Origin of the sequence: Streptomyces sp. NPDC001194, from assembly GCF_042896985.1 — a bacterium.
Lineage (GTDB): Bacteria > Actinomycetota > Actinomycetes > Streptomycetales > Streptomycetaceae > Streptomyces.
Genome location: NZ_JBIAXU010000005.1, coordinates 398329 through 455587 on the forward strand (window position 1 = coordinate 398329; position 57259 = coordinate 455587).

Sequence of the window (57259 nt, forward strand, 5' to 3'; positions counted from 1 at the left end):
AGGCGCAGCCCCTGCAGGGCCCGCCGCTCGGCCGGGCCGCCCGCGGCCCCCGCGGCCCCCGCGGCCCCGGGCAGCGCGGCGTGCAGGAGCAGTACCCCGCCCAGCGCCAACAACCGCCCGCCGAGCCGCCGTCGGCTCAGCCCGCCTGTTGTCTTCCCGTCCCCCGTGTGCTCCTCCACCACCGGCCTCCTGTTCGCCGAACCGCCCTCCGGAAGTATCTGCCCGCCCGCGCGTCGGGGCGCGCACCGACCGGCCCGTAAAGAATCTGACGAGTCATCAGAAACCTCTTCCCTCGGCCGCCGGGCTGCGGCATGCTGCCGCCCATGGAGACGGAGCTGAGCAAGAAACTGGGAGTCGAGCACGCCATCTTCGGCTTCACGCCCTTTCCGGCGGTCGCCGCGGCCATCACCCGCGCCGGCGGCTTCGGCGTCCTCGGAGCCGTCCGCTACACCGCCCCCGACGACCTCAAACGCGACCTCGACTGGATGCAGGAGCACACCGACGGCAAGCCGTACGGCCTGGACGTCGTCATGCCGGCCAAGAAGGCCGTCGACGGCGTCAGCGAGGCCGACATCGAGGCGATGATCCCGGCCGCGCACCGCGCCTTCGTCCGCGACACCCTCGCCAAGCACCACGTCCCCGAGCTGGCGGAAGGCGAGGCCTCCGGCTGGCGGATCACGGGCTGGATGGAGCAGGTCGCCCGCAACCAGCTCGACGTCGCCTTCGACTACCCGATCAAACTCCTGGCGAACGCCCTCGGATCCCCGCCCGCCGACGTCATCGCGCGCGCCCACGACCACGGAGTCCTCGTCGCCGCCCTCGCCGGCAGCGCCAAGCACGCCCGCCGCCACGCCGAAGCCGGCATCGACATCGTCGTCGCCCAGGGCTACGAGGCCGGAGGGCACACCGGCGACATCGCCACGATGGTCCTCGTCCCGGAGATCGCCGAGGCCGTCGCCCCGCTCCCCGTGCTCGCCGCGGGCGGCATCGGCAGCGGCGAGCAGATCGCCGCCGGCCTCGCCCTCGGCGCCCAGGGCGCCTGGCTCGGCTCCCTCTGGCTCACCACCACCGAGGCCGACCTGCACTCGCGCGCCCTCACCGCGAAGCTGCTGGCCGCCGGCTCGGGGGACACCGTCCGCTCGCGCGCCCTCACCGGCAAGCCGGCCCGCCAGCTCCGCACCGAGTGGACCGACGCCTGGGACGACCCGGCGGGCCCCGGCGCGCTCCCGATGCCGCTCCAGGGCCTGCTCGTCGCCGAGGCCGTCTCCCGCATCCAGAAGTACGAGGTGCAGCCGCTGCTCGGCACCCCCGTGGGCCAGATCGTCGGCCGGATGAACTCCGAACGCAGCGTCCAGGCCGTCTTCGACGACCTCACCGGCGGCTTCGAGCGCGCCATCGACCGCATCAACCGCATCGCCGGCCGGGCCTGAGAGGTGTGATCAGCATGAGTGGCACGAGTGGCATGAGCGAGCAGCGCCCCAACGGCTTCTGGGCCCAGGCGGCCGCCGACCCCGGGCGCACCGTACTGATCACCCCCGAGGGGGAGGAGTGGAGCGCCGGCCGGCTGCACGCCGACGTCAACCGCCTCGTCCACGGACTGCGCGCCGCCGGACTGGAGCGGGGCGACGTCTTCGCCGTCGTCCTGCCCAACGGCGTCGAGTTCCTCACCGCCTACCTCGCCGCCTCCCAGGCCGGCTTCTACCTGGTCCCGGTCAACCACCACCTCGTCGGACCCGAGATCGCCTGGATCGTCTCCGACTCCGGCGCCAAGGTCCTGATCGCCCACGAGCGCTTCGCCGAAGCCGCCACCGCCGCGGCCGACGAGGCGGGCCTGCCCGCCAGCCACCGCTACGCCGTCGGAGCGGTCGCGGGCTTCCACCCGTACGGCCGGCTCCTCGGCGGACAGCCCGGGACCCCGCCCGAGGGGCGCACCCTCGGCTGGGTCATGAACTACACCTCCGGCACCACCGGGCGCCCGCGCGGCATCCGCCGCCCGCTGCCCGGCAAGCTCCCGGAGGAGACGTACCTCGGCGGCTTCCTCGGCATCTTCGGCATCCGTCCGTTCGACGACAACGTCCACCTGGTCTGCTCGCCGCTCTACCACACCGCCGTACTCCAATTCGCGGGCGCCGCCCTGCACATCGGGCATCCGCTGGTCCTGATGGACCGCTGGACCCCCGAGGAGATGCTGCGGCTCATCGACGGCCACGCCTGTACGCACACCCACATGGTCCCGACCCAGTTCCACCGGCTCCTCGCGCTCCCGCAGGAGACGAAGGACGCGTACGACGTCTCCTCGATGCGGCACGCGATCCACGGGGCCGCGCCCTGCCCGGACCACGTCAAGCGGGCGATGATCGACTGGTGGGGCACCTGTGTGGAGGAGTACTACGCGGCCAGCGAGGGAGGCGGCGCCTTCGCCACCGCCGAGGACTGGCTGAAGAAGCCGGGAACGGTCGGCAAGGCCTGGCCGATCAGCGAGCTCGCCGTCTTCGACGACGACGGCAACCGGCTGCCGCCCGGTGAACTCGGCACCGTCTACCTGAAGATGAACACCGGCGGTTTCAGCTACCACAAGGACGAGGGCAAGACGAAGAAGAACCGCATCGGCGACTTCTTCACGGTGGGCGACCTCGGGCTGATCGACGAGGACGGGTACCTCTTCCTGCGCGACCGCAAGATCGACATGATCATCTCGGGCGGGGTCAACATCTACCCGGCCGAGATCGAGTCGGCCCTGCTCACCCACCCCGCGGTCGCGGACGCCGCCGCCTTCGGGATCCCGCACGCCGACTGGGGCGAGGAGGTCAAGGCGGTCGTCGAACCGGCCGAGGGCTTCGTCGCCGGGGACGCACTCGCCGCGGAGATCCTGCACCACTGCGAGCGGCAGCTCGCCGGCTTCAAGCGGCCGAAGTCGGTCGACTTCATCGAGACGATGCCGCGCGACCCGAACGGCAAGCTGTACAAGCGGCGGCTGCGCGATCCCTACTGGGAGGGCCGCGAGCGCGCGATGTGAGCGCCGCGCGTGTGACGGACCGGGACCCGAGTCCCGCGGCCCGAGCCCTGGGGCCCGGTCCGCCACGCCCGAGATCTCGTGAGAAGTGCCACGTCAGAGCCCCGGATGCGTCCCCTGCGGCGCACTCGGGGGACACTTCTGGCAAGTTGGCTGATATGAGTACGGCTACCCGCAGATTGCCCCTGACCGACTGGACCGTCCTGGTCCCCGTGGTGGCGCTCCTCGCGCTCGTCTTCAGCTGGGGACGCGATCTGCCCGGATTCGCCGTGGCCCTGGTCGCCCTCTGCCTCGGGGGTGCGGTGCTGGCGGCCGTGCACCACGCCGAGGTCGTCGCCCACCGGGTGGGCGAACCGTTCGGCTCGCTGGTCCTGGCCGTCGCCGTCACCGTCATCGAAGTGGCCCTCATCGTCACCCTGATGGCCGATGGCGGGGACAAGACCGCCTCCCTCGCCCGGGACACCGTCTTCGCAGCCGTCATGATCACCTGCAACGGCATCGTCGGCCTGTCGCTGCTCGTCGGCGCCCTGCGCAACCGGGTCGCCGTCTTCAACGCCGAAGGTTCGGGCGCGGCCCTGGCCACCGTGGCCACCCTGGCCGTCCTCAGCCTGGTCCTGCCGACGTTCACCACCAGCAAGCCGGGCCCGGAGTTCTCCACCGCCCAGCTGACCTTCGCGGCCGTCGCCTCGCTCGCCCTGTACGGGCTGTTCATCGCCGTCCAGACGGTCCGCCACCGCGACTACTTCCTGCCGGTGGCCACCGGGGCCGGTACGGAGAAGGCGGCCGGGGCCCCGGCCGGCGGCGCGGCGGACGGCGACGGCGACGGCGACGGCGACGGCGAACACGCCGCGCCGCCCACCTCCCGCGCCGCCCTGGTCAGCCTCGGCCTGCTGCTCGTCGCGCTCATCGCCGTCGTCGGCGACGCCAAGGCCGTCTCGCCCACCATCGAGGCGGGTGTCGCCAAAGCGGGCCTGCCCAACGCCGTCGTCGGTGTGATCATCGCCCTGCTGGTACTGGCCCCCGAGACCCTCGCCGCCGTCCGCGCCGCCCGCCGCGACCGCGTCCAGACCAGCCTCAACCTGGCCTACGGCTCCGCCATCGCCAGCATCGGACTGACCATCCCGGCCATCGCCCTCGCCACCATCTGGCTCTCCGGCCCGCTGCTGCTCGGCCTCGGGCCGATCCACATGGTGCTGCTCGCCCTGACCGTCGTGGTCAGCGCCCTCACCATCGCGCCCGGCCGGGCCACGCTGCTGCAGGGCGGCGTGCACCTCGTACTGCTGGCCGCGTACCTCTTCCTCGCCGTCAGCCCCTGAGACCCCCGCGGGGCCGCAACGATCCGGCCCCGCAGGGGCTCGCGGGGATCAGCGCCGCTCGCGCGGCCAGACCACCTTCAGTTGCGGCGAGGTGAGGATGTCCCGCTCGCAGAACCGCGAGGTCACCCACCGCTCCTGGGAGAACAGCCGGGTCTGGTCCGCGTAGTGCGGCGAGTTCGGGTTCGACGACTGGCCGTACGTGAGCAGCGTGCGCGCCACCGGGCAGCGGCCGCCGTCCCAGCCGACCGCCTGGATGTGGCTGGAGCCGTGCACGACCTCCGGGTAGCCGCCGGCCGCTGCGTTCCACGGCGCCTCGATCTTGTTCCAGACACCGAGCGCCTCGGTGCCGCCCGGCACCGGCAGCTTCTGCCCGCCGCGCACCACGAACTGGTGCTCGCCGAGCGGCGCGTCCAAGGCGATGCCGGCCGCCCCGAGCTCCGCGACGGTGTCCGCGAGGGCCCGGCCGATCCCGGGCGCCGCCTGGTTGAGCGTACGGGGCGTGCGGACGGGGTCGGCCGCCGAGAACGGCACCAGCCACAGGTCCTTGGCCGCGGTGCTCGCGGTCAGCTTGCGCCAGAACCGGTCGAAGAGCAGCGCGCCGCGGCTGCCGGTGTCGGCGCTGCGGTCCCATCCCGCCAGCACCGCGCAGGCCGCCGAGACGTCCACCGGCCGGCCGTCGCTCGCGGTGGCCGTGCCGCCGGGCAGGGCGGCGCAGGCTTTCGCCGCGTCGGCGGCCGCCAGGTCACCGGCCGGAACCCGGTTCGCGAACTGCTGCCTCTGCAGGTCCGCCACGGTCAGCCCGCCCTTGGCGGCCATCGCGGAGACGTCCTCCACCGCGCCCCGGGTCCGCAGCGAGCGCGGGGTGCCGAGGGAACCCCAGACCCGCTCGTAGCCGGTCACCGGCGTCTGGGCATTGGCCAGCCAGGCGCTGTCGTTGGAGTTCTCGGCGTACGGGGCGTCGCGCAGCGTCGGGGCCTTCGCCGGTCCGAACACCCCCGGCTGCACCGCGTCCGGATCCGATCCGAGCGCGCAGTCGCCGCGCGCACCGTCGAGGACCGCGAGCCCGGACGCCGGGTACGTGGCCCTGCCGAGCGGGGTGGAGCAGCGGGCGGCGAGCTCGTCGGTGATCCGGGGGAGCACCTGGGACTGGGTGAACAGGGTCCCGCCGGCCGAGTCCGAGGCGATCGTGTTGACCCAGGGCAGGCCCTGCGTCCGCTTCAGCGCGTCCTGGATCCCGGCGACGGAGCGGGCCTTGCCGATGGCGAGGGCGGTGTCTGAGCCCCGCAGGTTGGCCGCGTTCGGGTCGTTCAGCGCGTACGCGGTGCCGGCCGTCCAGGGCAGCGGCAGGCCGGGGCCGAGTCCGGTGACCACGGGCCCGTACCGGGTCCACCACTGGGTCCGGGTGACGGGGGAGCCGCCGCCCGCCACCTGGACGCCGACCTGGCGCTGCGTCATCTTCTCCGGCCTGCCGTCGACCAGGTAGGCGGTCGGGTCGGCCGGGTCCAGGGTGAGCTGGTGCAGGTTGACGGGGGTGCCGGTGGCCACGGTGTGGCTCCAGGCCACCTTCTCGTTGAAGCCTATGTTCACCACGGGGGTGCCGAGCAGGGAGCCGCCGGAGACGTTCAGCTCGCCGGGTATGGTCTGCTGCGACTGCCAGAACCTGCGGCCGCCCTGCCAGGGGTAGTGCGGGTTCCCGAGCAGCAGGCCGTGGCCGTTCGCGGTGGTGGCGCCGCTGAAGGCCACCGCGTTGGAGCCCATGTCGTAGCGCCCCGTGTCGAAGGAGGCCCGCGCCGCCTCGGCGGCGGCCGCCGGGTCGGCCGCGGGGCCGGCGTCCGGGCCGGCGGTGAGGGAGGCCGCCCGGCCCGGCGGCTGCGCCGCGGCGATGTCGTCGACCGCGCGCCCCTGGCCCCCGATCACCGAGACGGCGAAGGCGCGGGCGGCCACGTCGACGGCGCTGACCGGGCGCACCCAGGCGGCGCCCTTGCAGGCCGGGTCGGTGATCTTGTTCTGGGCCAGCCAGGCGTTGTACCCGGCGGCCCATCCGCGCATCAGCTCCTTGAGGTCCCGGGTGGGACCGGCCGGGGCGGGCGCGGCGAGCAGCTTCTCGACGGTGCCGGCCTCCCGGACCCCCTTGAAGTACAGGTCGCTGGTGAGGTTCCTGCTCGCGGAGGACAGCGAGCCGTCGGTCGCCGCGTCGGGCCCGAACCAGCGCGAGCGTTCGCCGGCCACGGTCACGAATCCGTCGGCCAGCACACAGGCCTGGTCGGCGGCCTGGGCCCAGCCGGTGCCGAAGCCGAGGTGCGCGTAGTCCTGGGCCAGGATGTGCGGGATGCCGTTCTCGGTGTACCGGATGACGGCCGACAGGCCGCCGCCGGAGGGGCCGCGATCGGGGCCGGAGGCCGCGGCCGAGGCCTGTGGGGCCGCCGCGGCGACCGCGAGCAGGGCCGCGCCGAGGAGCGCGGCGCGCCGGAGGAGCGGACGGGTGCGTCCGGGTCCGTCGAACGAGTGCAACGTGCCTCCCAAGTAGCCTGTGGATGGGCTGGGTTGCCCGTGGTACAGGCGGTGCTTGTGTGCCCCCACACTCATGCAGGCCGCTTGACGGTCTGTCAACATCCCGTTTGGTATCCCGGTTGCCGGGGTTATTGACCCCGGGTGTACGCGGAGACGAGGATCACGCCATGACGGCAGCGCGGGCGGTGCGGCAGAACACGGTCGACGGGCTGGTGCGCGACAGCGCGCTGCGGGTCCCGGACCGGCAGGCCGTCCGCTACCGCGAACGGACGTGGACGTACGCGGAGCTCGACGCCGCCGTCTCCACCGGCGCCGCCGTCCTGCGGGAGCGGTACGGGCTGGCCGACGGCGACCGGGTCGCCACCTTCGCCCACAACTCCGACGCCTATCTGATCGCCTTCCTCGCCTGCGCCCGCGCCGGGCTGACGCACGTCCCGGTGAACCAGAACCTCACCGGCGAGGACCTCGCGCACATCCTGGGCGACTGCACGAGCGCGCTGGTCCTCGCCGACCCGGACCTGGCCGCACGCATCCCCGAGGGGCATGCCGTACGGCCGCTGCGCGACGCGCCCGGCTCCTTCCTGGCGGAGCTCGCCGATCCGCTGCCGTTCACGGCGGACCGCGACCCGTACGCCGTGGTGCAGCTGCTCTACACCTCGGGGACCACCGCGCTGCCCAAGGGCGCGATGATGACGCACAAGGCCCTGGTGCACGAGTACGAGAGCGCGATCGAGGCCCTGGACCTGGCCGAGGGGGACCGGCCGGTGCACTCGCTGCCGCTCTACCACTCGGCGCAGATGCACGTCTTCCTGCTGCCCTACCTGGCCGTGGGCGCACGGAACACGATCCTGGACGCGCCGGTCGCCGAGGAGGTCTTCGCCCTGGTGGAGGCAGGCCTGGCGGACAGCCTGTTCGCGCCGCCCACGGTGTGGATCGGGCTCGCGAACCACCCGGACTTCGGCCGGCGCGAGCTGGGCGCGCTGCGCAAGGCGTACTACGGGGCCTCGATCATGCCGGTGCCCGTGCTGGAGCGGCTGCGGGCCCGGCTGCCCGGGCTCGGCTTCTACAACTGTTTCGGGCAGAGCGAGATCGGCCCGCTGGCCACGGTCCTGGGACCGGACGAGCACGAGGGGCGGATGGACTCCTGCGGGCGGCCGGTCCGCCACGTCGAGGCGAGGGTCGTCGACGAGGACGGCGCCCAGGTGCCGGACGGCACGCCGGGCGAGGTGGTCTACCGCTCGCCCCAGCTCTGCCTGGGGTACTGGAACGACCCCGAGGCGACGAAGAAGGCCTTCCGGGACGGCTGGTTCCGCTCAGGGGACCTCGCGGTGCGGGACGCGGACGGGTACTTCACGGTCGTCGACCGCGTGAAGGACGTCATCAACTCCGGCGGAGTGCTGGTCGCCTCCCGGCAGGTCGAAGACGCGCTGTACACCCACCCGGGGGTGGCCGAGGCGGCGGTGGTGGGCCTGCCCGACGAGCGGTGGATCGAGGCGGTCACGGCGGTCGTGGTGCCGCGCGGGGAGGTGACGGAGGCGGAGCTGCTGGCCCACGCGCGCGAGAGGCTGGCCCACTTCAAGGCCCCGAAGCGGGTGCTGTTCCTGGACGCCCTGCCGCGCAACGCCAGCGGCAAGATCCTCAAGCGGGAACTCCGGGACCGCTTCGGACGGGCGGACCGCCAGGAGCGGTAGGGCCGGCAGGACCGACAAGAGCGGCAGGACCGGCAGGCCCGGCAGGACCGGCAGGACCGGCAGGCCCGGGAAGCCGGCAGACGCGGGAAAGGCGGTACGCCCGGTCCCGGCGGCCGGGGCTCACTCCGTCGGCAGGCCGGTGTCCCGCAGGCGGCGGGCGGTGAGGTGTTCGTGGACCAGGCGCCCGACCAGGGCGCCGCCGTAGACCACGAAGCCGACGCCGACCAGCCAGGACTGCACGACCAGCAGCGTGCCGAAGGGGCCGTACGTGACGGCGTTGGAGGCGATCAGCGGGGAGAACACCAGCTGCGAGAAGAGCCGCAGGCCCAGCAGGCCGAGGCTGGTCGCCACCGCCCCCGGCAGCAGGGCCCGCCAGCGGACCCGGCCGCCGAGCAGCAGCCGCTGGGAGCCCCAGAAGAAGAGGATGGTGCCGACCAGGTCGCCGGTGGTGCCGAGGACCGTGCCGACGGCGTCGTGCGACGGCGCGGGGATCGCGACGAGCAGCGCGAGGTAGCAGACCAGCAGGGCCAGCCAGACGACGTGCCGCCACATGGTGTGCCAGCGGGCGGTGGGCAGGTCCCAGACCTTCTCGTAGCCGGTCTGCACGGCCGAGCCGAACGTCAGGCCGAAGACGGCGAGGGCCGCGAGTCCGAACGCGGTGGTCCGCTCGAGCGCCAGGTCGGCCGCGCCGAACAGCATCTCGACCCGGGCCCGCGAGGACTCGGTGACCCCGAGGGCCTGGCCGAGCCAGCGCCCGAAGCCGGAGCCGCTGCCGGGGGCGGCGGCCGCGACGACGACGAGCAGCGGCACCAGGGTCAGGAAGCCGAGGGCGGCGAAGCCCATGGCCCGGTGCATGAGCTCCATCTCCCGCCCCCGGCTCCACGCCAGCCCGGCCGGGGAGGCCTGGAGCCGGTCGTGGAGCTGGCGGAAGATCGAGGTCACGCCTCATGGACTACCCGGACGGACCCGCCGGCTCTCGGAGGCTCCCCCGAAGTAGGCCCGAAGGGGTGGTTTCGCGCAGCCGCCCACGGCCTCCCGCTCGGCTACCGCGGCTCGCGCAGGTCCATCAGCCGCTTGATCTTGCCCACCGATCGCTCCAGCGTCTCCGGATCGACCACCTCGACCGCCACGGAGACCCCGATGCCGTCCTTGACCGCGCGGACCACGGCGGCGGCCGCGGACTCCCGCCGGGCGGCATCCGCCTCGCGGCGCGCCTCCACCCGCACGGTCAGGGAGTCCATCCGGCCCTCCCGGGTCAGCCGCAGCTGGAAGTGCGGGGCCAGACCGGGCGTGCGGAGCAGGATCTCCTCGATCTGCGTCGGGTAGAGGTTGACCCCGCGCAGGATGATCATGTCGTCGCTGCGGCCGGTCACCTTCTCCATCCGCCGGAACGCCGGCCGGGCCGTACCGGGCAGCAGCCGGGTCAGGTCCCGGGTCCGGTACCGGACGATCGGCATGGCCTCCTTCGTCAGCGAGGTGAACACCAGCTCCCCTGACGCACCCTCCGGCAGCACCTCGCCGGTGAACGGGTCCACGACCTCCGGGTAGAAGTGGTCCTCCCAGATGTGCAGGCCGTCCTTGGTCTCGACGCACTCCTGGGCCACGCCCGGGCCCATCACCTCGGACAGGCCGTAGATGTCCACCGCGTCGATGTCGAGCCGCTGCTCGATCTCCCGGCGCATTTCCTCGGTCCACGGCTCCGCGCCGAATATCCCCGTGCGCAGCGAGGTGCCGCGCGGGTCGATCCCCTGGCGCTCCATCTCGTCCAGCAGCGTGAGCATGTACGAGGGCGTCACCATGATGACCTCCGGCCGGAAGTCCTGGATCAGCCGGACCTGCCGGTCGGTCATCCCGCCGGACGCGGGGACGACCGTGCAGCCCAGCCGCTCCGCGCCGTAGTGCGCGCCGAGGCCGCCGGTGAACAGGCCGTATCCGTACGCGACGTGGACCATCTGGCCCGGTCTGCCGCCCGCCGCCCGGATGGACCGGGCCACCACGTCCGCCCAGGTGGAGAGGTCCCCGTCGGTGTACCCGACGACGGTGGGGCGGCCGGTGGTCCCGCTCGAGGCGTGGATGCGGCGGACCTCGGAGCGCGGCACGGCGAACATCCCGAAGGGGTACTGGTCGCGCAGGTCGGCCTTGGTGGTGAAGGGGAAGAGGGCGAGATCGGCGAGGGAGCGGCAGTCGTCGGGGTGCACACCGGCCTTGTCGAAGGCCTGCCGGTAGTGCGGCACCCGCTCGTAGGCGTGGCTCAAGGTGGCGCGCAGCCGCCGCAGCTGGAGCGCGGCCAGCTCGTCACCGCTGAGCCGCTCGCCGTCGTCGTGGACATCCGCATGCGCCGTCATGCCGTCACCCCATCTGAGCCGTGAACCGGAGCCCTGCTCGAGAAAACCGACCGATCATTCGGTAGATTGCCCCAGCCCGGCGGCTAAATCAATGACTCGAACGAGTGAGCGCATGATGGGATGGGCCCATGCCGATCTTCACCACTCACGACGGAACCGAACTCGCCTACCACGTCCGCGGCGAGGGCGAGCCGCTCGTCTGCCTCCCCGGCGGTGCGATGCGGGCCTCCGCCTACCTGGGCGACCTCGGCGGGCTGGCCGCCGGGCGCCGGCTGGTCCTCCTCGACCTGCGGGGCACGGGCGACTCGGCCGTCCCGGCCGACGAGTCCACCTACCGGGTCGACCGCCAGGTCGCCGACGTCGAGGCGCTGCGGATCCACCTCGGCCTGGAGCGCATGGACGTACTGGCCCACTCCGCCGGCGGCAACCTCGCCCAGCTGTACGCGGCCGCGCACCCCGACCGGCTGCGCCGCCTGGCCCTGATCACCCCGACCTGCTGGGCCGTGGGCCTCGACTCGACCCCGGAGCAGCGCCTGGAGGTGGTCCGGAAGCGGGCGGGCGGCGAGCCGTACGACACGGCCGTCGCCGCGTACGAGCGGATCCTAGGCATCCTGGAGGCCGGCGGCGCCCCCACCCCGGCGCACTGGCGCGAGACGATGCCCCTCGCCTACGGGCGCTGGGACGAGGAGGTGCGCGCCCACATCGGCGCGAGCGACCACGAGAAGAACGCCGCGGCGAGCGCCGCCTTCGCGGGCGCCGGCGCCTTCGACCCGCCCGCCACCCGGGCCGCCCTGCGGCGCGTGGCCGGCGAGGTGCTGGTGCTGGCCGGGGAACTGGACAGCAACCCGACGGCCGGCCTCGCCGCCGAACTCGCGGGGCTCTTCCCGCACGGCGTGGCGGACGTCCAGCCGGGCGGCGCGCACTTCCCGTGGCTGGACGACCCGCGGTGGTTCGCGGCGCGCGTGGAGCGCTTCCTGGCCGCCGGAGCCTGACCGGCGGACGAGGCCGCCCGGGCCGGACCGGCCGCCCGGACTGCGCGGCGGCGGGCGGGACCCGCGAGGAGCCCGCCCGCCGTCCGCGGCCATCGCGCCCACCGCCTGCGGCCCGCCGTCCGCCGCGATCCCGCCCTCCGCCCGCCGCGATGGCGCGCGGTGTCAGCGCGCCGCGTCCGCCTCCGTCGCCACCGACTTCGCCCAGCGGTAGTCCGCCTTGCCGCTCGGCGAGCGCTGGATGGCCGGCGCCACCACCAGCTGGCGCGGGATCTTGTACCCCGCCAGCCTGGTCCGGCAGTGCCGCTGTATCTCGTCCAGGGTCGGCTCGGGCGCGCCCGCCCGCACCTGCACCACCGCCGCCACGTGACTGCCCCACGTGGCGTCCGGCACCCCGGCGACCAGGGCGTCGTACACGTCCGGATGGGACTTCAGCGCCTGCTCGACCTCCTCCGGGTAGACCTTCTCGCCGCCCGTGTTGATGCACTGCGAGCCGCGCCCGAGGACCGTGACGATGCCCTCCTCGTCCACCGTCGCCATGTCCCCGAGCAGCACCCACCGCTCGGAGCCCTTCCGGAAGAAGGTCTCGGCGGTCTTCGCCGCGTCGTTGTAGTAGCCGAGCGGGACGTGGCCGCGCTGGGCGAGCCGCCCCGGCACTCCCACCGGCACCGGCTCGTGGGTCACCGGGTCGACCACCTGCGTACGGTCGTTGACCACGAGGCGGAAACCCTTCTCGGGGCCGGAGTCATCGGCCGCCCGGCCGTTCGACCCGGACTCCGAGGAGCCGAAGTTGTTCAACAGCATCACGTGCGGCACGAGGCGTCGGAACTCGGCCCGCACCGTCTCCGACATGATCGCCCCGGACGAGGAGACGCTGAACAGCGAGGACAGGTCGGTCCCCCGCAGGGGGCCCTTCAAGGCGTCGATGAGCGGCCGGAGCATGGCGTCGCCCACCAGCGAGACGCTCGACACCTTCTCCTTCTCGATCGTGCGCAGCACCTCCTCCGGCACGTACTTGCGGTGGATGACCACCCGCTGGCCGTAGTTGAAGGCGATGAACGAGGTCAGCGTCGAGGTGCCGTGCATCAGCGGGGGCGCGGGGAAGAAGGTCAGCCCGGCGCCCTTCGAGGCGACCCGTTCGGCGAGCTCCTCGGGCCGCTTCACCGGCTCGCCGGAGGGTTCGCCGCCGAAGAGCCCCGCGAAGAACAGGTCTTCCGCACGCCACATGACGCCCTTGGGCATGCCCGTGGTGCCGCCCGTGTAGATGATGAACAGGTCGTCGGGGGAGCGGGGCGGGAAGCCGCGCGCGGGCGAGCCGGCGGCCTCGGCGTCCGCGTACGCGACCGGCGCGACCGAGGGCTCCGGGGCGCCCTCGGGGGCGGCCCCGACACGGATCAGGTGGCGCAGCTTCGTCGTCTGCGGGAGGGCGGCGGCCACGCGCTCCGTGAACTCGCCCTCGAAGACGAGCGCCGCGAGGTCGGCGTCGTTGTAGAGGTAGACCAGCTCCTCCTCCACGTACCGGTAGTTGACGTTCACCGGTACGAGGCGCGCCTTCAGGCAGGCCAGGACGGTCTGGAGGTACTCGATGCCGTTGTAGAGGTGCAGCCCCAGGTGCTCGCCGGCCCTCAGGCCGCTGTCCAGCAGGTGGTGCGCGATGCGGTTCGCCGCGGTGTCCAGCTCCGCGTACGTGAGGCGGCGCTCGGCGCCGGTGCCGGGGTGGTCCACGTACACAAGGGCCTCGCGGTCCGGGACCACGTCGACGACCGACTCGAACAGGTCGGCAAGGTTGTACTCCACCGTTCCTCCTCACCCCCGAGGTTTCCCGTTGCCGGGCCGTGGCTGTTGCCCGCGGCGGTCATTAGAGCGCCGCTCAGCCCAAGTGGGAAGGGTGCGATCCAAGAAAACTGACTGGGTGTCAGAAAACTATTGAACTGCACCCGGCCCTCCTGCAACCTGTTCTAGGTCTTGAGACGGGAGGACGGCAATGGGCGGGACGGAACACCTGACCGTGGAGCGCCACGGCGCCACGCTGGTGCTCACCATGAACCGGCCGGAGGCGAAGAACGCGCTTTCGCTGCCGCTGCTGGTGGGGCTGTACGACGGCTGGCTGGAGGCGGACGCCGACGACACGATCCGCTCGGTGGTCCTCACCGGCGCGGGCGGGGACTTCTGCGCAGGGATGGACCTCAAGGCGCTGGCCGGCAAGGGGATGGCGGGCGACCGGTACCGGGACCGCCTCAAGGCCGACCCCGACCTGCACTGGAAGGCGATGCTCCGCCACCACCGGCCGCGCAAGCCCGTGATCGCGGCGGTCGAGGGGTACTGCGTGGCCGGAGGCACCGAGATCCTCCAGGGCACGGACATCCGGGTCGCGGGCGAAGGCGCCACGTTCGGGCTGTTCGAGGTCAAGCGGGGCCTGTTCCCGATCGGCGGCTCGACGGTACGGCTGCCCCGGCAGATCCCGCGCACGCACGCCCTGGAGATGCTGCTGACCGGCCGGCCGTACTCGGCGCAGGAGGCGGCCCGGATCGGACTGGTCGGGCAGGTCGTCCCCGCAGGGACCGCCCTGGCCAGGGCCCTGGAGATCGCCGAGCAGGTCAACGCGTGCGGGCCACTGGCCGTCGAGGCCGTGAAGGCCTCGGTCTACGAGACCGCCGAGCTGACGGAGACGGAAGGCCTGGCCTCCGAACTGCTGCGGGGCTGGCCGGTCTTCGACACCGCGGACGCCAAGGAGGGAGCGCGGGCCTTCGCCGAGAAGCGGCCCGCGGTGTACCGGCGCGAGTAGCCGTACCCGGCCCGCGGCGCACCGCCGCCGCCCGTACGCCGCCCTTGCGCCGCCCGAGAACCCGCACGTCCCCCCCGTACCCACCGCGAGCATCGGAGAGCCGTCATGACAGCAGCGTCCCCGCCAGAGGTGCTGCGCGCGCCACTCGTCGTCGAGTTCCCCTTCACCCGTTCCCTCGGGCCCGTGCAGAGCGCCTTCCTCACCGGGCTGCGCGAGCGCGTCGTCCTCGGCGTCAGGACCGCCGACGGCAAGGTGATGGTCCCGCCCGTCGAGTACGACCCCGTCACCGCAGAGGAGATCCGCGAGCTCGTCGAGGTCGGCACCACCGGAACCGTCACCACCTGGGCCTGGAACGGCTCCCCGCGCACCGGCCAGCCTCTCGGCACCCCCTTCGCCTGGGTCCTCGTCCGCCTCGACGGCGCCGACACCGCGATCCTGCACGCCCTCGACGCCCCCGGCCCGGAGGCCGTCCGCACCGGCATGCGGGTACGGATCCGCTGGGCGGGCGAGCGCACCGGCGCCATCACGGACATCGCCTGCTTCGAGCCGCACGGGGCGGGGGAGGCGGCGCGGGCGACCCCGCACGACGGCCGGTTCGCCGACGCCGTCACCGGCATCGTCGCCGCCGCCCGCCTCGACTACACGTACAGCCCCGGCCGCTCCCAGACCGCCTACATCAACGCCCTCGCCGACCGGCGGACCGTGGGCGAGCGCTGCCCCTCCTGTCACAAGGTGTACGTGCCGCCGCGCGGCGCCTGCCCCACCTGCGGGGTCGCCACCACCGACCAGGTCGAGGTCGGCCCGGCCGGCACGGTCACGACGTACTGCATCGTCAACATCAAGGCGAAGAACCTCGACATCGAAGTCCCCTATGTCTACGCCCACATCGCCCTCGACGGCGCCGACCTCGCCCTGCACGGCCGGATCGGCGGAATCCCGTACGACCAGGTCCGCATGGGCCTGCGCGTCGAACCCGTGTGGACCGAGGGCGGCCGCCACCCCGACCACTACCGCCCCACCGGCGAGCCGGACGCCGACTACGACGCGTACAAGGAGCTCATCTGATGCCCACGACGAGCAGGTACGCGCGCGACGTGGCCGTCGTGGCCTTCGCGCAGAGCGACCACCGGCGCCGCAGCGACGAACTCAGCGAAGTCGAGATGGTCATGCCGGTGCTCCACCAGGTGCTGGACCAGACGGGTCTGAAGGCCGGCGAGATCGGCTTCACCTGCTCCGGATCGAGCGACTACCTCGCCGGCCGGGCCTTCTCCTTCACCATGACCCTCGACGGGGTCGGCGCCTGGCCGCCGATCTCCGAGTCGCACGTCGAGATGGACGGCGCCTGGGCCCTGTACGAGGCCTGGGTGAAGATCCAGACCGGCGAGGCCGACACGGCGCTGGTGTACTCGTACGGCAAGTCCTCCCCGGGATCCGTACGGGACGTCCTGACCCGGCAGCTGGACCCGTACTACCTGGCTCCGCTGTGGCCCGACTCGGTCGCCCTCGCCGCCCTCCAGGCCCAGGCGCTGATCGACGCGGGCGAGACCGACGAGACCGCGCTCGCGGCCATCGGCGCCCGCAGCCGGACCGCCGCCGAGGCCAACCCGCACGCCCAGCTCAGGGGCGGCGCCGTCGCGCAGGGCGACTACCAGGTCCGGCCGCTGCGCACGGGGGACTGCCCGCCGATCGGCGACGGCGTGGCCGCCGTCGTCCTCGCCGCGGGCGACACGGCGCGCAGACTGTGCGCGCGCCCCGCCTGGATCACCGGCATCGACCACCGCATCGAGGCGCACGGCCTGGGTCTGCGCGATCTCACCGATTCCCCGTCCACCCGGATCGCCGCCGAGCACGCGGGCCTGTTCGACGCGCCGGTGGACACCGCCGAACTGCACGCGCCGTTCACCTCCCAGGAGGTCGTGCTCCGCAAGGCGCTGCGGCTCGACGGGGACGACATCGCCGTCAACCCGTCCGGCGGCGCCCTCGCCGCCAACCCGGTCATGGCCGCCGGACTCATCCGGATCGGCGAGGCCGCCGCCCGGATCCACCGCGGCGAGTCCGACCGGGCCGTCGCGCACGCCACCTCCGGCCCCTGCCTCCAGCAGAACCTGGTCGCCGTCCTGGAAGGGGAACCCGCATGACCGGTACGGGGAAGGAGCCGGTCGCCGTCGTCGGCATCGGCCAGACCAAGCACGTCGCCGCCCGCCACGACGTCTCCATCGCGGGACTCGTCCGCGAGGCCGCGCTGCGCGCCCTCGCCGACGCCGAGCTGACCTGGGCGGACATCGACGCGGTCGTCATCGGCAAGGCCCCCGACTTCTTCGAGGGCGTGATGATGCCGGAGCTGTACCTGGCGGACGCCCTCGGGGCCGTCGGCAAGCCCATGCTCCGCGTCCACACGGCCGGTTCGGTCGGCGGCTCCACCGCGCTGGTCGCCTCCAACCTCGTCGCGGCCCGGGTCCACCGCACCGTCCTGACCCTGGCGTTCGAGAAGCAGTCCGAGTCCAACGCCATGTGGGGCCTGTCGCTGCCCGTACCCTTCCAGCAGCCGCTGCTGGCGGGGGCCGGCGGGTTCTTCGCCCCGCACGTGCGCGCGTACATGCGGCGCACGGGCGCACCCGACACGGTCGGCTCGCTCGTCGCGTACAAGGACCGCCGCAACGCGCTGAAGAACCCGTACGCGCACCTGCACGAGCACGACATCACCCTGGAGAAGGTCCAGGCCTCGCCGATGCTGTGGGACCCGATCCGCTACTCCGAGACCTGTCCCTCCTCGGACGGCGCCTGCGCGATGATCCTCACCGACCGGGCGGGCGCGGCCCGTTCGCCGCGGCCGCCGGCCTGGGTGCACGGCGGGGCGATGCGCAGCGAGCCGACGCTGTTCGCGGGCAAGGACTTCGTCTCGCCGCAGGCGGGCAAGGACTGCGCGGCCGACGTCTACCGGCAGGCGCAGATCGCCGATCCGCGGCGGGAGATCGACGCGGTGGAGATGTACGTGCCGTTCTCCTGGTACGAGCCGATGTGGCTGGAGAACCTCGGCTTCGCGGCGGAGGGCGAGGGCTGGAAGCTCACCGAGGCGGGGGTCACCGAACTCGACGGAGACCTCCCGGTGAACCCCTCGGGCGGGGTGCTGTCCACCAACCCCATCGGCGCCTCCGGCATGATCCGCTTCGCGGAGGCGGCGCTGCAGGTCCGCGGCCTGGCCGGCGAACACCAGGTCCCGGACGCCCGCCGGGCCATGGGCCACGCGTACGGCGGCGGCGCCCAGTTCTTCGCGATGTGGCTGGTGGGTGCCGAGCCGCCCGCCTCCTGAGCGGGCTTCCCGGCCGCACGTCCCGGCCGGACGCGGCGGGCGCCCGGCGCGCGCGGTGTGGTGCCGGACCGGCCACGGGTGACTCACCGTGGCCTGTGCGGCACCCGCCGCGATGGCTACTCTGGCCCCCGGACGACGTACCGGGAGTACCGGGAGGAGCACGCACGTGGCCGAGAGCATGACTTCACAGCCTCTGGCAGCCGGCTGGGGCAAGCCGGACCTCGATCTCAGCGGGGCGGACTGGCAGTCGAGCAGCCGGGGATCGGGCGACGTCCAGATCGCCTTCGTCGAGGGGTTCATCGCGATGCGCAACAGCGAACGCCCCGAGAGCCCCTCGCTGATCTTCGCGCCGGACGAGTGGCGCAAGTTCGTACTGGGCGCGAGGGGCGGCGAGTTCGACCTGACGTAGCCGGCGGTCCGCGGGTGCGGGGGGAGGGGGCGCAGGCCGCGGGCGGCGCGCCGCCGAATCCCCTTGCACCCCGCGGAGCGCCCCTGCATCATGGCCGCCATGACGATCATCCGCCGAAAGGGCGATGCCGCGTAGACGGCCGGGCGCGCTGCGCGCCGAACGAGGAACGTACGAGGACCGCCGGCCGCCCGTCTGGGCCTGGCAACTGCCCTCCGTGGACCGGCTCCGGCCCGCTGCCGCAGCCGCGGTCCACTGGGCCCGGCCCGGCCGCGGCGACGAGGTCGCGGAGCTGCTGACCCGGTACCGGGCCTTCCTGGACCGCCCCGGCAGCCCCCTGCTCCTGACCCCGTCATCGTGCCCCGCCTGCCCCGGCTGCGCGCGCGACGACGTCGCCGTGGTCCGCGACGAACTGGCCGACCTCCACCACACCCTGCCGCCCGCGGCCCGTACCGCGCTGGGCCGCGTCCTGCACGTCCTGGACACGGAGTTCCGCCGGCGCACCCTCCCCGAACCGGACCCGCCCGCCGACCGGTGGGCCGACCGGACCGGCCGCCCCCGGGCATGGTGGCACCGCCGCCTCTACGACAGCGGGGACCGGGGGGTCCGCTGAGGCGCCGGCGGCGTCCGGGGGAGCCGGTCCACCACCACCCGCGGCACCGCCGCCGCCAGCACCAGCAGCCACACCAGCTGCACGGCCGCCGCATCCCGGGCCAGCGCCGCCGTCACCAGGACGACGGCCAGCGACGGGCCCACCAGCAGCAGGACCTCCCGCGCCCGGCGGCCCGAGCCGAGCGCGGCCACACCCGCGATCGCCAGGTACACCGCGAGGCTCCCGCAGAGCAGCCACCGCACCGACCCGGGAGGCGGGTGGTCCGTGTACTCCACCGCGTTGCCGAGCGCCGCCGCCAGCGCGGCCACCGAGCCCGCGACGAAGCAGTGCAGCGGCAGGACCAGCCGTACGGGAAGGACGTCCCACGCCAGCAGCGGCACCCCGTCCGCCCCGTGCCGCAGCGACAGCGTCCACAGCAGGAGCAGCAGCAGGAACGCGCCGGCGCCGACCCCGTACAGCGCCGCGTCCCACTCCACCTGCGAGGCGGCAGCCACCACCTGGGCCACCGCCTCGCCCAGCACGATCAGCTGGAACAGGCCCAGCCGCTCCCCGAGATGGGGCGCGTCCATCAGCGCCGCCACCGGCTTGGGCGAAGCCCGCCGCCCGCTCGCCGCCTGTCCGGCGTACTGCGCCTCCACCCGGGCGGACAGCCGCTTGCCGGAGACCGTGAACATCACCGCCAGGTCGATGGCCAGCCCCAGCGCCCACAGCGCGTACCGGGCCGTCCCGTCGAACCACATCGACACGATCCACGGCGTCAGTCCCAGCCCCAGCTGCGTGATCGGCAGGTCCGGCACGTACTCGCCGCGCCGCTCCCACGCCTTGCCGGCCAGCGACCGCACCAGGATGTAGGCCAGGGCGAACGCCCCCGCCCGGTCCTCCCGTACGCCGTGCACCGAGGCCGCCATCACCGCCATGCCGAACATCCCGGCCAGCACCGTCCACGTGCGGGTCTCCTCGCCGCTGACGTTCCCGTACACCGTGAACAGCATCCAGCCCGTCCAGAAGGCCAGGAACATCACCGCGTACAGCGCCACGTCGCCCGGGCCGGGGCTGCCGTTCAGGAGGTGCGCCAGCTGGGCGACGCCCGCCACCGCCGTCAGATCGAAGAACAGCTCCAGCCAGGAGGCGTGCCGTTCGCCCTGCGCCGGCGCCGGCGCTGCCGGCACGGAATCGGTCATACCGGGATGATAGGTAGGGTGGCGGCATGAGCGGCGAGAGCGACCTGAGGAAACTGCTGAGCGGCATGCGCCCCGAGCTGCACGAGGGGCGGTACGTCTTCTGCACGGTTCCGGCGGCCACGGCGCCCCCGGCGGGAACCACCCCCGTCGCCACCGTCCTGGAGGCCGAGGGGCTCACCCTCGTCCTGCGCCAGGAGGAAGCCGACGCCGCCGGACTGGCCTACGACTACTCCGCCGGGTGGATCACCCTGCGCATCCACTCCGCCCTCGACGCCGTCGGCCTCACCGGAGCCTTCGCCGCCGAGCTCGCCGCGCACGGACTCAGCTGCAACGTCATCGCCGGGTACCACCACGACCACCTCTTCGTGCCCGCGGAGCGGGCGGCCGAAGCCGTGGCCGTACTGGAAGAACTGGCGATCCGTTCGATGTGATTGAGACACCGGTAAACGGCCCGGGTGAACGTTCCCGAAGATTCCGATCTTTCTCGGCCGAACGCCTTCGCGCGTGCGTGCGCGGGCGTACTCTGATGCCCCCAACCGGCCTGGGGGGTACCAGCCATGACGGAACGCCCGACCCGCAGACGGCGCAAACTGTTCGAACACGAGGCCGAACTCGCCACCGTGGACGAGGCCCTGGCACAGCTCGGCGGCACCGGCACCGGCACCGGCGCGGGCGGCACACTGCTCGCCTTCTCCGGACCCGCCGGCCTCGGCAAGACCACCCTCCTCGCCGAAGTGCGCCGCCGCGCCCTCGCCCGCGACTGCACCCTGCTGGCGGCCCGCGGCGGCGAGCAGGAGCAGAGCCAGCCCTTCCACGTCGCCCGCCAGCTCATCCAGCCCCACCTGGCGGGCCGCCCCGAGGAGGAACTGCGCGCCGCCCTCGGCAGCTGGTACTCCATCGTCGGCCCCGCGCTCGGCCTGTGCGCCCCCGAACAGGGCGCCCCGCCCGACCCCCAGGGCCTGCGCGACGGGCTCGACTGGGTCCTCACCCACCTCACCGTGCAGCGCGCCCCCGTCGCCCTCGTCCTCGACGACGCCCACTGGGCCGACCCCGAATCCCTGTCCTGGCTCGCCGCCTTCGCCCCGCGCGCCGAGCACCTCCCGCTGCTCCTCGTCGTCGCGTACCGCCCCGAGGAACTCCCGGCCCACGCCGACGCCTTCCGTACGCTGCCCGGCCGCGCCGGACACCGCCCGCTGGCCCTCGCACCGCTCACCGAGGGCGCCGTGTCCACCCTGGTCCGCGAGGCCGTCGGAGACCACGCCGACGACGCCTTCTGCCGGGAGGCCTGGGCCGTCACCACCGGCAACCCCTTCGAGGCGGTCGAGCTCACCGCCAAGGTCCGCGACAAGGGCCTCGACCCCACCTCGGTCAGCGCCCCGCTGCTGCGCGACCTCGCCGCCGCCCAGCGCGGCAGCGGCCTCGTCGCCCGCTTCGAGCGGCTCGGCCCGTCCACCGTCCGCTTCGGCTGGGCCTGCGCCGTCCTCGGCACCGCCATCCCGCAGGAACTCGCCGCCCGTGTCGCCGGGCTCGGCCCCGAGGAGGCCGCCGCGGCCACCGCACGGCTGCGGGAGGCCCGCATCCTGTCCGGAGCCGGTGAAGAGCCCGACGCGGGGCTGGAGTTCGTCCACCCGCTCATCGCCACCGCCCTCTACCGGTCCATCCCCGACGCCCTGCGGGTGGCCCTCCACGGACAGGCCGCCGTCGCCGTCGTCGACGCCGGACTCGGGTCCTCGGCCGCAGCCCGCCACCTGCTGGAGACCCACCCCGAGAACGACCCCTGGGTGGTACGGACCCTGCGCGCGGCCGCCGCCGAGAACCTGCGCGCCGGCGCGCCCGAGGCCGCCCGCCGCCAGCTCGCGCGCGCCCTGCGCGAGCCACCGGACTTCGACGAGCGGGCCGCCGTGCTGTACGAGCTCGGCTGCGCCTCCCTGCTCACCGAACCGGCCAACACCGTCAACCACCTGAGGGCCGCCCTCGCCGAGCCCTTCGACGACCCGGCCCTGCGCCAGGGCATCGTCATCCGGCTCGCCCAGGTCCTCGCCCACAGCGACCGCCTCGCCGACGCCTCCGAATCGCTCGCGCGGGAGATCCCGTACACCCGGGACGTCCGGGCCCGGCTGCGCCTGCAGTCCGAGCAGTTCATGTGGGACGCCTTCGACGCCGTCGAGCCCGACTCCCCGGCGCGCTCGCGCCGGCTGGCCCGGCTCGCCGACAGGCTGACCGGCCGCGACCTCACCGAGCGGTACGTCATCGGACTGCGCGCCTGGGACGCCTGCCTGCGCGGGGAGCCGGTCGACGTGGTCCTGCACCACGCCGTACGGGCCCTGGGCACGGAATTCAGCTGGGCGCACGAGGACCGCGGCTTCGAGGTGCCGGTGCTCACCGCCATGGTCCACATGTACGCGGACCGGCCCGGGCGGGCGGAGGAGCTGTTCGAGGCGGGCACCGCGGAGTTCGAGCGGCACGGCTGGCGCGGGGCCCACCTGTCGTTCGCGTACAGCCTGCGCGCGTACATCCGCTACCGGCGCGGGCGGCTCGCGGAGGCCGAGGAGCTGGCCCGGGCCGGGCTGCGGCTCGCCGAGCGGGTGGGGCGCGGCACGCCCGTGCACTGGTACGCGATCGCGATCCTCGCCACGACCCTGCTCGCGCGGGGACGGGTGGACGAGGCGTGGGAGCTGGCGCGGGAGCACGGGTTCGGGGAGTCCTTCCCGGCGGCGGTGGTCTTCCCGGACGCGCAGACCGTGTACGCGGAACTGCTGCTGGCCCGCGGCCGGGCGAAGGCGGCGGTGGCCGAACTGGAGGCCGTGGACCGCAGGCTCGGCCCCCGCGGGATCCGGAACCCGTCCTGGTGCCCCTGGCAGCTGCACCTGGCCCGGGCGGTGGCGGCGGAGGATCCCGGGCGGGCCCGCGACCTGGCCGAGGACGCGGTCCGCCGGGCCCGGGCCTTCGGGGCCCCCTCGGGCATCGGCCAGGCGCTGCGGGTCGCCGCGGAGGTGGCACCCCCCGAAGAGCGTCCGGCGCTGCTGACCGAAGCGGTGTCCCTGCTGTCCGAGTCGCCCGCGGGCTACGAGCTGGCGCTCGCCCTCGCCGCACTGGGCACCGAGCTCCGCGACACGGCCCTGCTGACCCGGGCGGCGGTGACCGCCCGCGAGTGCGGCGCCGACGGCCTGGAGCGCGGCGTGGCGGAGGCCCTGCTCGCGCTCGGCGGCGGACTGCCGTGCGCCGCGGCTCCCGAGGACGCCCTCACGGAGGAAGAGGCCGGGCTGGCGCGCCGGGCCGCCGAGGGCGATCCGGCGGCGTCCGGCCCGGGACTGTCGGCGGTCTGCCGCAAACTCGGCACGGACCGCACCGGTCTCCGCGAGGCGCTGGAGGTGTTCGCCCGCAGCCCAAGGTGATACGGCCGGCGGACGCGGGGGCAGGGTCAACCCCATGGACCACGCGACGAGGCTCTCCCATTTCCGCAGCGAGACGTCGGCCTTCGAGCAGGCCGTCCGGCGCGCGATCGACGACGCCGGCGACACCCCGGTCGCGCTGGTGCCGTCCTGCCCCGGATGGTCGGTCGCCGACCTGGTCGGGCACCTGGGCTCGGTGCACCGGTTCGTGGCGCACATCCTGCGCGACCGCCTCCCACAGGCCCCCGACCACACCGATCCCACGATCTTCGGGATCCCGCAGGACCCCGCGGTACGGGCTGCCTGGCCGAAGCCGGAGGGCGGACCGTACCGGGGGCCGGTGCCGCAGGAGCTGACGGCGTGGTTCGCGCAGGGCGCGCGGCGGCTGGAAGCCCTCTTCGGGGAGCTCGGCCCGGACGTGCCGGTGTGGACGTGGTCGGTGGATCCCGCGGACCGCACCAGCGGCTTCTGGCTGCGCATGCAGACCATCGAGCTGGCCGTGCACCGGTGGGACGCCCAGTCCGCGACCGGGACGCCGGAGCCGGTCGACGCGGCGGTCGCGGCGGACGCGGTCCCGCAGACCTTCGAGACGATGGCCCCGTTCCGGCGGGCCGCCGCCGGAGCCCCGGCCGGGGCGGGCGAGCGCTACCGCTTCCGGCGGACGGACGGCCCCGGGTCCTGGACCGTCACGTTCGCCGGGGACCGGGTCCTGGTGGAGCGGGGGGCCGCCGGCCCGGTGGACGTGGAGGCCGCGGGCACGGCGTCGGACCTGATGCTGTTCCTCTGGCGGCGCATCCCGGCGTCCGCCCTGCGGGTCACCGGCGACGCGCAGCTGCTGCCCCACTACTTCACCCTGGTCCCGCCGCTCTGACCGCCGCCCGGCCCCGCGGCGCGGTCCGGGCGGCCGGTCCCGCGCCCCGGTCCGGACCGCGCGGCAGGGCGGTTCGGCCGAGGGGGCGGGTGCGGTGGGGCCCGGGGCCGGAAATGCGGGGCGGGCACGTACCATGGCGGCATGTCCTTCCTCCGCCGCAACCGCGCCGCCACACCCGCCGGCCCGGACTTCGACGTCCTGGCCATGGACCCGGGGGACTGGCCGGGCAATCTCGGGGCCGGGCTGCTGCCCGCGCCCGACGGCAGCTGCCAGGGCGTCTTTCTCCGCTACGACCTGTTCGGCGGACGCGGCCCCGCAATGATCATCGGCAACCTCCCCGAGGGGTCCCCGGCCCGGGAGATCACCGACGGCCAGGTCCCCTTCGAGGTGGCCCAGCTCCTCGACGCCCTCGAGAACGACGAGGACGTCGAGGTCACCGGCATCGAGGACTGCCCCGTGATGCAGGGCGACAACCTCCTCATCGTCCGCAAGGTCAAGCTCTCCGAGGGCCGGATCAGCTGCGTGCAGTTCGACCGCAGTGACAACGTGCTGGTCACCATCGCCAGCTGGGACCGGCCCATCACCGACGACCTGTACGCCCTCCTCAAGCCGCTCCCCGCCGAACTCTTCCAGCAGGGCTGAGGCCCCGGGGGTCTGACCGGGAACACACCCCCCTAGGGGGTGGCCGTGTCCGCGATGTCGTTCGCCGCCACGTAGCCGAACGTCATCGCGGGGCCGATCGTCGATCCCGCCCCCGCGTAGCTGTGGCCCATCACCGCCGCGCTCGCGTTGCCCGCCGCCCACAGGCCCCGGATCACCGAGCCGTCGGGGCGCAGCGCGCGGGCCCGCGCGTCCGTGACGATGCCGCCCTTCGTGCCCAGATCGCCCGGCACGATCTTGAAGGCGTAGAACGGCGGAGCCCAGATCGGGGCCAGGCACGAGTTCGGCTGCACGGCCGGGTCCGTGTAGTAGTGGTCGTACGCCGTGTCCCCCCGGTGGAAATCGGGGTCGGTGCCGTTCCACGCCTGGGCGTTGAACCGGTTCAGGGTCGCCCGCAGCGCCCCCGCCGGGACCCCGATCTGGCCCGCCAGCGCGTCCCAGGTCCACGCCTTCTTCGCCGCACCCGCCTCGTACCAGGAGTCCGGGAAGACGATCGTCGGCAGGATGTCCTTGAACAGGTACTTGTTGCGGTAGTTCTGGTCCACGATCAGCCAGGCCGGGATGTGCGACCCCGTCGCCCCCCGGTCCTTCTCGTACATCACGTGCACCACGTCGCTGTACGGGGCCGCCTCGTTGACGAACCGCGCACCCGCCCGGTTCACGATCAGCCCGCCGGGCAGCGTGCGCTCGGCCAGGCAGAAGTACGGCTCCCCGGGCAGCGGGATCGACGGCCCCCACCAGGCGTCCTCCATCAGCGCCAGGGCCGCCCCGGCCCGCTGCCCCGCCCGGATCCCGTCGCCGGTGTTCTCCTTGGCGCCGACCGACCACTGGGTGCCGATCGGCTGCTGCTGGTACTGCGCCCGCATCTGTGCGTTGTGCTCGAAGCCGCCCGAGCCGACGACCACGCCCCTGCGGGCCCGTACGACACCCCGTACGCCCTCCTTCTCCACCACCACCCCGGTGACGGCGCCGCCCTCCTGCACCAGGTCGACCAGCGGGCTGTTCAACCACACCGGCACGCCCGCCTGCAACAGCCCCGCCCGCAGCCCGGCCGCCAGCGCCTGGCCCATCGTCAGCGGCTTCTGCCCGCACAGCGCGGCCTTGGTCCCGCGCGCCAGGCACTCCGCGGACACCGCGAGGCCCTTGGCGCTCACGGCCGCCAGGTTCAGCCACTTGTAGTCCTGGCTGAACACCACCATCCCGGCCGGCACCGGCATGTACGCCGGGTTCAGCCGCGCCAGTTCGGCGCCGAGGAGATGGCCGTCGATCTGGTCGGGCTCGATGGACCGGCCGTTCGGCATCCCGCCCGGCAGGTTCGGGTAGTAGTCGCTGTACCCGTCCATGTACCGGAAGCGCAGCGGGCTGTTGGCCATCACGAAGTCCAGCATCCGGGGACCGTTGGCGAGGAAGGCGGCCTGCCGGTCCGCCGGCGAGCCGTCGCCGACGACCGCCGCCAGGTACGCGGCCGCCTTCTGCGGGGTGTCCGGCACCCCCGCCGCCAGGATCACCGAGTTGTTCGGCAGCCAGATCCCGGCCCCCGAGCGCGCGGCCGAACCGCCGAACGTGGGCGCCTTCTCCACCACCAGCACGCTCAGGCCCCGTTGGGCGGCGGTGAGCGCGGCGGTCATCCCGGACGCTCCGGAGCCGACCACGACCACGTCGTACTCGCCGAGCGGGAGGCCGTCACCGGACGCGGCGGCCCGCGCGAGGGGCCCGGGCAGGGCGGCCGCGGCGAGCACCCCCGCCCCGGCCCCGGCGAGGACCGTCCGACGGGAAGGAGGGGTGGGACATGCGGACTCGACTCTTGCGGACATGGGCGGGCTCCAGCGGAGTGGGAAGACGGCGACGGTCGGCGGCTCCAGCAATTCTGATGCTGAGTCAGAAAAGGTGTTCGGGGGATCATGTGATGTCAAGGCATGCGCAGGGGTGCCGAGACCGCCCGGAACGCACGAAATCCCGTGGTACGCACACCAGGTGCGTACGGCACGGGATTTTCGTACGGGGTCGGGCCGCCGGGGTCAGCGGGTTCCGACCGCCGCGCGGACCGCCCTGCGGGCCATGCCGCAGTCGTCGTGCAGACGGCGCAGCAGCAGCCGCTGCTCCTCGCCGGAGGACAGGGAGCCGACCGGCAGCGGGTGGCTCGGGGCGGTCGCCAGCATGGAGCGCTGGACCGCCGTCTCGCACATCCGGATCTCCCGCGTCAGCACCAGCATCAGGTTGACCAGGAACGCGTCCCGCGAGGCCGGACCGGCCGACTGGGCGAGCCGGCTGATCTGGCTGCGGGCGGCCGGGGCGTCGCCCAGCACCGTCCACAGCGTGGCGAGGTCGTAGCCGGGCAGGTACCAGCCCGCGTGCTCCCAGTCGAGCAGCACCGGCCCCGCCGGGGACAGCAGCAGGTTCGACAGGAGCGCGTCACCGTGGTTGAACTGCCGCTGGACGCCCGCCAGCTTCAGCCCGCACAGCAGCTTCTGCAGATCGCCCAGATCGCGGTCGGTCAGCAGTCCCAGCTCGTGGTAACGCGCCACGCGCTGGCCGTAGTTCAGCGGGTCGCCGAAGAGATCGGTCGGCGGACGCCACTGGTTCACCCGGCACACCGCGCCCAGCGCGGCCCGTACGTCGGCCCGCGGCGGGGCCTCGACGGGGTGCCTCTGCAAAGCCGCGACCCGGCCCGCCATCCGTTCGACCACCAGCGTGCAGTTCTCGGGATCCGCGGCGATCAGCCGCGGCACCCGGACCGGCGGGCGGTGCCGGACGAACGCCCGGTACGTCGCTATTTCGTGCCGGTACCGCTCGCGCCATTCCGGCGAGTGGTCCAGTAAAACCTTGGCGACCGCGGTCATCCGGCCTGTCGTCCCGACCAGCAGGACCGACCGGCCGCTGCGCCGCAGCACCTGCACCGGCGCGAACTCCGGACAGATCCGCTGCACCGAGGCCAGCGCCGTGCGCAGTTGCGCACCCTGCGGCCCCGAGAGGTCGATTCTTCCGCTGAGCGGCTGCGATCCGGCACCCGGCATCCGCCGCGCCCGTACGGCGCCCTGCGCCGGTGCCGCCTGGCGGCCGGGATCGAGGTAGGGGCCGCCGCCCGCCTGGAGCGTGCGGTGCGGCCGGACCGGGGCGGACACGGAGGACGTTGCTGCGTACATGGCGTTACGGATCCCTTCGTGCGCCGACGAGTTGCGTACGCCACCCCGCCGGTCCCGTACTTCACCCTGGGGAGTTCCGCCCGGAGACCGGGTCGGGGAGGCGCATTCCTACCTGACACCCGGCCGTGGGTGGCGGACCACGAAGCGTGCCCTGGCGAAGCCTGGCGAATATGCACGGGGCCTCTGGCGGCGGGCTAATGTCAAATCAGCCGAGAACCTGGGGGCTTGACGTGAGCAAAGGACCAAACACCCGCTTGAACGACTTGTTCGGCCTGGCCGGCTGGTCGAAGGGTGAGCTGGCGAGGATGGTCAACCGGCAGGCGGCGGCCATGGGCCACCACCAGCTGGCCACCGACACCTCGCGGGTGCGGCGCTGGATCGACATGGGGGAGACCCCGCGCGAACCGGTTCCGACCGTACTGGCAGCCCTGTTCACCGAGCGGCTCGGTCGTGTCGTGACCATCGAGGACCTCGGGTTCGTACGGCAGCGGCGCACCACCAAACGGCAGCCGGACGGGGTGAAGCAGAACCCCGACGGGATGCCCTGGGCGCCCGAACGCACAGCCGCGGTCCTCACCGAATTCACGGGAATGGACCTCATGCTCAACCGACGCGGTCTGATGGGCGCGGGTGTCGCGCTCACCGCAGGATCCACCCTCACCCACGCCATGAACGACTGGCTCCACACCGATCCCACCCCCGCCAAGGCCCCGCAGAACTTCGGCGACTCCTACCAGGCAGACCCGATCGGCTACGACCGCTACGAAGCCGCCCCCATCGGCTCCCAGGAGATCGAGGCGCTGGAACGCTCCGTGGAGGTCTTCCGCGCCTGGGACGCCTCCCGCGGGGGCGGCCTGCAGCGCAAGGCCGTGGTCGGGCAGCTCAACGAGGTCGGCGGCATGCTCGCGTACCACCACCCCGACCACCTCCAGCGGCGGCTGTGGGGGGTGGCGGCCAACCTGGCGGTGCTTGCGGGCTGGATGTCCCACGACGTGGGCCTCGAACCCACCGCGCAGAAGTACTTCGTCATCGCGGCGCACGCCGCCCGCGAGGGCGGGGACCGGCCGCGGGCCGGCGAAGCGCTCTCCCGGGCCGCGCGCCAGATGGTTCACCTGGGCAAACCCCACGAGGCCCTGGACCTGATGAAGCTGGCCCAGTCCGGCTCCGGCGAGCAGACCCTGCCCCGGACCCGCGCCATGCTGCACACCATCGAAGCCTGGGCGCAGGCCGCGATGGGCAAGGGCCAGGCCATGCGCCGCACCCTCGGCGAGGCCGAGGACCTGTTCGTCTCGGACAAGGGCGACGTCCCCCCGCCGTCGTGGATGCAGAACTTCGACGAGGCGGACCTGCACGGCATGCAGGCCCTGGCGTTCCGCACCCTCGCCGACCACGACCCCTCGGTCGCTCCGATCGCCCAGCGGCACGCCCGGGAGGCACTGCGGCTGCGCTCCGGAGGCCACCAGCGCTCGCAGATCTTCGACTACATCTCGATGGCCTCGGCCTGCTTCATCGCCGACGACCCCGAGCAGGCAGACCGCTACGCCCGGCTCGCGCTGGTCTCGATGAACGAGACCTCCTCACACCGGACCTGGGACCGGCTGCGCGAGATGTACCGGCTGACCGGGCAGTACGCCGGGTACGCACGGATCGAGGACCTCCGCGCGGAGATCGAGCTGGCCCTGCCGAACAGCCCGACGCAGCGCACCGTCTAGCGGTGCCACGGGTACAGCGCGCACACGCGTGCACCGGCATCCGTACGGAGAAGAGATACGGAGAAGGGAAAGGCCGCGCCGTGCGGCGCGGCCCTGGAAAGTCGGTGCCCGGCCGTCAGCCGCCGACCCTGGCGACCAAGACGCAGGCGTCGTCCTCGCGTTCACCCGCACCGAACTCCTCGACCACCATCCGCACGCAGTCCCGCGCCGATCGCGCGCCCGTGAACCGCGGCGCGAGGGACAGCAGCCGCTCGGCGCCGTCCGCCCGGCCGAACTCGATGCTGTGCGGCGTCAGTCCGTCCGTGTGCAGGACGAGCACGTCGCCCGGTTCCAGTCGTTCCTCGGCCTGCCCGTACGCCGCCCCGGAGGTCGCGCCCAGCAGAACGCCCTCCGGTGGCTGCAGGGCGTGGCCGGAGCCGCCGCGGAACAGCAGCGGGGCCGGGTGACCGGCCTGCGCCCAGGACAGCACACGGCGCGCGGGATCGTAGCGGCAGCACACGGCCGAGCCGAGGGCCGGCTGCGCCGAGGCCTCCAGGAGCTGGTTGAGCCAGCCCATCAGCGGGCCCGGCTCGATGCCGGCCATCGCCATGCCGCGCAGGGCGCCGAGCATCATCGCCATCCCGGAGGTGGCCGTCACCCCGTGACCGGTCAGGTCGCCCACGGTCAGCAGGGAGCGGCCGTCGGGCAGTTCGAGCGCGTCGTACCAGTCCCCGCCGACCAGGGCGCCGGTCGCGGCCGGCAGGTAGTGCGCGGCGACGTCGAGCGCGCCGGTGGTGTGGTGCGGGAGCCGCAGGGAGCCGTGCCACGGGGGGAGCACGGCTTCCTGCAGCTCGACCGCCAGCCGGTGCTCGGTCTGCGCGATCTCCCGCCGGCGCTGCAGCGAGTCACGGGACTCGCGTACGGCGCGCTGGCTTCGGCGCAGCTCACTCACGTCCCGGAGCACGGCCCACATGGAGGCCGTGCAGCCGTCGGAGTCGAGCACCGGCTCGCCTCGCATGTGCAGCGTCCGGACGCGGCCGTCGGCCCGGACGATGCGGAACTCGCCGTCGATCGGCTTTCCGTCGACCAGACAGGCCGTCACCATCGAGGTGAGCAGCGGCTGGTCGTCGGAGAAGAGCGTGGAGCCGAGTTCGTCGAGGGGGAGCGGACCCGCCTCGGGCGAGCGGCCGAAGATCTGGAACAGCTCCTCGGACCAGTTGACTTCGTCGGTGAGCAGGTTCCACTCGGCGCTGCCCACGCGGGTCTGCTGTGCCTCGGGTCCGGCCGCGTCGTACCCCGCCGCGTGCTCGCAGAGCCCGTCGGGTCCATCGGTCCCGTGAGGCCCGTCGAGTTCCGGGGCGGCCGGCAGGCCCTCCTTGAGCTGGCCCAAGTGTTCGCCCAGGTCGTCGAGCTGGTGCACGGCGAGGTCGCACAGCGCGCGCTGCCAGCGGCCCTGCGCGTCGTCGTCGTCGACCACCGTGTCGCGGCGCACCGCGTCCACCTCGCCGCGGAGCCGTCGGGTCTGCGAGATCAGCGCGTCCACCGACCCCGGCTCGGGCGGCTGCGCGGGATGGTCCGCGAAGAGGTGGGACGGCATGAGAACTCCGATACAGGCGGCGCGGTACGGCCATGTCTGAAGGAAGGACCGATTACGACTGTTGCACAGGCGGCGATGGGCCGTAAGGCGTTTGGCAACATCCGGAAAGGCCTTGCTTCGGGCATATGCCAAGGGCCTCCCGGCCCCCTCCTCCGCCTGTACGAACGTTTCCGGTCACCCCTTCCGGGGGTCGTCGGCGGCCCCCGGATGCCCGACGTGACGTCGGCGCCCACGACGGCCCCTTCTCCCGCCGTCCTCCGCGGCCGGAAACCGGCCCCGCCGAGGGTGCGGATCGATCGTACGGGCGAGGCGTGCGAACCCTTCGGGCCGCGGAACGCGTACGGGACCCGGGCCGGCACCCCCGCGGGGGACCCCCCGAACGAAGGACCCCGTCCCTTCGCGACCCGGACGACACCCCGCTTCCCAGCTCATCGCATGATCGCTACGCTACGTGCCGGTAACGAGCCGCGGAGGGTCCGTGCAGCACGCGGATCCGTGCAGGGTTGGGGACACAGGACATGACCGGGCAGAGCCCCCAGACGGCCGGGCGGAGCCGTCGCTCCTTCCTCACGTACCTCGTCGCGGCGCCGACGCTCGCCCTCGTCACCCGGGCCGGGGCCGACGCCCTCGCCCCGCAGCCCGCCGGCGCCGTGGTCCCGAGCCTGCCCGCCCCGGCCGATCTGGTGGACCTCGGCGACCTGTTCATCCTGGCCGGCGCGCCCACCTCCGCCCTGCTGGCGCTCTCCGTGGAGGCCGACGGGAGCATCCGCTTCCGGCTGCCCCGCGAGGAGGTCGGCCAGGGCCTCACCACCGCCGTCGCCATGCTCGTCGCGGAGGAGCTCGACGCGCCGCTGGCCGCCGTCCGCGTGGAACTGGACGACGCGCGGCCGGAGCTGCTGTTCAACCAGCTCACCGGGAGTTCCAACTCCATCCGCTCCCTCTACGGGCCGGTCCGGCAGACCGCCGCCACCGCCCGGGCCCGCCTCGTCGCCGCGGCCGCCCGCGGCTGGAACCTCTCCGCCTCCGCGCTGACCACCGCGAACGGCGTCGTACGAGCCCCCGACGGCCGCAGCGCCGCGTACGGCAGCCTCGCCGCGGCCGCCGCCGACCCCGCCCTGACCGTCCTCGGCGCCACCCCGAAGAAGGCGGCGAAGCACTCCCTGGTCGGCAAGCCCACCGGCCGGATCGACGCCCGCGCCATGGTGACCGGTGCCCAGCGGTACACCCTCGACCTCGACGTGCCCGGCGCCAAGCCCTGCGTGGTGCGCCGCCCGCCCAGCCTCGGCGGCAGCGTCAAGGGCGTCGCCAACCTCGCCGCGGTCCGGGCCATGCCCGGCGTACTGCACGTGGTCACCGTCCCGACCGGGGTCGCCGTCGTCGCCGAGACCTTCGGCCAGGCCCTCGACGCCAAGGCCGCCCTCCAGGTCACCTGGGGCCCCGGCCCCGCCGACCAGCTCTCCGACGAGCAGATCAGGGCCAAGCTCCGCGCCGCCACCCCGCCGCTGCTGGTACCGCCGCTGCTCACCCCGTACGTGGACGCGGAGTTCGACTTCGCCTTCGTCAGCCACGCGCCCATGGAGACCAACTCCGCCGTGGCCGACGTACGCGAGGACCGCGCCGAGATCTGGTCCGGGCTCAAGTCCCCGATCGTGGCGCGCGAGACCATCGCCGCCGACCTCGGCCTGCCGCTCGACAAGGTGACCGTGCACGTGGTCCAGGCCGGCGGCTCCTTCGGGCGGCGGCTCTTCTTCGACGCCGCGCTGGAGGCCGCCCGGGTGTCGAAGGCCTGCCGCCGCCCCGTCCGGCTGATGTGGACCCGCGTCGACGACACCCGGCACGGCCGGATGCGCCCGGCCACGCACCACAAGATCCGCGCCACCCATCTGCTCGGCGAGGTGCTCTCGTTCGAGCACCGAGTGGCCGCCGCCGAGACCGACTTCCGGCACGGGCTCGGCGAGATCATCACGGCCACCGCCGCCAGCCTGCCGCTCGGCATCGGCAACGCCACCCTCGCGCAGACCCTGTTCCACACGACGATCAAGTCCCCCTACCACTTCGGGCTCACCACCCACGGGCTCAGCGAGGTGCCCACCGGCATCCCGACGGGGTCCTGGCGCTCGGTGTACTCCGCCAACACCCGGGGCGCCGAGGAGATCGTGGTCGACGAACTCGCCGCGCGGACCGGCAAGGACCCGTACCGCTTCCGGCGCACCTTCCTGAAGACCGACGCCCAGCGCGCCGTGCTGGACAGGGCGGCGACGGAGGGGGAGTGGGGGCGCCCGATGCCGGCGGGCTGCGCGCAGGGCATCGCCTTCCACGAGGAGTACAAGTCCCGTACGGCCTGCCTGGTCGAGATCGACGCCCGCGACCCGGAGCACGTCCGCGTCACCAAGGCCGTCATCGCGGTGGACGTGGGCCTGCCCGTCAACCCGCGCGGACTGGAGGCCCAGATGATCGGCGGCCTCACCGACGCGATCTCCACCACCCTGAAGGCCGGGCTGCACCTGGACAAGGGGCTGCCGCTGGAGGGCAGTTACAGCCAGTTCCACTGGGCGCGCCAGCGCGACACCCCGCAGGACGTACGGGTCTTCGTACTGCCGGCGACGGGGGAGGAGCCCGGCGGCGCCGGCGAGCTCGGCGTACCCGCCGCGGTGGGCGCGATCGCCAACGCCTGGGCCCGGGCCACCGGCGACAAGCCGCGCAGCTTCCCCCTCGACTTCGACGTCGACTTCACCCCGTACCCCCGCTAGCCGGTAGCCCAGTTCAGGAGAGTCCGCCGTGCCCTCGCACACCTTCACCGTCAACGGGCGGAGCGTCACCGTGGACGCGCCCGACGATCTGCCCCTGCTGTGGGTGCTCCGCGACATGCTGGGCGTCCGCGGCCCCAAGTACGGCTGCGGCGTGGACGTCTGCAAGGCCTGCACCAGCCATCTCGACGGGGTGGACGTCCGCCCGTGCGTGGTGCCCGTCTCCGCCTGCGCCGGCAAGACGGTGACCACCATCGAGGGGCTGGCGGACGGGGACGTACTGCACCCCGTGCAGGAGGCCTGGCTCGAACAGGACGTCGCCCAGTGCGGTTTCTGCCAGCCGGGGCAGATCATGGCGGCCGTCGCGCTGCTCAAGCGCACCAGCACGCCCACGGACGAGGACATCGACGCGATCGCCAACATCTGCCGCTGCGGCACCTACTTCCGCATCCGGGAGGCCATCCGCAGCGCGGCCGCCCGGATGTGAGCGCCGCGGACCCGAGCGCGCGAGGGGCCCCGGGGACTCCCCCGTCGATCCCGGGGCCCGACCGCTGGAGTCGAACCTAGGCGGTCGGCGGCGGATCCGCAGGGTCCGCCCTGCACAGTGACCGGGTGGTACGGGTACCGGCGGGCACAGTGACCGTCCGGGCGGACCGGACCGAAGGGAGCACCCCATGTCGCACCTCCCCCTCGCGCGCACGCCCGCGCAGCGCTCCCGCGAGCGCTCCGAGGACATCCTCACGGTGCACCGGATCGCCCACTCCGGCGGTTCGGCCGCCGTGTTGGAGTGGCTCGCCGCGCGACTGGGCGGCTGGACCGGTGTGGTGGAGGACGCCGACGCGGGCGCGGCTCCCGAGCTCGCCGTCCGCGGGGCCGCGGAGCTGCGGGCCCGCGGCGTGCGCTCGGCCGTCCTGCACGGCGAGCGCACGGCCGCACTGCTGTTCGCGCTGGACGGGGGCCGCGCGCTGGCCTCCCTGGTCGACCTCCCGCACCACCCGCAGGCGCCCGCGCTGCTCGCGGACTCCGCCGCCGTGCTGGCCCTCGTCCTGCGCGCCGAGGAGGCCGAGCGGCGCGAGGAGAGGGTCCGGATCGCCGAAGCGCGGGCCCGTGAGGCCGTCCTGCACCTGCTGATGAACGGCCGGCTCTCCACCGCCCACCAGGTCGCCGAGGCGCTCGGCCCCCCGCTGCCCGATCCGCTGCGGATGTACGTCGTCGAATGCCGGCCCGGGCAGCGGGGCGAGGTGGCCCGGCGCTGCGAGGAGCTGACGGGCGGCCGGGCCTGGACCGTGCGCTGCCCCGTGTACGTACGCCACCTCATCGCTCTGGTCCCGGCCGCCCTCGTGGCGCCCTCCGCCGGGCCCGACCCGCTGGCCGAGGCGCTGGCGGCCGTGGCCCGGGACTGCGTGGTCGGGGCCAGCGGGCACCTGCGGCTGCGCGAGGCCCCGGCCGCGTACACCCAGGCCTTCCACGCCCTGGCCGTGGCCCGCGGCCGCGCCGGGCGGCACGCCCGCTTCGGCCCCGGGCCCGAGCCGGAGCTGGCCGCCCACGCGGCCGGCGGCAGCTGGGCCCGGGCGCTGCTCGCGCCCCTGCACACGTACGAGCCCCGGCGCCCCCAGGACCCCGGCGCGCAGGAACTGCGGGCCACCGCCCACGCGTGGCTGAACTTCGGCCCGCACGCGACGCGGTTGCTGAAGATCCACCGCAACACCCTGGCCATGCGGCTGCGCCTGATCGAGTCGGTGCTCGGCACGGACCTCGCGCGGCTGCCCGCGCAGGCGGAGCTCTCGTTCGCGCTGCGGCTGACCCCGGGCGGGCCGGGCGTGCCGGGCGGTTCCCCGGACGCACCCCCGGGCGCCGGGGCCGCAGCCGCCCCCGCCGATCTGGACGGCGTACTGCGCCACCCCGACCTGGCGGCCTGGGCCCGCGCGCATCTGGCGCCGCTGACCGGGCACGAGGCCCCGCCCGGCGCCCGCGAGACCGTACGGGCCTGGCTGCGGCACGACGCGCACCTGGTCCCGGCGGCGGCCGCGCTCGGCATCTCCGTGCCGGGCGCGCGCAAACGGCTGACCCGGATCGAGGCCCTGTTGGAGCGCTCGCTGCTCCAGTCGCCGAGCGCCCGCCACGACCTGTGGCTGGCCCACCGGGCCGAGGAACTGGCCGGGCTCGCCGGGCCCGAGGCATGACACAGTCCCGATAAGGGACAAACTGCATGAAACATGGACGATCATGCCGGGATGAGGCGTATCAATCTGAAGCGCGTGCTGGTGGGTGAACCACTCGACACCGCACGACTGGGCGAGACCCTGCTGCCCAAACGGCTCGCGCTGCCGATCTTCTGCAGCGACCCGCTCTCCTCCGTGGCCTACGCCACCGAGGAGATCCTGCTGATCCTCGCCCTCGGCGGCGTCGCCCTGCTCCACCTCGCCTGGTACGCGGCCGCCGCCATCGTCTTCCTGATGATCGTGGTCGTCGCCTCCTACCGGCAGACCTGTTACGCCTATCCCGGCGGCGGCGGTGCGTACATCGTCAGCTCCGAGAACCTCGGCCAGACCGCCGCCCTCACGGCCGCCAGCGCGCTGCTCGTCGACTACGTCATGACCGTCGCCGTCTCCGTGGTCTCCGGCGTGGACGCCATCACCTCCGCGATCCCCTCCCTCAGCGACCACGAAGTCGGCCTGTCGGTGGGGTTCGTGGCGCTGCTGATGCTGATGAACCTGCGCGGCGTACGGGAGTCGGGACGCATCTTCGCCATCCCGACCTACGGGTTCGTCGTCGTCATCTACGTCATGTTCGCCGTGGCGGCCGTCCGGCTCGCCACCGGTGACACCATCCGCGCCGAGTCCGCCGACCTCCCGATCATCGCGGAGGGCACCTTCACCGGCCTGGGCCTGGTGCTCCTCGCGATGCGCGCCTTCGCCTCCGGCTGTACGGCGCTCACCGGTGTCGAGGCGATCAGCAACGGCGTCCCCGCCTTCCGCAAGCCCAAGAGCCGCAACGCCGCCAACACCCTGGCCGCGATGGGCGTCCTGTCGGTGACCATGTTCCTCGGCATCACCATCCTCGCCATGGTCTACGAGGTGCACGTCGCCGCCGACCCGACGGAACTGGGCCTGCCGCCCGGTACGCCGATGTCCACGGCGCTCGCCCAGATCGGCCGCGCCACCTTCGGGAGCTGGCACTTCCTCTTCTACCTGCTCCAGGCCGTCACCGCCGGCGTGCTGATCCTCGCCGCGAACACCGCCTTCAACGGCTTCCCGATGCTCGCCTCGATCCTCGCCAGGGACCGGTACGCGCCGCGCCAGCTCTTCAACCGCGGCGACCGGCTCGTCTACTCCAACGGCATCGTGCTGCTCGCGCTCGCGGCCGTCGCCCTCATCGTCGCCTTCGACGCCCAGCTGACCCGCCTCATCCAGCTCTACATCATCGGCGTCTTCGTGTCCTTCACCCTCTCCCAGGCGGGCATGGTCCGGCACTGGCGCCGCGAGCTCGCGTCCCCGGCCACGCCCAAGGCGGAACGGATCCACATCCACCGCCGGCTGGCGATCAACGCGGTCGGCGCCACCCTGACCGCCGTGGTCCTGGTCATCGTCCTGCTCACCAAGTTCACGCACGGCGCCTGGCTCGTCGTCATCGCGATGCCCCTGCTCTTCTTCGGCATGAAGGGGGTGCGCCGGCACTACGAACGGGTCTCGGCCCAGGTCGCCGTCGCCCCCGGGGTCAAGCCGCGCAAACCCTCCCGCCACCACGTGCTCGTGCTCGTCGCCAACGTGCAGGCCCCGACCCTGAAGGCACTCGGCTACGCACAGGCCCTGCGGCCGGACACCCTGACCGCTGTCACGGTCGCCGCCGACGAGGAGGAGGCGCGGCGGCTGCGCGAGGCCTGGGCGGAGCACGACCCGGGCGTACCGCTGAAGATCCTGCACTCCCCGTACCGCGAGGTGGTCGGGCCGGTGCTCGCACACGTGCAGGAGCTGGCCGCCGCCGAGGGCACGGACATGCTGTCCGTGGTGATCCCCGAGTACGTCGTGGGGCACTGGTGGGAGCAACCCCTGCACAACCAGAACGCGTTCCGGCTGAAGGCGAGGCTCCTGTTCATGCCGGGGGTCGCGGTGATCGACGTGCCGTACCTGCTGGAGTCGGCCCGGCCGGCGGAGCCTGCGGATTCGGCGAGGTAGCCGGGTCGTCCACGCGCTGGAGGACGGCCGCATGGGCCAGTGCCAGCTCCACCACGTGCGCCGGGTCGGCGAGCGAGCGTCCGGTCAGCCGCTCCAGGCGGCGCAGCCGGTTCGAGACGGTGTTGCGGTGGCAGTACAGCCGCTGGGCGGCGTACGTCGTCGACCCCTGGCAGGTCAGCCAGGTGCCCAGCGTGGTCAGCAGCACGCGTCGGTCCTCGGCGGGCAGCGCCAGCACCGGACCGAGCACCACCTGCCGCAGCCGGCCCGCGAGTTCGGCCTGGGAGGCGACCAGTGCGGTGGGCAGCCGCTCGTCGAGCAGGGCGGTGCACGGACCGCCGGACGCGGGGGCGGTGCGCAGCGCCAGCGCGGCCAGCCGGTGCGCCCGGGCCAGGTCCGCGGGGCTCTCCACGACCGGGCTGACCCCGGCCCGGGCGCCGAGCGGGCCGAGCAGCTCCCGTACGGACCCCAGGGGATGGTGCCCCAGCTCCACCAGACCGGTCTCCCCGTCGGCGCGGATCCGCCACAGCACGCGCGGGCCGGCCGCCTCGGGCGCCCCGCCCGGGCCGGCCGGAGCGCCCGGCGCGAGCACGACGACGGCGAAGCGGCCGCGTTCGGGAAGGCCCAGCCGGGCCGCGGGCCCTTCCGGCGGCCCCGCGCCGTCGAGCAGCGCGTCCAGCAGGGCCGCCCGCTGCTCCCGGTCGCGCTCGGAGCGGGCGGTCTCCGCACGGCGGTACGCGTCGGCCACCGCGTCCGTCAGCCGGTCCAGTACGTCCCACAGCACGGCCGCGGCCGGCAGCAGCCGGGGCAGCGCCGCCGGATCGTGCGCGGCCACCGCTTCGCCCAGGGTCTGCCAGACCATGCGGCCGCCGCGCCGGTAGACGCGCAGCAGAGAGGCGAGCGGCAGACCCTGTTCGGCCAGGAGCGCGCCGGTGGCGCGGGCGTCGTCGAGCTCCACGGGCAGCCCGCGGATGCCGCGGTCCAGGCCCTCGACGCACTGCCGCAGGCCGAGGCGGACCCGCTCGCGCAGCTCGGCCCGGCCGAGCAGGGCGGCGTACGCCGGGTCCTCGGCCAGCGTCCGCTCGGCGAGGCGGTCCGCCGTCACGGTGATCCGGCGGGACAGGTCCTCTCGTATCTCCTCGATGATCCGCTCCATGACGGGCAGCGTGACACGGGGGAGGGGGCGGTGGGGAGGGCCGGGACCGAGCCGGGTCCGCTAGCGTGTCCGAATCACCGCGTGTGAAGTGGCCGCGCGCCGCGCCCGCGCACCACCGACGCCGCCCCCCGCACCACCGACGCCGCCCCCCGCCATCACCGTCAGGGAACCGCCCATGCGCCAGAACCCGGAGCGCCGAGCCGCACTCCTCGACGCCGCCATCGAAGTCCTGGCCCGCGAGGGCTCGCGGGGCCTGACCCTGCGCGCGGTGGACGCGGAGGCGGGCGTACCGACGGGCACCGCCTCCAACTACTTCGCCAACCGGGCCCAGCTGCTCGTACAGATCCTGCACCGCACCCGGGAGCGGCTGGTCCCCGACCCGGCGGACCTGACCGGCCCGCTCGACACCAAAGTGCTGCTGATGCAGCTCCTGGAGCGGATGCGCCGCGAGCGCAGCGTGCACATCGCGATGCTGGAACTGCGCCTGGAGGGCATCCGGCGCCCCGAACTCCAGGCGGAGCTGGCCGCGTTCCAGGGCGCCGAACTGGAGGCGAACATCGCCTGGCACCTGGACGCCGGCCTGCCGGGCGACCGCCGGGGCGTGGTGCTGCTCTACCTGGCGATGCTCGGCCTGATCGTCGACGACCTCACCGTCCCGGCCCTCCTCGAACCGTATCCGCCGGCCGACCTGATCGAAACGATGGCCGAGCGCCTCCTCGGCGCGCGAAATCCCGGCTGACGCAGGGCCGCGGCCGGGGGGCGGCGATCTCATGTCCGGATGTGCGCGAGTCAGCTGGGATTGCGGGCCGGGAGCGACTTTCATGGGGGTGCCAGGACTCGTACCGGAGCAGGGGGAGTATTCATGGTCACCGACGGCGGTCAGACGGACAAGGACAGCGAGAGCGCACCCACCCTGATCGGATCCGTGCAGCGGGCGCTGCGCCTGCTGGAGGCGATGTACGCCGAGGACGGGGCGACGGCGAAACGGCTCGCGCGGCTCACCGGGATTCCGCTGCCCACGGTCTACCACCTGCTGCGCACCCTCAGCCACGAGGGGTACGTCGAGCGCGAGGGCGGCGCCTTCCGGCTCGCGGAGCACCTCCCGCTCGCTTCGTGAGCCCCCGGCCGAGCCCCCCGGCGAGCGCCGCGCGCCCCGTGAGCCGCACGCGCCCTCCGGCGTCACCGAGGGCCGTGATCAACATTCGTGATCAGAAGTCGACGTGTTCCGGCCAAGCAGCCGCGTGGTTCTGTGCATGTTCCCGCGGAAAATGCCAGAAGCCCCTTCCGCACAGGGGAACGTGAGTAAGTTCCCTCCTGTCGCGCCGTAGACCGTGCACTTCGCACGTCTGGCCGGGAGGGGAGCCCGCGTGCCCGGGATCGACGAATGCCTGCTCGAAGCCATGGCCCTGCCTGGTGCGCGGGGGGCCGCGCTGGTCGACTGGAGCAGCGGACTGGCCCTCGGCACCGCCGGGGACTCGCCGGTCGGCGACCACGAGACCACCGCCGCCGAGACCGCCGAGTTGGCCCGGGCGGCCGCCGAGTACGAGTCCTTCGCCCAGCCGGCACAGGATTCCGCACCGGGCGCAGCCGCGGGCGAACCGGGCCCGGGCCTCCCGGTGGAGGACCTGATCGTCACCACCCGCACCGGCTACCACGTCCTGCGCTTCGTCGAGACCAGCTTCGACAGCAGCGTCTTCCTCCACCTGTGGCTGGACCGGACCGACGGCAACCTCGCCCTCGCCCGGCACAGACTCCGCATCCTCGCCGAGGGGCTGGTCCTCAGATGACCGCCGCCCAGATCAGCGGCCTCGCCGCCGTCGCCGTCTCCCCCCTGCTCACCCGGCTCGCCGCCGAACGCGCCACCGGCGCCCTGCTCCGCGACCGCGGCACCCTCTTCCTGGAGGACGGCCGGATCGTGCACGCCGAGAGTCCGGCCACCCCCGGACTCGACGTCCTCCTCACCACCGGCGGCGGCCTCGCCCCCGAGCGCTGGCGCGAGGCCGTGGACCGGGCCGGCGCCCGCCGCCAGGTCGCCCGCTTCCTCGTGGACAGCGGGGGCCTGGCCGGCGGCGAACTGGAGATCTGCCACCTCGCCGCCATCTTCGACGCAGCCTTCTTCGCCCTCTCCCCGGGGACCGGCCCCTCCCGGTTCCGCCGCGGGGCCACCCACTGGATCGGTTCCGTCCGCTCCGTCGCGGCCGCCGCCGTCGAGCGGGAGACCCGGCGCCGGCGGGAACTGCTCGACGCCGTGTGGCCGTACCCGCTGCTGGACACCTCGCCCGTGGTGCCCCGGCCCGCCGCCCCCGGCCAGACCGTCACCGTCCGCCAGCGCCTTCTGCTGGCCCGGGCGGACGGGGTACGGACCCCCGCGGACCTCGCGTGGGTGCTGGGCCGTCCGGCCTTCCACACGCTGCTCGACGTACGGCGCCTCGCGGCGGCAGGGCTCGTCGAGACCCCGCACGCTCCGGTCCTGGCACCGGTCGAAACACCCCTGCCCGACTGGATCACCCAGACCCAATCCCCGGACGTGGCGCTGCTCCGCCGGTTACGCGACGCACTGGAGGCAAGCCTGTGAGGCTCCCGCTGCGACCGGCTCTGCGCTCAGAGCGCGCCGACCGCCCCGAGCGGAGGCAGCCAGAGAGGAGAAAGGCCGACATGAGCACGGCGATGGTGCCCCCCGAGGCCGAAGCGGACATACTCGCCGAGCTCCGCAGGCTGCGCGCCCGGGTCCCCCAGCTCACCGGCGCCCTCGCCGGCAGCGCCGACGGCCTGGTCCTCGCGCAGGACAGCGCGGCCACCGAGGTGGAGTCCGTCGCGGCACTGACCGCGGCCGCCCTCGGTGTGGCCCAGCGGCTCAGCGACTGCACCGGCCAGGGCGGATTCCGTGAACTGCTCATTCGCGGCGAGCACGGATACGTCGCCACCTACGCGGCGGGGGACGCCGCCGTCCTCACCCTGATCGCGGAGCCGCGCGTCAACGTCGGCCGGCTCCACCTGGAGGCCCGCCGCTCCAGCCTGCGCATCGCCGAGCTCATCGACCAGGTCCTCGGGCGCCGCGGCCCCGAGGTCCCGCAAGTTCCGCCGGTCCCGCAAGTCCCGCAGGTTCCGCCGGTCCCTCAGGTTCCGCCGGTCCGCATGCGTACGGACCAGGCGTAGTCGGTGCAGACCGGGCGTGAATCGTGCAAACGCCAGAAGACCACTTGAAATCCGTCACAAACCCAGAGAAAGAATGAGGAGCCACTCATGGCCAACGTGGAAACCGCACTCAAGGAAACCCTCGCCACCATCGACGGCGCGATCGGCGCGGCCCTGGTCGACTACGGCAGCGGCATGGCCCTCGGCACCATCGGCGGCGGCAAGGACCTCGACCTCACGGTGGCCGCGGCCGGCAACACCGACGTGGTCCGCGCCAAGGTCCGCACCATGGAGATGCTCGGCCTCAAGGACGAGATCGAGGACATCCTGATCACCCTCGGCACCCAGTACCACCTCATCCGGCTGATGAAGAGCCGCGACTCCAAGGGGTTCTTCCTCTACCTCGCGCTCGACCGCGGTCGGGCCAACCTCGCGATGGCCCGGCACCAGCTCACGAAGATCGAAGCGGAGCTCGAAGTCTGAGCGGACGTTCGGTCGGACTCCGACGCCGAGGTGGCGGGCGGCTGAATTCTTTGCCGTCCGCCCCGGGGGGCATGGGCCGTATGTCCAGGATGGGGGGACTTTATCATCCTGTTACCGAGTAGGATGCTCTCATCACCTGATCATCGAAATAGCTTGAAACGCTGGAGAACCCGCCACCCATGCCCCCGCGCCTGAGCATCGTCGTCCCCGTCTACAACGTCGAGCTCTATCTCGACGAGTGCCTGGAGTCCATTGCCGCCCAGACGTTCGCCGACTTCGAGTGCATCCTCGTCGACGACGGGTCCACCGACACCAGTGCCGTCATCGCCAAGGCCTTCGCGGCGCGGGACAAGCGGTTCCGGGTCGTCATGCAGGAGAATGCCGGACTCGGCGCCGCCCGCAACGTGGGCGCCCGCCACGCCTCCGAGGGCAGCGAGTACCTGGCCTTCGTCGACAGTGACGACACGATGCCGGACTACGCGTACGAGCGTCTGATCGCCGCCCTCGACGAGACCGGCTCGGACTTCGCCGGCGGCAACGTGAAGCGCTTCCGCTCCGTCGGCATGCAGCAGTCCTGGGGCCACCGGGCCGCCTTCGCCAAGACGCAGCTGAAGACCCACATCTCCAAGTTCCCGGCGCTGGTCACCGACCGCACCGCGTGGAACAAGGTCTACCGGCGCAGCTTCTGGGACGAGCACGGTTTCCAGTACCCCGAGGGCATCCTCTACGAGGACGCCCCCGTCAGCATCCCCGCGCACTACTTCGCGTCCAGCGTCGACGTCATCAGCGACTGCGTCTACCACTGGCGCGTGCGCGAGACCGGCGAGCGCTCCATCACCCAGCGCTCCACCGACCCGGTCTCCCTGATCGACCGCGTCACCTCCGTCCGCCTGGTCCGCGAGGCCCTCAAGGCCAAGGAGGGCGCCAAGTACGCCCGCTACCTGCGCGACTACGACTACAACGTGCTGAGCGAGGAACTCCCGCTCATCTACAAGTACGTAGGGGAGGGCGGCGCCGACTTCCGCGCCGCCTTCGTCAAGGAGGTCGGCGGCCTCGTCCGCGAGATCGGCACCGGCCCCTGGTCCGACCTGACCGTCGCCGACCGCCTCAAGGCGTACCTGGCCCGCGAAGGCCGCGTCGAGGACTTCATCGCCCTCACGAAGCACCAGAGCGACTACTCGTACAGCGTCCCCGTCAAGGGGCTGGCCCGCCCGCAGGCCGACTACCCGTTCCTGCACGGCCGTCCGCCCGTCCCGGCCAAGATCCTCACCCTCGGCCCGCGCGAGCGCCGCGTCGTCAGCCGCCTCGAGCAGGCCGTCTGGAGCGACGGCAAGCTGCTGCTGCGCGGCTACGCGCTGCCTGGCCACCTCGGTGCGGAGAGCCGCCTCGGCTCGCGCAAGATGCTCGTCTTCCGCGAGGGCGGCAAGCGCCGCCGCACCGTCGTCACCGCCCGTACGGTCGCCTCCCCGATGGCCACCGTCAACGCCGCGCACCTCGCGCTGCGGCACGCCGACTGGGCCGGCTTCACCGCCGTCGTCGACCCCACCGCCTTCCAGACGGGCGGCAAGTGGACCGACGGCATATGGACCACGTCCATCGCCGTCACCGGCGCCGGCGGCCTGCACCGCGCCCGCCTCAAGGGCGGCGAGTCCGACGCCGGCCAGAACCCGCCCGCCCACTGGGTGACCCCGGACGTCCGCATCGTCCCCAACGCCACCGGCGCCCTCACCATCCAGATCGAGACCGTCCGCGCCCGCGCCCTCGACGTCCGCACCTCGGGCGACGACGCCGTCGAGGTGTCCGGCGAGCTCGCCGCCGAGATCGGCGCCGGCGCCACCCTGCGCGCCGAGCACGTCTCCACCGCCACCGTCCTCACCTGGCCCGTCGAGACCGCCGCCGCGAGCGGCTCCGGCGGAGCGGGCCGGATCCCGTTCACCGTGCGCGTACCGCTGGCCGAGCTGGCCGCCGTACCGGACGCGGAGTGCGAGCCCGGGGAGTGGACCCCCGAGCCGTGGAGCCTGACCGTGGTCGGCGCCGACGGCTCCGAGCACCGCCTCGCGCACGACGAGCGCGGCGGCTTCGCCGGCCTGGTCGTCCCGCTGCCCGGCGGGGGCGCCGACCGCGCCCTCTTCGCCAAGCGCGGCAACACCGGACACCTGACCCTCTCCGTGCAGCCCTCGCCGCCGCTCGTCGACTCGGTCACCGGCCAGGACGGCACCCTCACGGTCAAGGGCCGGTTCGTCGCACCCGTCGACGAGCCGTACGAGCTGGTCCTGCACGACGCCCACGGCACCGAGTTCAGCTACCCGGTCACCCGGGACGGCGAGCGCTTCGAATCCACCTTCGAGCCCGTCCTCCCCGAGTCCTACGCGGGCCGCACCACGCTGCCGAAGGGCCGCTGGTGGCCCACCCTGCGTCCGCTCGCCCAGGGCGGCACCACCGCGGGTCTGCTCGGCGTCGACCGCGGCGCCCCCGTGCAGTTCGCGCCCACCGCCCTGCAGTCCGGACCGCACGCGATCACCGTCGAGGGCCGCCGGATGCGGGTCGAGGCCCGCTTCTACGACCGCATGGTGCTCGTCGCCGACCCGCTGCTCAGCCCGCACGACCGCACCCGGTACGCCCAGCGCGTCACGCGGTACGAGACCTACCCGGCGCAGCGCGCCCTGCCGGTCAAGGACATCGCCGTCTACGACACCCACCAGGGCAACGGCACGGGCGACGCGCCCCGCGCCGTCCACGAGGAGCTGCTGCGCCGCGGCGAGAAGCTGGACCACGTCTGGCTCGTCCGCGACGGCCGCGCCGAGGTCCCCCCGACCGCCCGCGCCGTGCAGTACGACAGCACCGAGGCCTGGGAGGTCCTGGCCCGGGCCCGCTACTACGTCGTGAACGACAGCGTGCCGCAGCGCTTCCAGCGGCGCGCCGGCCAGGTCGTCGTCCAGACCTGGCACGGGACGCCGATCAAGGAGATCGGCCACGACTTCATCCACGACTACTACACGAGCCCCGAGATCCTCGAGGCGCTGGAGCACGACAGCGCCCAGTGGTCGCTGCTCGCCTCCCCGAGCTCGTACGCCACGCCCCTGCTCAAGCGCGCCCTCGGCTACCGGGGCGAGGTCATCGAGTCCGGCAGCCCGCGCACGGACGCGCTCGTCAAGCCCGACGCGCAGCGGATCGCCGAGGTCCGCCGCCGGCTCGGCCTGCCCGAGGGCAAGAAGGTCGTCCTCTACATGCCGACCTGGCGCGAGAACCGCGAGGGCTGGTCGGGCGGCTACAAGCTCGACCTGCAGATCGACCTGGACGCGGCGCGGCGCGAGCTCGGCGAGGACCACGTCCTGCTGGTCCGCGGCCACCACCACGTCACCGAGCAGGTACGGGACGGCGTGCGCGACGGGTTCGTCGTCGACGTGTCCCGCTGGCACGACGCCACGGACCTGCTGCTCGTCGCCGACGTGCTGATCTCCGACTACTCCTCGGCGCTGTTCGACTTCGCGCTCACCGACCGGCCGATCCTGCTCTTCACGTACGACCTGGAGCACTACCGGACCACGCTGCGCGGCTTCAACTTCGACCTGGAGGCGAAGGCCCCCGGCCCGCTGCTGGCGGACTCGGCGAGCCTGATCGAGGCCGTCCGCAACGTGGACGCCGTCGGGGCGGAGTTCAAGGAGGCCCGGGCCGCGTTCCGCGCCGAGTTCTGCGACCTGGACGACGGCGGCGCCGCCGAGCGCGTCGTCGACCGGATGCTCGCCATGGGGGCCAAGCCCGCGGTGTAGGCCGTTGGAGTGCAATCAGGAAGCGTTGCCGACCGGCCCCGGGCCCACCGATGAATTTCGGGCCCGGGGCCGGTCTGTATGTCTGTAGGGGAGAGACGGTGCGGCACGCACGCGCGTGCGCACGGACTCGGCCACGCAACGACCTGGAGGCAGTCATGGGAAGCGGCAACGGATTCACCACGTGTCTGTGGTTCGACGGCAACGCGGCGAGCGCCGCCGACTACTACGTGTCCGTCTTCAAGGACGGGAAGATCGGGCGGACGGGCTACTACAACGAGGCGGGGCCGGGCCGGGCCGGCGACGTGATGGTCGTCGAGTTCGAGATCAACGGCCAGAAGTTCATCGGGCTCAACGGCGGCCCGCAGTTCCCCTTCACCGAGGCGATCTCGTTCCAGATCCACTGCGCCGAGGAGACGGAGTCGGACTACTACTACGACGAGCTGACGAAGGACGGCGGCCAGGAGTCCGCCTGCGGCTGGGTCAAGGACAAGTTCGGGGTGTCCTGGCAGGTCATCCCGCCCGGCGCCATCGACCTGATCACCGACCCGGACCCGGGCCGGGCCAACCGTGCCACCGCGGCGATGATGAAGATGAAGAAGCTGGACGTGGCGGAGATGCGCCGGGCGGCCGATGCGGCGTAGGCCGCATCGGCCGGGGCTGGGCCGGGGCGGCCGGGTCCCGGCCCCGGCCTAGGCCGGGCCGAGGTCGCCGATGCGGGCCAGCAGGGCCGGGAGCGCGGTCCCGATCGGCTCGCGGACCACCTCGTCGGCGAGGGAGTCGTACGGGGTCTCCTCGGCGTTCACGATGATCAGGCGGGCACCCGCCTCGGCGGCCATCCCGGCCAGCGAGGCGGCGGGCTGCACCTGGAGCGTCGTCCCGACCGCGATGAACACGTGGGCGGCCTTGGCCACGGCCACGGCCTGAGCCAGCACCTCGGGGTCGAGCCGCTGGCCGAACATCACGGTCGCCGACTTCAGGATCCCGCCGCAGGCCGGACAGGCCGGGTCGGGCTCCCCGGCGGCGACCCGGGCCAGTGCCTCGTCCATCCCCGATCGGGCGTGGCAGGCCGTGCAGACCACCGACCGGGCGCTCCCGTGCAGCTCGAACACCTTGCGCGGCGGCATGCCGGCCAGCTGGTGCAGTCCGTCCACGTTCTGCGTGATCACCCGGACCGGGGTGCCGGAGCGCTCCAGCTCGGCCACGGCCAGATGCGCGGCATTCGGCTGCGCCGCGAGGGCCCCGACCTCGGCGCGCATCCTCCAGGAGCGGCGCCGGATCTCCGGATCCGCCATGTAGTACGAGTACGTCACCAGCTTCTCGGCCTCGGGATCCCGGCGCCACAACCCCTGTGGCCCCCGGTAGTCCGGAATTCCGGAGTCGGTGGACATCCCGGCCCCACTGAACACTGCGACGAGCGGCTTCCCCATGTTCCCGACCCTATGTACGGCCGGCCCGCAGCCGCGACCGCTTTAACGGGGGCTGACGGCACGTGCGCGTCAGACGCGTCCGAGAGGGCTCTTCCTGCGGTGAATCCCGCCCCCCACAGGAGTGAGATCCGCGGCCCACCCCTGCCCGCGAAGACGCGCGGCGGTTACACATCCCGCATGAAGACCACCGCGTACAGCCTCGGTGCCCTGCTGCTGGCCCTGCTCGCGCTGCCGGCCCCGACCTCCGCCGTCGCCGACCCCACCCCCGTCGGCGCCCGCCACCGACACACCGCCACGGAGATCAGCACCTTCCTCTCCTCTTTCTACGGCCACCACGGCCCCTCCGCGTACGACCGCGACCAGCGCGTCTCGCAGCAGCTCAAGGAGAAGCAGGCGCACGCCCCCCACTCCGACGTGTTGCTCTGCGCCCAGAAGGAACCCCAGGACATCGTGGTCGGCGCGGTCACCGTCGCCCAGTCGGCCGGGGTCGGCTGGGCCACCGTGACCACCCACTGGGGGGCGGACGCAACCGACACCTTCACCGCGTACGTGCGCCTCGACTCCCGGCCGATCAGGCTCGACGACGTGATCTGCGCCGGCTGACCGCCCGTACGCCGTCTGGTACAACACCGGACATGACGGGATTCGAGATCGGCGGCGCGAGCGCCGCCGACATGGAACTGATCAGCCGCTGGGCCGACGAGGAAGGGTGGAACCCCGGGCACTCGGACCGCTTCGTGTTCGCGGTCGCCGATCCGGGCGGCTTCCTCGTCGGCCGGATCGACGGCGAACCGGCGGCCTGCATCTCGGCCGTTCGGTACGGGGCCGCCTTCGGGTTCATCGGCTTCTACATCGCCCGTCCCGCGTTCCGCGGCCGGGGCTACGGGATCAGACTGTGGCGGGCCGGGATGGAGCGGCTCGGCGGGCGGCTCGTCGGCCTGGACGGGGTGGTCGACCAGCAGGACAACTACCGCAAGTCCGGGTTCCGTTCGGCCTGGAACAACGTCCGTCACGAGGGCGCCCTGCGCCCGAACGGCCCGGGTGGCGGAGCCGGGTTCGAGGTGGTCGACGCCGCGACCCTGCCCTTCGGGCTGCTCGCCGCCTACGACCGCCGCTTCTTCCCCGCGCCGCGAGACGCCTTCCTGTCCGCCTGGACCGGGATGCCCGGCCGTACCGCCCTCGCCGCGGTGCGCGACGGCCGGATCGAGGGGCTCGGCGTGATCCGCCCGTGCAGCGGGGCCTCCCGGATCGGCCCGCTGTACGCCTCCACGCCGGAGGTCGCGTCCGCCCTCCTGCACCGGCTGGCGGAGCACACTCCCGACGGGGTGGTCGCCGTGGACGTGCCCGACGCCAATCAGGCGGCCACCGCCCTGCTGGCCGGTCTGGGGCTGGCCCCCTCGTTCGAGGCCGCCCGGATGTACACCGGGCCCGCCCCGGAGGTCGAACTGTCCGGGCTGTACGGGGTGACGAGCCTCGAACTGGGCTGAGGGGCGCGGGGCGCGGGACGGGCCCGTCGGCCGGGTGCCGGGCGGCGGTCGCACGACGCCGCCCGGTCGGTCGCGTCGTGCCGGTCAGAAGCCGAACAGCGCGCCGCTGGTGTGCCGCAGGCCGCACGGGTTGCCGAAGGTGTACGAGTAGCTCAGCCGGCGGCCCTGCCACACCCCGTCCGCGGTCACCGTCATCGGGTTCCACTCGCGCGTACAGTCCACGCCCGGGCCGGGGGCCGCGACGGCGTCCAACTGGCGCGAGTTCGCCCGCAGTTCGGCGCACGCGGCGGCCGGGGACGGGTGCGTCCCGCCCGGGGTCGGCGCGCAGACGAGCGTGACGGCGCGCAGCACCGTGCCGTGCGTGGCGTCCTCCCCGGCGGTGATGCTCAGGACGAGGGCGGAGGGCGCGTACAGGCTCTCGGCCCCGGACGGTGCGGCGTCGGCAGCTCCGGGCCAGGCCAGGGCCGTGAGAGCGGTGAGCGCCATGGCGGCGGAACCGAGGCCGAGACCCTTTGCGATGGACCGCATTTCGAACTCCCTTGAGTGGTTGTTTCGGATAGCGGACAGGAGTCTTGCCGACACGGACCGTGAACGCCCGTTCGTACCGTCATTTCTCGTCACCGATCGTGAGCGAATGTATGCAGACCGCAGCGGTGCGGGCTCGCTGACCTGTGGGGGAGCGGACCGCCGAAACGGCCGAACACACGCGCTGAAACATGCGCGGGGGCGGTTTCGGACCGGGTCCGGACCCGCCCCGGGCGCCCCGAAGGGCCTGTGTCGGAGCCCCGCGCGGGCCCCGCAGGGTCTGCGCAGGGCTCGTGGTGGTGGGCTAGCGGGCCGTCGCGATGCGCGGCGCGTAGAGGTCGATCAGCCGGGTGCGGGTCTGCTGGAGGCGCAGCGCGAGCACGCGTCCGACCCAGTGCCCGATCGCGGAGCCGAAGGCGGGATCGGCGTCCATCATCATGCGCACGGCGGTCGCGTCGAACTCGTACGAGCGCACCGGGGTCATCGCCTCGGCGCTCAGCTGCCAGGTGTACGGCGGGAAGAGCCAGGACCAGCCGACGAGTTCCCCGGGGCCGAGGTTCTCGACGGGGGCGGGGCGGCCGGCGGGCAGCGGGACCTGGAGCGTCACCGTCCCGGATCGCACGATCCAGAAGGACTCGGCGCGCGAACCTTCCTCGAAGATCCTCGCGCCCTCGGGGAAATTGACCTCGCGTGCCTGGGACATCAGCCGCCCGCGGTATTCGGCGGAGAGGACGGCGGCGATTCGGATGGGGGAAGGTGTGCTCACGACGGCCTCCGATCAGGGCCCCCCGTTACCCCCAGTGTGACCGACACCCGGACGAATCCGGGCGCGGCGCATCACCCGATTGTTCGGGTACCCCACGGGCGGCCCCGCACACGCGTTCCACGGTCCCGCCGGCCGACTCCCGGAAGTCGGCCGGCGGCGCCCCGCGCGGGGTCATTCCTCGGCGTTGGCCTCCAGGCAGGCCAGCTCCATCGCGTCGAGGACCGCCTCGTGGCTGCGGCGGCTCAGCTCCGCGACGTTCTCGATCTGCGCCGTGGCCCAGGCCGCCAAGGTCATCACCAGGACGCGCAGCCCGTCGGTGCCGTGCTCGGCCAGGATCGCGTCGGCGACGATCATCGCGTCCTCGGGCACCTGCTCCGGCGGCTCCAGCCCGGCGAGCCCGCGCAGCATCGTGAGGGTGCGGCGGGAGATCTCCGGTGTCATCCTCGCCAGCCGCAGGTCCTCTTCTTCGTCCATCCGCCCCACCCTCCCGTTCGGTCCCGTCCCCCCAGGGCACGGTAGGCGCTGACGGCCCCGCGCGTGGCCGTTTCGCCAGGGTGGCCACACGTGAGAAACGAGGCCGGCCGGGCTGCCCGCCCCGCGCGGTCGGGTCGGGGGCGGGAAAGTGAGCGCCCCCGCGGGTTCCATGGTCGCCGACCGGCCGGTAACTTGGCCGCGGCATCGGCCAGTTGCCCCACACCCCCCCCTCGCAGGAGCGACATGAAGAGCCTCATCCGCGCGCTGTCCGGCGCCCTCGTGCTGCTGGCGGGGGTGCTGCCGGCGGTGGCCGCGCCGACGTCCGCCGCGGCCGCACCGTCGACGCCCGTGCCGACGTCCGCCACCGCGCCCGCGTCCGAGGCGTGGACCCCGCCGCTGTCCACCCGCGGCCGCTACATCGTCGACGCCCGGGGCAACCGCTTCCGGCTCCGCTCCGGCAACTGGGACGGGGCCCAGGGCTCCTGGAACGGCAGCGGCGACCGCAACGACCCCGCCACGCACCACGCCGGCCAGAACGCCAACGGCATCCCCATGGGCCTGGACCGGGTCCCGCTGCCCACGCTGCTGGCCGACTTCCGGGCCCTCGGGCTCAACAGCATCCGGCTGCCGTTCTCCAACGAGATGCTCCGCACCACCGCCCCGGTCCCGGACGCGGCCGTCGCCGCCAACCCGGCGCTGCGCGGCCGCACCCCGCTCCAGGTCTACGACGCCGTCGTCGCCGCACTCACCGACGCCGGCTTCGCCGTCATCCTCAACAACCACACCGTCACCACCCGCTGGTGCTGCGGCCTCGACGGCAACGAGCGCTGGAACAGCGGCCGTTCCACCGCCCAGTGGGCCGACGACTGGGTGTTCCTGGCCCGCCGCTACCGAGACAACCCGCGCGTGGTCGGCGCCGACCTCTACAACGAGGTCCGCCGCGACGTGCTCGACGATCCCAACTGGGGACTCGGCGACAGCCACGACTGGCAGGCGGCCGCCCAGGAGGCGGGTGACCGGATCCTCGCCGAGGCCAACCCCAACCTGCTCATCGTGATCGAGGGCATCAACTGGACGGGCATCCCCGTGGACGGCTTCGCGCACGGCCGCCCCACCCTCACCCCCGTCCGCACCCTGTCGCACACCCTCGTGGTGTCCGACAAGCTCGTGTACTCGGCCCACTTCTACGGGTACACCGGCCCCCGGCACAGCGGCGCGACGGGCATCGGCGAGACCCACGACCCGCGCTACCAGGACATGAGCCGGGCCCAGCTCGAACAGACCCTGTACGACCAGGCCTTCTACGTCTCCGCCGAGACCGGCACCCACTTCACCGCGCCCGTCTGGGTCAGCGAGTTCGGCATCGGCGCAGACGAGACGGGAGCCCTCCCGCGGGCCTGGTTCCAGAACCTGACCGGCTATCTGAACGCCGTCGACGCGGACTTCGCGTACTGGCCGCTCGTCGGCTGGAGCACCACCGCACAGGGCGACCCGGGCGGCGACTCCTGGGCGATGCTCCGCTACGACGCCTCCGGCCGCCGCTCGGGCGTACTGGACGCGGGCGACTGGCGCACGCAGCAGTGGACGGCCCTCGCCGGCGCCGCGGGGCGCACCGGACAGATCCCCGTCACCCCCGCCTGGTACCAGCTGGCCACCGACCACCGCGACCACAACGCCTCGCTGCGCACGCGGGCCACCGGCGACTGGGACAACGGGGCCCGCAAGGCGGTCTGCCCCGACGGCGCCCGGCTGGCGGGGCTCGGCCACACGGCCGGGCGCGGCCTGTGCGGCTCCTCCGACCTGCGGGCCCCGGCGGGCGGGCACACCGTGGTCCGCGACGAGGCGTACGTCCCGCCGGGCGGTGACTGGGCCACCGGCTATACGAAGTTCCAGTGCCCGGCGGGCCAGTTCCTGATCGGCTACAGCCTGCGCGGCGAGCGGGTCTCGGCGGCCCTGTGCGCCCCGGGCCGGACGGCTCTCCCGGCGGGCGGCCGCACGCTCTGGTTCGACCGGGGCGACAACCGCCCGCCCGGCGCCCCCGGCGGCGAGTTCGCGTACGGGGACTACAAGGGCCAGTGCCTGCCGACCGAGTACGCGGCGGGCATCGCCTTCACGACCCGCGCGGCCTCCCGCCCGGGTCCGGCGGCCCTCCTCTGCCGCCCCCTGCCGCCGGCCTGAGCCGCCGGTCCGTGTCCCGGCGGGCCCGCCGCCACCGGGCCCGCCGCCACCGGCGCCGAGGCCCGCCGGGAGCGGCACCCGCGGGCACGCGCCGCGGCCCCATGGCGGCCGCCCGCACCCACCCCGCGCAGCTCGCGTCGGCGCAAATGATCATGGCGAGAAGAGGAGGGGACCCAGGGAGGCGCCAATTTGGCATCCGATTGCGTCAAGTGGGGTGAACGAGGGAGCAAAGGGGCCTAGGGTGCGCCCGTACGCACGGTCGAGGACGGCGACGCCACGTCTGTTTTCGGCCATCACCGCACAGCGACACAGTGATACCGAACTGGGGGGTTCATGCGTAGATCCAGAGGGTTCGCAGCCGCTCTCGCCCTGTCCCTGGCAGGTACGGGCGCGGGCATAGGCCTCGGCTTCGTCCCACAGGCGGCGGCCGTCACCCCGCCCGTGGCCTTCACCGCCGACCCGCTGTCCACCTGGCAGCCCAACGGCGTCGTCTGGGCCCTCGCCGAAGCGGGTGGCACCGTGTTCGTCGGCGGCACCTTCTCCGCCGTCCGCCCGCCCGAAGGCGACGGCTCCGCCGAGCAGCCCGCGGTGAACTTCGCCGCACTCGACGCCGCGACCGGCGCCCCGACCTCCTGCCACCTCTCCTTCACCGTCGGCGGCGGCACCGCCACCGTCCGCGCCCTCACCCTCTCCCCGGACAAGCAGACCCTCTACGCGGGCGGCTATTTCGGCGCCGTCAACGGCACCCCGGTCTCCAGCCTCGCCGCCATCGACGTGGCCACCTGTACGGTCAAGACCGGCTTCCGCCCCGCCTTCGCGGCCACCGTGCGGGCCCTGGCCGTCACCGACGACACCGTCTACGCGGGCGGCGACTTCCTCACCGTCGCCGGCCAGCCGCGCGAGCGCTTCGCCGCCGTCGGCGCGGCCGACGGTGCGCTGCGGCCCTTCACCGCCGATGCCGACGAGCCCGGCCGCGCCGTCGAGGTCACCCCCGACGGCAGCCACGTCGTCCTCGGCGGCGACTTCTTCACCGTCAACGGCACGAACACCCACGCCCTGGCCGTCGTCGACTCCACCAGCGGTGCGCTCACCAAGACGTACGCCGGCTTCATCGAGACCAACTCCGTCGTCAAGGACATCGCGACCGACGCGACCGGGTTCTACACCGCCAACGAAGGCACCGGCGGCGGCGTCTTCGACGGCCGCATCGCGCTCAACCTCGGCGACTTCAACCAGCGCTGGCGCGACACCTGCCTCGGCGCCACCCAGGCCGTGCTCCCCTACCAGAACGTGCTGTACAGCGCCTCGCACGCCCACGACTGCTCCAGCGTGGGCGAGTACCCGGACGGGCAGCGCCACCACCTCCTCGCCCAGCCGACCACCAGCGTCGGCAAGCTGGGCTGGGCCCCCGACACCAACGACGGCATCGGCGAGGGCATCGGCCCGCGCGTGCTGGCGGTCGGCTCCAAGGGCGGTGTCCAGTACCTCTGGGTCGGCGGCGAGTTCACGACCGTCAACGGTTCCGCGCAGCAGAGCCTGACCCGGTTCGCGTCCACCGGCGACACGGGAGCACCCACCGTCCCCGTCGTGACCGCGGCGAGCTTCAAACCCGGCGAGGTGCAGGTGCGCTGGCGCACCAGCCTCGACCTCGACGACAGCGCGCTGACGTACCGGATTTACCGGAACGGCTCGGGCACGCCGATCGCCACGGTCACGGCCGACTCGCTGTTCTTCAAGCGCCCGCAGGCCTCCTGGACCGACACCACCGTCGCGGCGGGCCAGACGTACACCTACCGGGTGACGGCCACCGACGCGGCCGGCAACACCAGCGCCCTGTCGGCCACCGCGAGCGTGACCGTCCCGACCTCGGTCGACGCCTACCCCAACCAGGTCCGCGCGGACGGCGCCCAGCTGTTCTGGCGCTACGACGACGCGGCCCTGCCGAACGTCGCCGACTCCTCCACGAGCGGCAACCAGAACGGCGTGCACATGAACGCCCCCGCCCTGCGCCAGACGCCCGGCGCGGTCTCGGGCGCGAGCACGGCGATCGGCTTCAACGGCACGGACACCCGGGTCTACGGGGACCAGCGCCAGAGCATCGGAAGCAGCTACACCATCGAGACCTGGTTCAAGACGAACACCACCCGGGGCGGCAAGCTCCTCGGCTTCGGCAACAACCAGGTGCGCGGCAGCAGCCAGTACGACAAGCACATCTACATGACCAATGACGGGCGCCTCGTCTACGGCGTGTACACCGGCGCCACCCGCACCATCACCACCGGCACCGCCTACAACGACAACGCGTGGCACCACGTGGTCGCCACCCAGGGACCCGGTGGCATGGTGCTCTACGTGGACGGGGTGCAGAAGGGCACCCTGGCCGTCACCACGCACGAGAACTACGCCGGCTACTGGCACGCCGGCGGCGACAGCCTCGGCGGCTGGCCGAACCTCCCCACCGGCGAGTTCTGGACGGGCCAGCTCGACGAGACCGCCGTCTACCCGAGCGTCCTGAGCGCGGCCCAGGTGCAGAACCACTACGCCCTGGCCACCGCGCCCGCCGATTCGGTCGTCCAGGTGCAGGCCGCCGAGGACACGTACGCCAACGCCGGTGCGCCGGACGGCAATTACGGGAGCTCGTCCTCGCTTGCCGTGCGGGGCAGCTCGCTGTACACGAGCTACCTGCGCTTCAACCTGCCCGCCGCGCCCGCGGGCACCGTCCTCAAGTCCGCCTCCCTCAGCGTGAAGACCAGCACGATGAGCGGTGCCGGTACGGCGGACACGGTCTCGGTGGTCCCGGTCACCGGCACGTGGACGGAGGCGGGCACCACCTACGGGAACCGCCCCGCCACCGGCACCCCGGCCCTCGGCAGCTTCGCCGGAGTACCGGACGGCTCGGCGGTGCACACCACGGGGCTGAGCACGGCCGCCCTGGCGGGCGCGCTCGGCACGAGCTACAGCCTGGCGCTGACCAGCCCGGGGACGGACGCCCTGTGGCTGTGGTCCTCCGAGGCGCCGGCGAACGAGGGCACGCCGCAGCTGACGCTGACCTTCGGCGCACCGTAGCCGCGGCAGCGGGACGAAGGCGACAGGGGGCGCGGGCCGTTGCGGTCCGCGCCCCCTTCGCCGTCTACCCCACCGTGTAGCCGAACTCGTACGCGACCGACGTGTCGCCGTGCCGGTACGTGAACCCGCCGGAGCCCGACAGCCCGGCCAGCTCGCCCGATCCGGAGCCGGGCACCACCTCGAAGGTGCACCGGGTGCCGGAGGCGTCGAAGGTGCCGCGCTGCTCCAGGACGAACGCCCCCTTGCGGCCGTCGACGGCGCCCGACAGCAGCTCCAGACCGGTGTAGGAGCCGGTTCCCTCCACGGTGTACGCGATCGTGTAGGCGGCGTGGGTCGCCCCGGCCTCGATGCCGCCCGCG

General features: G+C 73.4%; 46 protein-coding genes and 1 pseudogene (2 of these 47 running past the window's edge). 32 read left to right on the plus strand and 15 right to left on the minus strand.

Annotation, left to right across the window (positions count from 1 at the left end):
• Window positions 1–179: the 5' end (the start) of a serine hydrolase gene (locus ACFY1T_RS15530; protein WP_390788569.1), read on the minus strand. It extends 1642 nt beyond the left edge of the window; only the first 179 of its 1821 coding nucleotides appear in the window; it begins with the start codon at window positions 177–179; its stop codon lies off the left edge, out of view.
• 144 nt (window positions 180–323) lie between these two features.
• Here ACFY1T_RS15530 and ACFY1T_RS15535 point away from each other — a divergent pair, with 144 nt between their 5' ends.
• The 3 genes from ACFY1T_RS15535 (at window position 324) to ACFY1T_RS15545 (ending at window position 4329) form a co-directional block, all read left to right on the plus strand.
• Complete coding sequence (locus ACFY1T_RS15535; protein WP_390788570.1) at window positions 324–1430, plus strand: nitronate monooxygenase; 1107 nt, start codon at window positions 324–326, stop codon at window positions 1428–1430.
• Between the two features lie 14 nt (window positions 1431–1444).
• The gene (locus ACFY1T_RS15540; RefSeq protein WP_390788571.1) at window positions 1445–3016 is read left to right on the plus strand and encodes an acyl-CoA synthetase; all 1572 of its coding nucleotides are present in this window, start codon (window positions 1445–1447) and stop codon (window positions 3014–3016) included.
• A 155-nt stretch (window positions 3017–3171) separates the two neighbouring features.
• Window positions 3172–4329: a calcium:proton antiporter gene (locus tag ACFY1T_RS15545; protein ID WP_390788572.1), complete on the plus strand. Its 1158-nt coding sequence runs from the start codon at window positions 3172–3174 to the stop codon at window positions 4327–4329.
• 48 nt (window positions 4330–4377) lie between these two features.
• Here the strand turns inward: ACFY1T_RS15545 and ACFY1T_RS15550 are convergent, their stop codons facing one another.
• Window positions 4378–6840: a penicillin acylase family protein gene (locus ACFY1T_RS15550; protein WP_390788573.1), complete on the minus strand. Its 2463-nt coding sequence runs from the start codon at window positions 6838–6840 to the stop codon at window positions 4378–4380.
• A 167-nt stretch (window positions 6841–7007) separates the two neighbouring features.
• Between ACFY1T_RS15550 and ACFY1T_RS15555 the strand changes: the two genes are divergently transcribed.
• Window positions 7008–8531, plus strand: coding sequence for a fatty acyl-CoA synthetase (locus ACFY1T_RS15555; RefSeq protein WP_390788574.1), 1524 nt, complete (start codon window positions 7008–7010; stop codon window positions 8529–8531).
• Window positions 8532–8651: 120 nt separating this feature from the next.
• Here the strand turns inward: ACFY1T_RS15555 and ACFY1T_RS15560 are convergent, their stop codons facing one another.
• Together ACFY1T_RS15560 and paaK are read right to left on the minus strand one after the other, a co-directional pair.
• A complete protein-coding gene (locus ACFY1T_RS15560) occupies window positions 8652–9473 on the minus strand; it encodes a YhjD/YihY/BrkB family envelope integrity protein (RefSeq protein ID WP_390788575.1) in 822 nt (273 codons plus the stop codon).
• Window positions 9474–9574: 101 nt separating this feature from the next.
• Window positions 9575–10876, minus strand: coding sequence for a phenylacetate--CoA ligase PaaK (gene paaK, locus ACFY1T_RS15565; RefSeq protein WP_390788576.1), 1302 nt, complete (start codon window positions 10874–10876; stop codon window positions 9575–9577).
• Between the two features lie 128 nt (window positions 10877–11004).
• Between paaK and ACFY1T_RS15570 the strand changes: the two genes are divergently transcribed.
• Window positions 11005–11868, plus strand: a complete 864-nt coding sequence (locus ACFY1T_RS15570) for an alpha/beta fold hydrolase (protein WP_390788577.1) — start codon at window positions 11005–11007, stop codon at window positions 11866–11868.
• A gap of 162 nt (window positions 11869–12030) precedes the next feature.
• On the opposite strand, the gene ACFY1T_RS15575 is transcribed toward ACFY1T_RS15570, so the two are convergent.
• Window positions 12031–13662, minus strand: coding sequence for an acyl-CoA synthetase (locus ACFY1T_RS15575; RefSeq protein WP_390788578.1), 1632 nt, complete (start codon window positions 13660–13662; stop codon window positions 12031–12033).
• Between the two features lie 187 nt (window positions 13663–13849).
• Between ACFY1T_RS15575 and ACFY1T_RS15580 the strand changes: the two genes are divergently transcribed.
• From ACFY1T_RS15580 to ACFY1T_RS15605, 6 genes are all read left to right on the plus strand, one after another.
• Window positions 13850–14650, plus strand: a complete 801-nt coding sequence (locus ACFY1T_RS15580; RefSeq protein ID WP_384705572.1) for a crotonase/enoyl-CoA hydratase family protein — start codon at window positions 13850–13852, stop codon at window positions 14648–14650.
• 105 nt (window positions 14651–14755) lie between these two features.
• The gene (locus ACFY1T_RS15585; RefSeq protein ID WP_390788579.1) at window positions 14756–15715 is read left to right on the plus strand and encodes an OB-fold domain-containing protein; all 960 of its coding nucleotides are present in this window, start codon (window positions 14756–14758) and stop codon (window positions 15713–15715) included.
• Complete coding sequence (locus tag ACFY1T_RS15590) at window positions 15715–16788, plus strand: thiolase domain-containing protein (protein WP_390788580.1); 1074 nt, start codon at window positions 15715–15717, stop codon at window positions 16786–16788. The genes ACFY1T_RS15585 and ACFY1T_RS15590 overlap by 1 nt, the downstream gene beginning before the upstream one ends.
• Window positions 16785–17960, plus strand: a complete 1176-nt coding sequence (locus tag ACFY1T_RS15595) for a thiolase domain-containing protein (protein WP_384705578.1) — start codon at window positions 16785–16787, stop codon at window positions 17958–17960. Before ACFY1T_RS15590 ends, ACFY1T_RS15595 begins: the two co-directional genes overlap by 4 nt.
• A 178-nt stretch (window positions 17961–18138) precedes the next feature.
• Entirely contained in the window at window positions 18139–18369 is a 231-nt protein-coding gene (locus ACFY1T_RS15600; RefSeq protein ID WP_107048215.1) for a DUF397 domain-containing protein, read from the plus strand.
• A 124-nt stretch (window positions 18370–18493) separates the two neighbouring features.
• Entirely contained in the window at window positions 18494–18979 is a 486-nt protein-coding gene (locus ACFY1T_RS15605) for a hypothetical protein (protein ID WP_384705580.1), read from the plus strand.
• Here ACFY1T_RS15605 and ACFY1T_RS15610 read toward each other — a convergent pair.
• Entirely contained in the window at window positions 18949–20160 is a 1212-nt protein-coding gene (locus ACFY1T_RS15610; protein WP_384705582.1) for a low temperature requirement protein A, read from the minus strand. The two genes, ACFY1T_RS15605 and ACFY1T_RS15610, sit on opposite strands and share 31 nt — an antisense overlap.
• A 26-nt stretch (window positions 20161–20186) precedes the next feature.
• Between ACFY1T_RS15610 and ACFY1T_RS15615 the strand changes: the two genes are divergently transcribed.
• From ACFY1T_RS15615 to ACFY1T_RS15630, 4 genes are all read left to right on the plus strand, one after another.
• Window positions 20187–20591: an ACT domain-containing protein gene (locus ACFY1T_RS15615; RefSeq protein WP_390788581.1), complete on the plus strand. Its 405-nt coding sequence runs from the start codon at window positions 20187–20189 to the stop codon at window positions 20589–20591.
• A gap of 126 nt (window positions 20592–20717) precedes the next feature.
• Window positions 20718–23555 (plus strand): ATP-binding protein, encoded by a 2838-nt coding sequence (locus ACFY1T_RS15620; protein ID WP_390788582.1) that lies wholly within the window; start codon window positions 20718–20720, stop codon window positions 23553–23555.
• A 34-nt stretch (window positions 23556–23589) separates the two neighbouring features.
• A complete protein-coding gene (locus tag ACFY1T_RS15625) occupies window positions 23590–24423 on the plus strand; it encodes a maleylpyruvate isomerase N-terminal domain-containing protein (protein ID WP_390788583.1) in 834 nt (277 codons plus the stop codon).
• A 141-nt stretch (window positions 24424–24564) separates the two neighbouring features.
• Window positions 24565–25065, plus strand: a complete 501-nt coding sequence (locus ACFY1T_RS15630; RefSeq protein WP_030865043.1) for a hypothetical protein — start codon at window positions 24565–24567, stop codon at window positions 25063–25065.
• A gap of 32 nt (window positions 25066–25097) precedes the next feature.
• Here ACFY1T_RS15630 and kstD read toward each other — a convergent pair whose 3' ends face one another.
• Together kstD and ACFY1T_RS15640 are read right to left on the minus strand one after the other, a co-directional pair.
• A complete protein-coding gene (gene kstD, locus ACFY1T_RS15635) occupies window positions 25098–26897 on the minus strand; it encodes a 3-oxosteroid 1-dehydrogenase (RefSeq protein WP_390788584.1) in 1800 nt (599 codons plus the stop codon).
• A gap of 204 nt (window positions 26898–27101) precedes the next feature.
• Window positions 27102–28226 (minus strand): aminoglycoside phosphotransferase family protein, encoded by a 1125-nt coding sequence (locus tag ACFY1T_RS15640; RefSeq protein WP_030865037.1) that lies wholly within the window; start codon window positions 28224–28226, stop codon window positions 27102–27104.
• 230 nt (window positions 28227–28456) lie between these two features.
• Here ACFY1T_RS15640 and ACFY1T_RS15645 point away from each other — a divergent pair, with 230 nt between their 5' ends.
• On the plus strand, window positions 28457–29938 hold the full coding sequence (locus ACFY1T_RS15645; RefSeq protein WP_030865035.1) for a hypothetical protein: 1482 nt from the start codon (window positions 28457–28459) through the stop codon (window positions 29936–29938).
• A gap of 115 nt (window positions 29939–30053) precedes the next feature.
• Here ACFY1T_RS15645 and ACFY1T_RS15650 read toward each other — a convergent pair whose 3' ends face one another.
• The gene (locus ACFY1T_RS15650; protein ID WP_390788585.1) at window positions 30054–31514 is read right to left on the minus strand and encodes a PP2C family protein-serine/threonine phosphatase; all 1461 of its coding nucleotides are present in this window, start codon (window positions 31512–31514) and stop codon (window positions 30054–30056) included.
• 518 nt (window positions 31515–32032) lie between these two features.
• On the opposite strand from ACFY1T_RS15650, the gene ACFY1T_RS15655 reads away from it, so the two are divergent.
• The 4 genes from ACFY1T_RS15655 (at window position 32033) to ACFY1T_RS15670 (ending at window position 38436) form a co-directional block, all read left to right on the plus strand.
• Window positions 32033–34264, plus strand: coding sequence for a molybdopterin cofactor-binding domain-containing protein (locus ACFY1T_RS15655; protein ID WP_390788586.1), 2232 nt, complete (start codon window positions 32033–32035; stop codon window positions 34262–34264).
• A gap of 28 nt (window positions 34265–34292) precedes the next feature.
• On the plus strand, window positions 34293–34748 hold the full coding sequence (locus ACFY1T_RS15660) for a (2Fe-2S)-binding protein (protein WP_384705596.1): 456 nt from the start codon (window positions 34293–34295) through the stop codon (window positions 34746–34748).
• Between the two features lie 187 nt (window positions 34749–34935).
• Window positions 34936–36444 (plus strand): helix-turn-helix domain-containing protein, encoded by a 1509-nt coding sequence (locus ACFY1T_RS15665; RefSeq protein WP_390788587.1) that lies wholly within the window; start codon window positions 34936–34938, stop codon window positions 36442–36444.
• A gap of 51 nt (window positions 36445–36495) precedes the next feature.
• Complete coding sequence (locus tag ACFY1T_RS15670; RefSeq protein ID WP_390788588.1) at window positions 36496–38436, plus strand: APC family permease; 1941 nt, start codon at window positions 36496–36498, stop codon at window positions 38434–38436.
• On the opposite strand, the gene ACFY1T_RS15675 is transcribed toward ACFY1T_RS15670, so the two are convergent.
• Window positions 38354–39589, minus strand: coding sequence for a helix-turn-helix domain-containing protein (locus ACFY1T_RS15675; RefSeq protein WP_390788589.1), 1236 nt, complete (start codon window positions 39587–39589; stop codon window positions 38354–38356). The two genes, ACFY1T_RS15670 and ACFY1T_RS15675, sit on opposite strands and share 83 nt — an antisense overlap.
• A gap of 175 nt (window positions 39590–39764) precedes the next feature.
• Between ACFY1T_RS15675 and ACFY1T_RS15680 the strand changes: the two genes are divergently transcribed.
• The 8 genes and pseudogenes from ACFY1T_RS15680 to ACFY1T_RS15715 all read left to right on the plus strand — a co-directional run bounded on the left by ACFY1T_RS15680 (window position 39765) and on the right by ACFY1T_RS15715 (window position 47618).
• Window positions 39765–40328: a TetR/AcrR family transcriptional regulator gene (locus tag ACFY1T_RS15680; RefSeq protein ID WP_384705604.1), complete on the plus strand. Its 564-nt coding sequence runs from the start codon at window positions 39765–39767 to the stop codon at window positions 40326–40328.
• 123 nt (window positions 40329–40451) lie between these two features.
• A pseudogene (locus tag ACFY1T_RS15685) lies at window positions 40452–40685 on the plus strand (helix-turn-helix domain-containing protein); the annotation flags it as partial.
• Window positions 40686–40956: 271 nt separating this feature from the next.
• Window positions 40957–41376, plus strand: coding sequence for a hypothetical protein (locus tag ACFY1T_RS15690; RefSeq protein WP_390788590.1), 420 nt, complete (start codon window positions 40957–40959; stop codon window positions 41374–41376).
• Entirely contained in the window at window positions 41373–42164 is a 792-nt protein-coding gene (locus tag ACFY1T_RS15695) for a hypothetical protein (RefSeq protein WP_030865007.1), read from the plus strand. The genes ACFY1T_RS15690 and ACFY1T_RS15695 overlap by 4 nt, the downstream gene beginning before the upstream one ends.
• Window positions 42165–42244: 80 nt before the next feature.
• A complete protein-coding gene (locus ACFY1T_RS15700) occupies window positions 42245–42745 on the plus strand; it encodes a roadblock/LC7 domain-containing protein (protein ID WP_390788591.1) in 501 nt (166 codons plus the stop codon).
• A gap of 87 nt (window positions 42746–42832) precedes the next feature.
• The gene (locus ACFY1T_RS15705; RefSeq protein ID WP_030157853.1) at window positions 42833–43207 is read left to right on the plus strand and encodes a hypothetical protein; all 375 of its coding nucleotides are present in this window, start codon (window positions 42833–42835) and stop codon (window positions 43205–43207) included.
• Window positions 43208–43386: 179 nt separating this feature from the next.
• The gene (locus ACFY1T_RS15710; RefSeq protein ID WP_390788592.1) at window positions 43387–46977 is read left to right on the plus strand and encodes a CDP-glycerol glycerophosphotransferase family protein; all 3591 of its coding nucleotides are present in this window, start codon (window positions 43387–43389) and stop codon (window positions 46975–46977) included.
• Between the two features lie 155 nt (window positions 46978–47132).
• The gene (locus ACFY1T_RS15715; protein ID WP_390788593.1) at window positions 47133–47618 is read left to right on the plus strand and encodes a VOC family protein; all 486 of its coding nucleotides are present in this window, start codon (window positions 47133–47135) and stop codon (window positions 47616–47618) included.
• A gap of 48 nt (window positions 47619–47666) precedes the next feature.
• Here the strand turns inward: ACFY1T_RS15715 and ACFY1T_RS15720 are convergent, their stop codons facing one another.
• Window positions 47667–48404 carry an NAD-dependent deacetylase gene (locus tag ACFY1T_RS15720; RefSeq protein ID WP_390788594.1) on the minus strand — a complete coding sequence of 246 codons (738 nt, stop codon included), beginning with the start codon at window positions 48402–48404 and terminating at the stop codon, window positions 47667–47669.
• A 177-nt stretch (window positions 48405–48581) separates the two neighbouring features.
• Here ACFY1T_RS15720 and ACFY1T_RS15725 point away from each other — a divergent pair, with 177 nt between their 5' ends.
• The gene (locus ACFY1T_RS15725; RefSeq protein ID WP_390788595.1) at window positions 48582–49007 is read left to right on the plus strand and encodes a hypothetical protein; all 426 of its coding nucleotides are present in this window, start codon (window positions 48582–48584) and stop codon (window positions 49005–49007) included.
• A 32-nt stretch (window positions 49008–49039) separates the two neighbouring features.
• Window positions 49040–49891, plus strand: coding sequence for a GNAT family N-acetyltransferase (locus tag ACFY1T_RS15730; RefSeq protein ID WP_390788596.1), 852 nt, complete (start codon window positions 49040–49042; stop codon window positions 49889–49891).
• A gap of 84 nt (window positions 49892–49975) precedes the next feature.
• Here ACFY1T_RS15730 and ACFY1T_RS15735 read toward each other — a convergent pair whose 3' ends face one another.
• From ACFY1T_RS15735 to ACFY1T_RS15745, 3 genes are all read right to left on the minus strand, one after another.
• On the minus strand, window positions 49976–50419 hold the full coding sequence (locus ACFY1T_RS15735; RefSeq protein WP_384705620.1) for an SSI family serine proteinase inhibitor: 444 nt from the start codon (window positions 50417–50419) through the stop codon (window positions 49976–49978).
• Between the two features lie 301 nt (window positions 50420–50720).
• A complete protein-coding gene (locus tag ACFY1T_RS15740) occupies window positions 50721–51182 on the minus strand; it encodes a Crp/Fnr family transcriptional regulator (RefSeq protein WP_384700857.1) in 462 nt (153 codons plus the stop codon).
• A 171-nt stretch (window positions 51183–51353) separates the two neighbouring features.
• Window positions 51354–51656, minus strand: coding sequence for a hypothetical protein (locus ACFY1T_RS15745; protein WP_030864982.1), 303 nt, complete (start codon window positions 51654–51656; stop codon window positions 51354–51356).
• Window positions 51657–51899: 243 nt separating this feature from the next.
• Between ACFY1T_RS15745 and ACFY1T_RS15750 the strand changes: the two genes are divergently transcribed.
• Together ACFY1T_RS15750 and ACFY1T_RS15755 are read left to right on the plus strand one after the other, a co-directional pair.
• On the plus strand, window positions 51900–53834 hold the full coding sequence (locus tag ACFY1T_RS15750; protein WP_390788597.1) for a glycoside hydrolase family 5 protein: 1935 nt from the start codon (window positions 51900–51902) through the stop codon (window positions 53832–53834).
• A 333-nt stretch (window positions 53835–54167) separates the two neighbouring features.
• Complete coding sequence (locus ACFY1T_RS15755) at window positions 54168–56900, plus strand: DNRLRE domain-containing protein (protein WP_390788598.1); 2733 nt, start codon at window positions 54168–54170, stop codon at window positions 56898–56900.
• A gap of 64 nt (window positions 56901–56964) precedes the next feature.
• Here the strand turns inward: ACFY1T_RS15755 and ACFY1T_RS15760 are convergent, their stop codons facing one another.
• Window positions 56965–57259: the 3' portion of a DUF3224 domain-containing protein gene (locus ACFY1T_RS15760; RefSeq protein WP_390788599.1), read on the minus strand. 113 nt of this gene lie beyond the right edge of the window; 295 of the gene's 408 nt are visible here — the last part of the coding sequence; its start codon lies beyond the right edge, outside the window; its stop codon occupies window positions 56965–56967.

Bases quoted from the DNA above. Each gene is read 5' to 3' on its own strand.
- ACFY1T_RS15680 (WP_384705604.1), top strand. From the start codon at position 39,765: ATGCGCCAGAACCCGGAGCGCCGAGCCGCACTCCTCGACGCCGCCATC.
- ACFY1T_RS15725 (WP_390788595.1), top strand. From the start codon at position 48,582: ATGAAGACCACCGCGTACAGCCTCGGTGCCCTGCTGCTGGCCCTGCTC.
- ACFY1T_RS15640 (WP_030865037.1), bottom strand. From the start codon at position 28,226: ATGTACGCAGCAACGTCCTCCGTGTCCGCCCCGGTCCGGCCGCACCGC.
- ACFY1T_RS15705 (WP_030157853.1), top strand. From the start codon at position 42,833: ATGGCCAACGTGGAAACCGCACTCAAGGAAACCCTCGCCACCATCGAC.
- ACFY1T_RS15665 (WP_390788587.1), top strand. From the start codon at position 34,936: ATGTCGCACCTCCCCCTCGCGCGCACGCCCGCGCAGCGCTCCCGCGAG.
- ACFY1T_RS15610 (WP_384705582.1), bottom strand. From the start codon at position 20,160: ATGACCGATTCCGTGCCGGCAGCGCCGGCGCCGGCGCAGGGCGAACGG.
- ACFY1T_RS15540 (WP_390788571.1), top strand. From the start codon at position 1,445: ATGAGTGGCACGAGTGGCATGAGCGAGCAGCGCCCCAACGGCTTCTGG.
- ACFY1T_RS15545 (WP_390788572.1), top strand. From the start codon at position 3,172: ATGAGTACGGCTACCCGCAGATTGCCCCTGACCGACTGGACCGTCCTG.
- ACFY1T_RS15555 (WP_390788574.1), top strand. From the start codon at position 7,008: ATGACGGCAGCGCGGGCGGTGCGGCAGAACACGGTCGACGGGCTGGTG.
- ACFY1T_RS15755 (WP_390788598.1), top strand. From the start codon at position 54,168: ATGCGTAGATCCAGAGGGTTCGCAGCCGCTCTCGCCCTGTCCCTGGCA.
- ACFY1T_RS15535 (WP_390788570.1), top strand. From the start codon at position 324: ATGGAGACGGAGCTGAGCAAGAAACTGGGAGTCGAGCACGCCATCTTC.
- ACFY1T_RS15745 (WP_030864982.1), bottom strand. From the start codon at position 51,656: ATGGACGAAGAAGAGGACCTGCGGCTGGCGAGGATGACACCGGAGATC.
- ACFY1T_RS15710 (WP_390788592.1), top strand. From the start codon at position 43,387: ATGCCCCCGCGCCTGAGCATCGTCGTCCCCGTCTACAACGTCGAGCTC.
- ACFY1T_RS15750 (WP_390788597.1), top strand. From the start codon at position 51,900: ATGAAGAGCCTCATCCGCGCGCTGTCCGGCGCCCTCGTGCTGCTGGCG.
- ACFY1T_RS15735 (WP_384705620.1), bottom strand. From the start codon at position 50,419: ATGCGGTCCATCGCAAAGGGTCTCGGCCTCGGTTCCGCCGCCATGGCG.
- ACFY1T_RS15715 (WP_390788593.1), top strand. From the start codon at position 47,133: ATGGGAAGCGGCAACGGATTCACCACGTGTCTGTGGTTCGACGGCAAC.
- ACFY1T_RS15720 (WP_390788594.1), bottom strand. From the start codon at position 48,404: ATGGGGAAGCCGCTCGTCGCAGTGTTCAGTGGGGCCGGGATGTCCACC.
- ACFY1T_RS15585 (WP_390788579.1), top strand. From the start codon at position 14,756: ATGACAGCAGCGTCCCCGCCAGAGGTGCTGCGCGCGCCACTCGTCGTC.
- paaK (WP_390788576.1), bottom strand. From the start codon at position 10,876: ATGACGGCGCATGCGGATGTCCACGACGACGGCGAGCGGCTCAGCGGT.
- ACFY1T_RS15600 (WP_107048215.1), top strand. From the start codon at position 18,139: ATGACTTCACAGCCTCTGGCAGCCGGCTGGGGCAAGCCGGACCTCGAT.
- ACFY1T_RS15700 (WP_390788591.1), top strand. From the start codon at position 42,245: ATGAGCACGGCGATGGTGCCCCCCGAGGCCGAAGCGGACATACTCGCC.
- ACFY1T_RS15655 (WP_390788586.1), top strand. From the start codon at position 32,033: ATGACCGGGCAGAGCCCCCAGACGGCCGGGCGGAGCCGTCGCTCCTTC.
- ACFY1T_RS15580 (WP_384705572.1), top strand. From the start codon at position 13,850: ATGGGCGGGACGGAACACCTGACCGTGGAGCGCCACGGCGCCACGCTG.
- ACFY1T_RS15595 (WP_384705578.1), top strand. From the start codon at position 16,785: ATGACCGGTACGGGGAAGGAGCCGGTCGCCGTCGTCGGCATCGGCCAG.
- ACFY1T_RS15695 (WP_030865007.1), top strand. From the start codon at position 41,373: ATGACCGCCGCCCAGATCAGCGGCCTCGCCGCCGTCGCCGTCTCCCCC.
- ACFY1T_RS15605 (WP_384705580.1), top strand. From the start codon at position 18,494: ATGCCGCGTAGACGGCCGGGCGCGCTGCGCGCCGAACGAGGAACGTAC.
- ACFY1T_RS15670 (WP_390788588.1), top strand. From the start codon at position 36,496: ATGAGGCGTATCAATCTGAAGCGCGTGCTGGTGGGTGAACCACTCGAC.
- ACFY1T_RS15620 (WP_390788582.1), top strand. From the start codon at position 20,718: ATGACGGAACGCCCGACCCGCAGACGGCGCAAACTGTTCGAACACGAG.
- kstD (WP_390788584.1), bottom strand. From the start codon at position 26,897: ATGTCCGCAAGAGTCGAGTCCGCATGTCCCACCCCTCCTTCCCGTCGG.
- ACFY1T_RS15630 (WP_030865043.1), top strand. From the start codon at position 24,565: ATGTCCTTCCTCCGCCGCAACCGCGCCGCCACACCCGCCGGCCCGGAC.
- ACFY1T_RS15675 (WP_390788589.1), bottom strand. From the start codon at position 39,589: ATGGAGCGGATCATCGAGGAGATACGAGAGGACCTGTCCCGCCGGATC.
- ACFY1T_RS15570 (WP_390788577.1), top strand. From the start codon at position 11,005: ATGCCGATCTTCACCACTCACGACGGAACCGAACTCGCCTACCACGTC.
- ACFY1T_RS15730 (WP_390788596.1), top strand. From the start codon at position 49,040: ATGACGGGATTCGAGATCGGCGGCGCGAGCGCCGCCGACATGGAACTG.
- ACFY1T_RS15650 (WP_390788585.1), bottom strand. From the start codon at position 31,514: ATGCCGTCCCACCTCTTCGCGGACCATCCCGCGCAGCCGCCCGAGCCG.
- ACFY1T_RS15625 (WP_390788583.1), top strand. From the start codon at position 23,590: ATGGACCACGCGACGAGGCTCTCCCATTTCCGCAGCGAGACGTCGGCC.
- ACFY1T_RS15590 (WP_390788580.1), top strand. From the start codon at position 15,715: ATGCCCACGACGAGCAGGTACGCGCGCGACGTGGCCGTCGTGGCCTTC.
- ACFY1T_RS15615 (WP_390788581.1), top strand. From the start codon at position 20,187: ATGAGCGGCGAGAGCGACCTGAGGAAACTGCTGAGCGGCATGCGCCCC.